We start from the raw sequence: 57671 nt of genomic DNA on the forward strand, positions 1-57671 counted from the left end.
AAGCAAGCTGTATACTAAGAGTGTAAAGAAAACAACTAGTCATTTGGACGAAGGAGAAAACCATGGAAAAAGTATTAGAAATTTCCCATTTGAGTAAAAAATTCGGTCATCAATACGCCTTAAATGATGTGAATCTCACCATTCGCAAAGGCGACGTCTACGGACTGATCGGTAAGAACGGAGCTGGGAAAACCACCCTCATCAAGGTCATCACCCAACTAATTCAGGAAACAGACGGAAGCGTCTCTCTCTTTGCTTCTACAAGTCGCTCCCAGTGGACGCAAGCCCTAAAACGGGTTGGTTCCGTCATTGAGAGTCCCGTGGCCCATAAGCATATGACCGCTTATCAAAATCTGGTCTACTATTGCAAGGCTCGCCATATCCCCAATCCCGACCAGGTCATCAAAGAAACCCTGAACTATGTTGGCCTGAATAATACGGGTAAGAAGAAATTCCGCGATTTTTCACTCGGGATGAAACAACGGTTGGGAATTGCGATTGCGCTGATTGCCAAGCCCGACTTCCTCATTCTAGACGAACCCATCAATGGTCTCGATCCTGTCGGAATCAAGGAATTCCGTCAAATGATCAAGCGCCTCAATGATGAACTCGGCATGACCATCCTCATTTCCAGTCACATCCTCTCTGAACTTTATCTGGTTGCCAATCGCTTTGGTATTGTCGACCAAGGACGCCTGATTAAAGAAATTAGCAAGGCTGAATTCGAAGAACAAGGAGAAGATTACATCATCCTCAAGACTAGCCAGCTAGCCCTTGCCAGTCAACTGATCCAAGATCAGCTCCATCATCGCATCAAGGTCATCGATAAGGACGGAGAAATCCATATCTTCGGACAGACTCACGATATTAAAGTCATTGTCAAAGCCTTGGTTAAAGCCGATATTGACGTGGACGAAATCTACTATGCCCGCCAAGATCTGGAAAAATTCTTTACGGACTTGGTAGACTAGTCAACCCACCGTCTTGCATTACTTATCCCACATATTTCATTTAGGAGATTTATCATGTTGCATACTATTCAAGCTGATTTTTACAGACTATTTCGCTCCAAAGGTTTTTGGATTACAGAAGCCATTCTCGTTCTCAACATCCTGTCTGGAGTCATCTTTGGAGCTACCGGCCACGTCGGCGTCAATACAGAATCCAAATTACCCCAAGCAACGGAAGTTTGGACGGGCTTTAAAGCCCTGACCAACTACTCTTCCAGCATCAGTGTGACCATCCTCTTTACCATTATTGTCATCACCTTGGTCCTGGGAACAGACTTAACGCAAAACTTATACAAGAATAGCCTGGCCTATGGGGTTTCGCGTACCAGCTACTACTTTGCCAAAAGCGCCGTTGTCCTGACCATTGCTCTCTTTCAATTTCTTGTTTCTTATGGTCTCGTCTTCTTGATCGCGACTCTCTACAATGGACTTGGCACCATGCCAGAGCACTTCCTTGCTCATTTTGGACTGACCGTGCTGATTCAGTTCCTCTCAACCTTGGCTTGGGTCAGCATCATTTCCTTCCTCCTCTACGCTAGCCAATCCATCACCTTGGCCTTCGTTGGCTACTTCATTGGAAATATCCTCTTAAGCCTTCCTGCGCTTTTCTTTAAAGATATTGACATTCTCCACTATCTAAACTTGGAATTCCAATATTCCATGGTCCAAAGTACGACAGCAACGAACAACACTCTCTCGATTGCCCTTGGATTCATCCTTGTTTTCGGCTTCCTAGGACTCGCTACTTTCAAACACAAAGATTTATAACAAAAAGGCTTGAGCGATGCTCAAGCCTTTTTTCTTAGTGTAATGGTCAAAACAAACCAATCTGCCTCTGTTGCCAGTTGCAAGTCACCCCCTAAGATCTCTACAAAATTTTGAATAATGTAGAGACCCAAGCCAGAAGACTCTTCTGTTTCCGACAGATTTTCAGAGTAGAATCGACTAGCCAGTTGGTCTAAGTGCTGGATCGGTTGTTGCACAATATTGCGCAGCTCGACTCGAATCATGTCCGCGTCCGAGGTCAAGGTCAAACGCGCCTGATCCTTCCCATGCTTGAGGACATTGCTGAGCATATTTTGCAAGAGGCGCTCCCAGAGCTCCGGATCCGTAGCATAATGAAGATGCTCCTCTATCTCCACCTCTAAGGCAATCCCCGCCTCAGACAAGCTATCATAATACTGGAACAACTGCTGGGTCAGGACTTGGCTGAGATTAACGTCTGTAAGCCGAGGCTGAATAGCTCCCTCCATCAAGCGTCTGTATTCCAAGAGAGATTCCAGGCGTTTTGAGACGACTTGAAGATTGGAAGCAATTTTCTTCAGCTTTTCCTCTTCCTGCGTCCCACCCTTGATGATTTGTTGGGTATAGCCCGATGCAATGGTCAAAGGCGTCCGGATATCATGAGCAATATTACTGATGGCCATATCCAAGGTCTTTTTCTCTTGAAAGGCAATCCGATTGGTCCGCTCGATCTGATCAAAGAGATCACTGACTTGCTTGGTCAAGGCGACCAATTCTTTTTTTGAGAGCTGAGAGGTCAGCCGTACCCCACTTCCGCTTTGAAGTTTCTTTTGAATCTGCTCCTGCAAATCTTTGAGAGCAGAAAGCAAGCGAGCATAGCCCAGTCCCAAGAAAAGGACAAGGACGACTAGAACTAGAACCAATCCCCACATTACTTGTCTCCTTTCAAGCGAACTCCCAAGCCCCAGACGGTTTCAATATAGTCCTCATTAGGATCGAGCTGAGCAATTTTCTTTCGGAGGTTGCTCAACTGGGCATTGAGCGTATTGTCTCCAGGCAGATAAACTTCTTCCCAGACCGCTTCATACAATTCTTCTTTGGTGAAAATCTTCTTTGGATGCGCCAGCAAGGTTTCAAATATTTGAAATTCTTTTTTGCCCAAGCGAAGCGTCTGTTCGCCAGATTCCAGTTCAAATGTTTCTGGATTCAGGACCAGATTTTTAAAGATCAGCTTTTTCGATGATGGAGGTTCCTGTGCCGGAATGTTGTTATTTCTCAGCTGCACCGTTACCCGAGCTGCCACCTCATCCAGATTAAAGGGCTTGACGATATAATCATTGGCACCTGCAAGGAGATACTGGCTAATGAGGTGTTTATCTCCAAGAGCGGTCATCATGATGACCGGCACCTGACTCTGCAAACGGATCTCCTCCAGAACCTGATCCCCATTCTTTCCTGGAAGCATGATATCCAGAAGGACCAAATCAACAGCTTCTTGCTGGAAGAGCCGTAGCCCTTCTGTACCTGAAAAAGCCTGAAGGACCTCATGGCCTTCACTTAAGAGACTGTATAAAATTTCTTGGATATCATTATTATCCTCGATTAATAAAATCCGTGCCACTTGCCTCGCTCCTTTTTCATTTAAACTCCAAATCATTTCTATTTCTCTAGCCTATCAAATAAAGGGACCTTCGTCAATGAAAATCTGATAAAATTCTATTGTCCCCAGGTAGATCTGCATGTTAGGTCATCACAAGATGAACTTGACGATCCTTTCTTTCAAAGGGTATAATAGGACCAATGACACAATAGGGAGACTCATCTATGAAAAATCATGCTAAAACTAAAATCAGTCTTGTATCCATCCTTGTCATCCTGGGCGTTGCTGCAAGAATGATGCGAGTCATCCACCGCCAGCAAATCAGGGAGCAAAACAGACAAACCATTCAAACGACTAAAAAGGTTGCAGAGTTTCAGAAAACACTAGACGAGGAAGAAACGAAGAAACGGAACGAAACCTTCAACAAGATTTATAATGAATCCCTTGTTCGGAATAAGTTTGAGAATTGGCAAAAAGTCGATGAACTCCATGGTTTGGGACAAAGAACTGGGCAATTTTATATCTATAACTTTGAAAAAAAAGAAGAGATTCTCTTAGAGAATACTGATCAAGCATTTGTTCTACCTATTCGAGACAAGAGTGACAACGTCACATTTCAGGCTATCTTTGCCCACAAGGACGGTCAGTGGCACATCATGAAGCCAGACGGAAGTTCACAGTTGCAACTAGGAGCAGCCAACATTTCCGCTGAATCTAAGTTTGTCATCGAGAACAATGTCTTAGATTACGACCAGTAAATCCGTAAGGACTTGGCTAAACTACATACAAAAAGCTTAGGAACCCAGCTTGTGAGTGGGATTCTAAGCTTTTTCGTTTATAGGAGAGAGTCGGCCAGCAAGTACCGAAAACTTTTATTCAACAGAAGCCCCATTGGTCGCAATGACGTCTTTGTACCAATAGAAGGATTTCTTACGTGAGCGATCCAAGCTTCCCTTGCCTTCATTGTCCCGATCGACATAGATAAAACCGTAGCGCTTCTTCATTTCTCCTGTCCCGGCAGAGACCAGGTCGATACAGCCCCAAGTCGTATAGCCCCAGAGGACAACGCCATCTTCATGGATAGCCTCCCGCATAGCCTTGATGTGAGCTGCTAGGTAGTTAATCCGGTAGTCATCTTCAATCTCCCCGGCTTCATTTGGGGTATCAACGGCGCCTAGTCCATTTTCCACGATAAAGAGAGGTTTTTGATAGCGATCCCAGATGGTGTTGAGCGTAATGCGAAGACCAAGAGGGTCAATCTGCCAACCCCATTCCGAGCTTTCTAGATAGGGGTTCTTCAAAGAGGCAAAGATATTGCCCGCTGTTTTCTCCCTTTCAGCTGGATCCCCTGAAGCGACCCGACTAGCATAGTAGGAGAAGGAAATAAAGTCCACCGTATGGTCTTTCAACAATTGCAGGTCCTGCTCGCTCATCTCAACTGTGATCCCCTGACGCTCCCACTCTTTCTTAGCATAGTTTGGGTATTCCCCACGCGCCTGCACATCGATGAAGAAATAGTTCTTACGGTCTTCTTCTAGACCAGCCCAGACATCTCGCGGAGCACAGGTATGGGGATAGTTTGGTCCTGCTGCCAGCATACAGCCGACCTTGTTGTTCGGATCAATCTCATGGGCTAGCTTGGTGGCAATGGCTGAAGCAACCAACTCATGGTGAGCCGCCTGGTATTTGACTTGCTCCTCATTCTCCCCTTCTTCAAAGCAGAGACCCGCTCCCATAAAAGGCGCATGAAGGATCATATTGATCTCATTAAAGGTCAGCCAGTAGTTGACCAAGCCCTTGTAACGAGTGAAGAGCGTTCGGCAGAGGCGCTCGTAGTATTCCAACATCTTGCGACTACGCCAGCCACCGTACTCTGTAATCAAATGCATGGGACAGTCAAAGTGGGTAATGGTCACCAAGGGCTCAATCCCATACTTGTGGCACTCCTTAAAGAGGTCTTCATAGAACTGTAGACCCGCTTCCTTTGGCTCCAATTCATCCCCTTTCGGGAAGATCCGAGACCAGGCAATGGACAAGCGATAGGTTTTAAAGCCCATTTCCCCAAAGAGGGAAATGTCTTCCTTGTAGCGATGGTACATATCAATGCCATCTTTAGCCGGGTAAAAATAGCCCTCTTCAAAGTCGAACATCTTTTTCTGACCCGTAATAATCGCATGACGATCAGGCCCAATCGGTACCACATCCACATTGGCCAAGCCACGGCCATCTTCATTATAAGCTCCCTCACACTGGTTAGCAGCAGTTGCTCCACCCCAAAGGAAACCATCTGGAAATTGAAGTTTGTCTGTCATCTCTCTACCTCACTTGATTTGATAGTTCCATTATACCCTTCTCCTTCCAAAAAATCCTACAAGATCCTATGAAAAACTGATACTATGCTAAGAAAACTCCTATACATGCGCAACACAAAAAGACCGGATGACTCCGATCTTTTAATAGTTCATATTCTCATATTCTGTTTTAAGAATCATTGTGGTTAACTTCAAATGATTAAGCATCCTATTTCATACGATAAAAATCAATGACTAGACCAGCAGGGCCTTTAACTAGCAGACTTTCTGTTCCCCAATCGGTTACAGCTGGTCCGTTTAAAACCTGGATACCAAGATCTTTCAACCGTTGGTAGTTCTGCTCTACATTCTCAACCTCGACATGAAGAATGATTCCTGACTGAAAATTTTCCAAAGGTATCAAATGATTCTCTGACAACATGAGACAGTGACTGCCAATCGTGAATTGAGCAAAAGCATCATCAACATAGTCTGACTTTATATCCAAGATATGCTCCAATTCAGCACAGACTTGGGGAACATTTGAAACGATGATATCTAATTGATTTAAATTCATTTACTCTCCTATATAAAAGACCGGATGGCTCCGATCTTTTTTCTTAATAGGTTTTACTCTATGAAAATCAAAGTATAAAATCTACAATGTTTACTTTTGATTTTCGACAAGAGGAATTATTTAATTGCGCGTGATTGCAACCCTTCTTCTTCCAAGAAGAGGCGGAATGGTACAAGCTCTTCAGCTTCGTATTTTTCCTTGAAGGCTTTGATCGCTTCTTCTGAGTGTTGTTTTGGATCCAACTCAAGTACTTCTACTGGAAGTGGACGGTGTGGAGTGATGCGAGCATCGATAACAACAGTTTTACCTTCTTTGTTCAATTTAACAGCTTCTGCAACAACTGCATCGATGTCTTCGATACGGTCAACTGTAAATCCTACAGCACCTTGCGCTTCAGCGATTTTCGCATAGTCAGCATTAGGGAAGTCACAACCAAACAAGTGTTTATTTGTGTCTTCGTATTTGTCCTTGATGAAGGCATATTTACCATTTGAGAAGACAACGTTGATAACTGGAAGGTCATATTGAACGTTTGTGATAACGTCTGGGTAGCACATGTTGAATGCACCGTCACCCATGATGTTCCATACTTGGCGATCTGGATTGTCTTTCTTAGCAGCGATACCACCAGGAAGGGCAATACCCATTGTCGCAAAGAGTGGAGATGTACGCCACATGTTCTTAGGTGTCATGTGAAGGTGACGAGTAGATGTTTGAGTAGTGTCACCTACGTCGATTGAGTAGATAGCGTCTTGATCAGCATGTTTGTTGATTGCATTGTAAACTTGATACAATTGCAATTCACCCTCAGTTTTACCTTCGAGTTTGTTCATGTAATCACGCCAGTTTTGGTTGTTCTTCACGTTTGCACGCCACCATGGAGTAGATTCAACTGGATTCACTTTGTCAAGGATTGCTTTCGCTGCTTGACCTGCATCACCAAGGATGGAAGCGTCTAGGGCATGACGTTTACCAAGTTTGTAAGGGTCGATATCTACTTGGATGAATTTTTCAGTATTTTTGAATGCTTCGTAAACTTCAGCAAATGGGAAGTTTGAACCAAGGAAAAGAACTGTGTCTGCTTCAAAGACCACTTCGTTAGCTGGTTTCCAACCAACACGGTAAGCAGAACCTGTCAACCCTTCGTAGTCCCATTCGAAGGCTTCAAAGTTTTTACCAGTTGTAATGATTGGTGCTTTGATCTTACGAGACAATTCAGTGATCACATCACCAGCACCAACACCACCGAAACCAGCGTAGATCACTGGGCGTTCAGCATTGTTCAAGATTTCAACAGCTTTATCGATTTCCACTTCGTTCAAGGCAGGAGCGATAAAGTGACGTTCATAAGAACCTGATCCGTAGTAAGAGTTTTCGTCGATTTCTTGGAAACCAAAGTTTACTGGAATTTCAACAACGGCTGGACCTTTTTTAGAAACGGCAGCACGGCAAGCTTCGTCGATTACTTTTGGTAATTGTTCTGCGTAAGCTACACGTTTGTTGTAAACAGCGATACCGTTGTACATTGGGTTTTGGTTCAATTCTTGGAAGGCATCCAAGTTCAATTCGTTAACTGGACGTGATCCAAGGATAGCAAGGAATGGAGTGTTATCCATAGCTGCATCGTAAACACCATTGATCAAGTGAGTCGCACCAGGTCCACCTGAACCAACTGCAACCCCGATAGAGCCACCAAATTTAGCTTGCATAACCGCTGCAAGAGCACCTGTTTCTTCGTGACGAACTTGCAAGAAACGGATATCTTTGTCTTCGGCCAAAGCGTCCATAAGTGAGCTAAGTGTTCCAGATGGGATACCGTAGATCGTATCTACGCCCCATGTTTTCAATACGTTAAGCATTGCTGCAGATGCAGTAATTTTCCCTTGAGTCATTCTAACTCTCCTTTAATTCTATTTTGATCCCTTAAAATGCAGCATAGCGCTTCTACTTCATCTTTGTGATCATCTCGCCTTGAAAATGAGTTTTTTCTGACTTTTCTCATGAAAACGATTTACAAAACGATTACAGTATTAATTTATCACAAAGAGATTCACATGTATAAGGATCTGCTCAGAGATGCTCAATCCCTATTCCATAACAGATGCTCTTTTTGAGAAATTTTCACAAACTATCCTACAATAGGGTATTTTACTATAATTTGATACCTCCTCTTTTCCCTCGTCGCTCTAGGTAAAAGAGAAAAAGAGTGATACAGAATTCTGTATCACTTCTTATTTTCGTTAATCAATTTTCGCAACATTGAGAAGCAGAGAGCTAATCAAAACAGACAAAGAACTAAGGGCCATGGCAAGACCTGCTAGTTCTGGATTGAGGGTCAACCCCAGTCCTACAAAGACTCCAGCAGCAATTGGAAGCCCAAGGAGATTGTAGATAGAGGCCCAGAAGAGATTGAGTAAAATCCTGCGGAAGGTCTTTTGACTCATGTCAAAGGCGCGCACAACGCCAAGCAAATCATTTTGCGTGAGCACGATGCCACCGGACTCGATCGCAATATCCGTTCCAGACCCCATAGCGATCCCCACATCCGCAATCGAGAGAGCTGGAGCATCATTGATCCCATCTCCGACAAAGGCGACCTTGCTAGCTTCTTGCAGTTTTTGGATGGCGCTAGCTTTTTCTTGAGGAAGGACATCAGCAATGACGGTGTCAATTCCCACTTGCTTAGCAATAGCTTGGGCCACCCGTTCATTATCCCCCGTTAACATGACCGTTTTCAAGCCCCGTTCTTTGAGCTTTTTGATCGCTTCTTTTGAGCTGGCCTTCGGAGCATCTTGAATGGCAATCAAGCCAATCACTTGCCCATCCACAGACAAACTGATCACTGTTTTGGCCTGCTCTTGCAACTCTACCATCCGTTTTTCAAGCTCCGGATCCATCGCTGTCCCGTCATGAAGTTTGCCATTTCCCAAGGTCACCAACTGCTGGTCGATCTGACCTTGGACCCCTTTTCCTTCAATCGCTTGGAAGTTTTCCACAGGGGATAACACCAAACCTTTTTCTTCTGCTTGGGATAACACCGCTTGGGCTAGTGGATGTTCTGAAAAAGTTTCAAGACTAGCAGCCAGTGTCAAGACACGCGCTTCATCTCCTACAACATCGGTTACAAGTGGTTGGCCAATGGTAATGGTCCCTGTCTTATCAAACACAACGGTTTGAATCTTTTGCACTTCTTGAAGAACTGTTCCATTTTTAATCAGAACCCCCATCTTGGCACTACGGCCGGTTCCGACCATCAGGGCTGTTGGGGTTGCTAAACCAAGGGCACAAGGACAGGCAATAATGAGGACAGAGACTGCATAGAGCATGGCCTCTTGAAGCGACGCGCCCAGAAGCACGGACCAAACCCAGAAAGTCGCAATGGCCAAAATCGTCACCACTGGAACAAAGATACCTGAAATCTTATCCGTCAAATCTTGAATAGGAGCACGACTGGATTGGGCCATTTTGACAAAGTCCACAATTTGAGATAAGAGGGTCTCACTACCGACTTTTTCAGCCTTAAAGAGAATGGTCCCATTGCTGTTGATAGTGGAGCCAATCACTGCATCACCAACTGATTTTTCCACAGGTAAGCTTTCACCTGTCACCATCGACTCATCAATGGTCGTACTTCCTTCTACAATCGTCCCATCAACTGCGATCTTTTCCCCAGGACGGACCCGAATCAAGTCACCAATTTGGATATCTTCTGCCGCCACCTCGACATAGTTCCCATCACGGAGAACTTGAGCCGTTTTTGCCTGCAAATCCAACAACTTTTCCACAGCCTCGGAGGCATTGTTACGCATCCGTTCTTCAAAGATTTGCCCTAAGAGGATAAAGAAGATGATAAAACCCGCAGCCTCAAAGTATACTGGCTGACCAGTAAAAAGGGCAAATACACTATAGACATAGGCTACCAGGGTTCCAAGAGCTACCAAGGTATCCATATTGGAATGGTGCTTCTTAAATGAGGCCCAGGCACTCTTGATAAAAGGAACTCCTGCTACCAACATGATCGGCGTTGTCGCTAGAAAGTTTCCCCAGCGATTAACTGTATGGGATACAAGTCCTGCCCACATCCCGATCATCAAGATTAATAAAGGAAGGGTAAAGATACTAGTAATCCAAAAGCGATCCCGTAAACTTAAGACACGACGGCGTTTTTCCACAACCGTGTAGGAACCCTTTTGCATCTTCATTCCACATGAAAACTCAAAGTCCCCTGTTTCTGTCGGGGTAAAGGATATCACTTTATCCACACCGACTTCCAAAGGCTCTAAAATCCCCTGATCTTCAAACAAAATTTCCTTGTAACAGCCGGAAGGATTGACCCGATGGAAGGTGATTTCAGCAGGGATCCCTTTTTGAAGTTGAAATTCTTTGGGACTATAGCCCTTTTCTGCTGTAATACGGATCTTTTGCACTCCGTTTTCCACAACTGCTTTTTGTTTTTCTACCATACCTACTCCTTTATTCCACAATCATTTGACCATGCATCATGTTCATTCCACATGAAAACCCATATTCGCCCGCTTTTTCTGGCGTAATTTCAATGACATGTTTTTCACCTAAAGGCAAATCTTCATGAACGCCAAAATCTGGAAAGATCACTTGAGCCAGACATGAAGATGGATCCTTGCGATTAAAGATAATCCGGGCAGGAACATTCTTTTTCAGGACAATGGTTTCAGGCGAATAGCCCCCCATGACTTCGACTTCAATTTCTTGATAACCTGATTTCTGACGAGCGTGGCCGCTTACCTTTTCATGCTCTGCAAAGAACCACCAAGCAATAAAAGCAACCCCAAGTAAACAAACAATACTAATTAACAATCCAAACATGGAAATTCCTTCTTTCTATTACATACAATTGCAAGGGACTGTTTCGACAGCCTCAGCTTTCTTTTCTTCCAGGACCTGCTGCAGCTGATTAAGATCTGCAAGCGTAAAGTCACTCTCCTGAATCAAGTTTTCAAGCACCTGGACAATTCTTTTTGAGCAAACCTTGTCTTTCACATCCTCAACCACCAAGTCTAACCCCTGGTCCTGCTTCAACAAAGCCGAGTAGACAAAGGCTTTGCCAGATTTTTCTCTGGTCAGACAGCCTTTCTCCACCAAGCGCGTCAAGAGGGTCTTGATGGTCGACTTCGACCAGTCAAAGCGCTCGGACAAGACGGCGATCAAATCCGTGCTGGTCTGCTTGCCTTCCATCCAGATAATCTTCATGATGCGCCATTCCGCATTAGAAATTTGCATGGCTCCTCCTTTCACGATCTACATTCGTAAACCTTATGATGTTATTTTACACCTAAGATTTACATTTGTCAACAAAAAAATTAAAAAAAAAAAAAAAACAAATCTTCCTTTGAAGATCTGTCTGATTGGGCTTTTTTCACTCCCTATTTTTATCTCTATACTATCTCCTGCAGAGCTTGGGCTAGGATGCGATACCCGGCCACACTTAGATGGAGGCCATCTGTCGTATAGGCTTCTGCTAACTGCCCCACTTCATCCAATAAAGACGAATACACATCGACATAGCTGACCTGGCGGTAGGCTTGGGCCAATTCTTGATAAGTCTGATTGAGGGCTTGAATTTTTTCATTGGTCCGGACATAGACCTTTTGTTTGTAGCGCTCTTCTTGACTCACCGGTAAAACCGAGATCAGGTTGATGTGGGTCAGCGGAAAATCTCTCATAATTGCTTGTAAGACCGTTTCTACGTTGTCCAAGGTTTCCTTTTGAGGAATTTCTTTTCCGATATCATTGGTCCCGATCAAGAGAAAGATCTGATCCACCGCCGTCCCAAAAACATGGGCGTCTAGATGCTTACGAAGGAGATCCGTCTTATAGCCTCGTACTCCTCGATTGACCATGTGTTTGGGACTTTGTAATAGTTCATGAATGGGGAAATACTCTACGATGGAGTCTCCGATAAAGATCAAACCAGGCTCCTTTAGAGGGGCTTGATTGAGCTCCCGATAGGTTGTTAAAATTTTCTCCTGCTCCTTTAAGAGCCAGTCTTCTAACAGTTGTACCGCCATCTACTTCTTTCCTTTCACTTGTTCCCAGGGGGTCAGTCCTAGATACTCTTCGATCACTTGGTAGACACCGCCTTCTTGATGGCTCGGTGCTAGGTGTTTGGCAACAGCCTTGACAGCTTCTTCTGCATTGGCCACCGCATAGGAGTGACCAGCCATTTCAAGCATTTCGATGTCGTTTCCGCTATCCCCAAAGGCCATAACCTGACTAGCATCAAGCTGCCATTTCTCCATTAATTGAGCCAGTCCCCAAGCCTTGTGAATACCTGCTTGTAAGAGATCCATGCTCCCAAAACCGCTCGAAACCGCCATGAGCTGATCTCCAAAAGCCTGTTGGACTTCCTGACTCACTTGATCAAGACGATCTAAGCCAACCACCAAGCTCATTTTAAGCACCTGGTCAAACAAATCGGCTGTCAATTCCGGAACAAACTTCATTCGCTTGTACAAGGCTTCAATCACTTCCGGCTGCATGAATTTTTCAACTTCTGTAAAGACCGTGCCTTCCTTGACAAAGCCACCATTGACAGCTGATACAACCAATTGATCTGAAATTTCCCGTCCCTTAAAATAAGCAAGAACCGCCTCCACCAATTCCCGATCCCAGAATTTTCCTAGAACCATCTGGTCATTCTCAAAAATCCGAGCTCCGTTGGCGACGACCAGGGTCACCCGCTTGACCAAAGGACCCAAGAGCTGGCGCATGCGATGGATTTCATTTCCCGTCGCAATGACAAAGCGAATCCCTTTTTGATCCAAGTGGTCCAACAGCCTTTCCAGACGCGGAAGGTCCACCTCTCCTCGTTCATCTAATAAGGTTCCATCCATATCTGTTGCAATCAACTTAATCATACAATCTAACCTTTTCCCTTTCATAGGGTGCAAACTATCTGTTCCCATTATACCACAGATCAAGCAAGTCAAAACCACCCGTGAAAACAGGTGGTTTACTTTTAGTCTGAAAGTTGCTACTAAAGACCAAGTGATATCATAAATATAATCCCTTTTCTACACTTTCCTGAACCAACTCTTCCGTCAGTTTCCATAACGCTTTGGACTCACTTTTTATAAATTTTTTCTTTTCTAATACCATCTCTGAACGGATATGATCAGGATTATAATTGACTTCTGACACTTCCAAGTGATTGATCAGTGGTACCAAAGCGTCAATCACTCTTGCATATCTTGCCTCAGGACTCTGCCCTTTTTCAAACTCCAACCACGAATTTTTCATATTCAAATATGTTGCTTCTGGAAGGAGACTCATTGTTTTTTCTATAGATGCTAGCTCTCTATCATGAGCATGAAGCTTTTTTTCATCATCAAATACCCAAGTATCTCCAGCATAAATCTCACCTAAATCATGGATCAGTAACATAGAAATCACCTTTTCCATATTCAATTTTTCAGGATAATAATCTTGCAGAACCATCGCAGCTATCGTACCCTGCCAAGAATGCTCGGCACTATTTTCAAACCGTCCATCAAGGGTTTTATTAAACCTTGTTACTGACTTTAATTTCTCGATTTCTTTAATAAATTCAACTGTCTGATTCAAATCACTCATGGCGACACCAACCTCCCTATTCGAAATTACGACTATCATACCAAAAATCAGGTTTTCCATAAATGAATTCCCGTATTTGCAAAAGAAAAAGAAAATAATTCAGATTGGATACAAAATCATCTTAGAAACTTTCCTTAGGTGAGTACGGACGTCAGCGAACTTCAAAGAAGTTCCATGACTTAGTTTTGAACCTAAAGTTTCAAAACTCCCGAGTGCCTGAAACAATTATGTTTCAGGCACTTTTCTCACGGCGGAAAGTTTCAGTGAGTATTTGAATGAGCCTAATAGTATATATCATTTTAATTTTTTTTAGGATCACTTAAATTGTTTTATGTAAAAAAGTCTGCAATCTATTTCCACTGACACCTTGATTTTTGTAGTTTCTTGCCTCATGTGAATTTTAAAAAAAGCTAACCAGTCTTTACTGCTTAGCTTCTATTTTTCACCCAACAAAAGCCCAAATAATGGCAATCAACACTGCTGGAAGGAGGTTGGCGACCTTGATTCGTTTGCCCCAGATGAGGTTGATCCCAACACAGAGAATGAGGCTGGAGCCGACTAGTGAGAGATTCGACAGCGCTTGTGGGGTCATGATCGGTGCGATCAAATGGGCCAACAGCGTAATCGCCCCCTGAAAGATCACGAGTGGGACCACCGCAAAGATCGCGCCCTTTCCTTTTGAAACGGTCAAGACCAGAACGATAACCATATCCAGAATAGCCTTGGCCAACAAGGTCGAGGTGTCGCCTGTCAGGCCATCCTGTACGGCTCCGACCACCGCCATAGCCCCGATACAAATGGTCAAGGCCGTGGTCATAAAGGCATCGACAAAGCTAGTATCGCCTTGGTTGCCCGTCTTTTCCTTCAGCCAGTTTCCCAGGCGCTCAAAGCCCTCCTCGATCTTCAAGAGTTCCCCGATAACGGTCCCGATCACTAGACTCAGTATCAACATCATACTGCCGTGACTTTCCACATGACTTCCATGCACCACCAGCATCTTTTCCAAGGTCCCTGCGATGCCTAAGACAAAAACAGCAACACCCGTCACTTTCAGAAGGGTCTCATGAAAATCTTCTGACAAACGTTGACCGATGAGCAATCCTAAAAGCCCACCAAATACGACCCCTAAGGCATTATAGAGGGTCCCTAAACCGATCATTTACAAACTCCTTCGTTCATTTTCATTCTTTTTCAATTTCTTTCAAAGACCAGTGTCCCGTCTCTTCATACTGGTCAATCAAGTCCTTGGCTGTTTGCGTAATCTCCTCTGGATAATGCAGACTTTCTAGGGTATTGACCGCATTCTTGGTCACGGCTGACCCTGGCTTGATCTGGTAGTCAAAGACGATCTTGCCATCCACATAGCGACTGTCAAAATGGTAATTATCATTGACCTCACCAGAGGCTGCGACCAGCTCAATATCATGACTGGAGATCATGTAGAGACAGTTTTGAGCAGCCAACCAGCGGACAATCCCAAGGCCTGATCCGATCCGTTCGATGGTATTGGTCCCCTTAAAGAGCTCATCAATAAAGAAGTAGTGAAAACCAGGCTTTTTCAGATGCTGAATCATGCGCAAAATAGCTTTACTTTCGGTGATGAAGTAGCTATCTCCAACTTCAATGTCATCGCTCACATCCATAGCTGTTAGGACATGACCGTAAGGAAGGGTCAATCTTTCTCCATAGGCAAAGCCTAATCCTTGAGCCAGAATAGCATTGATAGCGACAGTTTTCAAATAGGTCGATTTTCCGGAAGCATTGTCCCCACTGATGACCATATTTTTTTGAAAATGCACATCATTCGCAATCGGATTGGACAGCAAGGGATGATAGAGCGTCTCACCTTCAATTCCGCCCGTTGCCGTAAAGACTGGCTGGCAGACCACTTCTAGATCTCTTTTGTGGCGCAAGAGACTAATAGCAACTTCCATCTCCCCTAGCAGATCCAGAAGCTTCTGGGCCTCTTTTTGATGAGCCTTCACCTGATTGTAAATATAAACCTGAGCGATCTGCGGGAGTAAAAAGAGGACATTAAGGTAGAGGAGAATGATTTCCATCTCAGAGGTCCCCGTTGGACTCTGCAAGACACTGGCAAGGATCCGCGTTTTCTTAAAGGGTTTGACTGCCTGCTTGAGTTCTTCTTGTTGTGGCAAGGCTAGATGGCTTAAGCGTTCTGCCGAAGCAAAGCTACGGACCAAATAGCTAACATTGTCCAGACGGATTTTATTGGACCAATTGCGCAAACTCGAAAAGACGATATTAAAGACCACACTGATCACCAAGAGGGTAATGGCCCCGACTGGCTCAAAGGGGATGGCAAAGAGACAGAGAATAGGAAGGCAGGCCAAGGCTAGATAGAGGGGCAAACCTGCATAACGCTTGCCGGGATTTGCGACAATGCTCCGCGCCATGTTGTGGTTCTTCTTGCCCAGTTGGTTGAAAATGACCTGGACCTTGAGGCGCAAATCAGGATGCTCTTCAAAGAAGGCTTCTAAGTCATGAAGCTGGTCCTGAGGCTGGAATTCCAGCAGGCGCATTTTTTGATAGAGAGCCTCTGCTCCAAGGCTCGATTGGGTATAGTTGAGCTGATCAAAGACCGCATCTAAAGCCAAATCATGCCAGGTCTGATCATCCACTTGGCTATCGATCGTCTGTCCCTTAGCCGGATAAGCCAGGCTGTCTATCAAACTTTCTTCTGTATCTTTCTTGCGAAAGAAAGGCGCTCCATCCCAAGCCTTCTTCAGCTTTTGCTTGAGACGGATGGCCGTAAGAAATTTGGTTGCCCAAATCACCACGATCAATCCTAGGATCCCAAGCGGGATCCAGTTCACATTTCCTTCCATACTCTATTCCTTTCCACTCTGAAGCCAGTCCAAGTGAACATGTTCCTTCATTTCTCGGTATGCCGTGTCCACTCTTTCCTTGGTCTCCTCATCCAGCTTGTCGCGGTATTTGCCACCCTGGATAAAATCTTCCAAGATATAGGTCTGGTACTTGTACAACTCATATCCTTCAGGAGAATACGTTCCCTTCGGAGTCCGACTGACCCAGGTTGGATGGGCAGTAGCCGTCTTAATCCGTGTCTTGCGACCAACCTTTTCGATGGTCACATCCATCAAGACCCCTCGCTCTGTCCATTGGGCAGTCTCCACATCCCCCATGGTTTCCAGACGCTGATTGGACAGGAAATTCCCCATTGAGTAGATGATAAGCTTGTTTTGACCATCTTTATTGACCACTTCAGCAGGCTCTACAACATGGGGATGCCCGCCAAAGACAATATCAGCTCCCCAAGAAACCATCTTGTGGTAGAGCTCTTTTTGCTCTTCTGTCGGCTCCAACTGGTACTCGATTCCCATTTGGGGCATGACAATGGTGATATCGGCCTCTTGCTCCGCCTTTTGGATCTCCGCCTTCATCCGCTCTTCATCCAGATCAGACAAGACATCTGCTTGCTCCTCTGGAGTAAGGGTCGTTTCCATTCCATTAAACCCATAAGCGTAGGCTAGAATAGCAATCTTGATGCCATTCACTTCCTTGATCACCAAGGGGGCCTGTCCTCTCTTTTCATGCGTGTAGACACCGACAGGTGTGATGCCTGCATCTTCAAAGGCCTTGGCTGTCGAATAGACCCCTTCTAGACCGGAATCCAAGATATGGTTGTGTCCCAAATCCATGACATCATAACCAGCATCCTTGATAGCTGGTACGACCTCGCTCGGCGCATTAAAAAGAGGATAACCTGACAAATAGTAATTTGGGTTGATGGTTCCCTCAAAATCACCCAAGGCTAGATCTGCTTTTTGTAGCCAGGGTTTGACATACTCATAATTTTCATGAAAATCATAGCTTCCATCTTCTTTTTGCGCGCTCATATAAAGCAAATCATGGTAGAGCTGGTCTCCATTCGCCATGATCCGCGCTGTATGAGGAATCTGATCAGCCGGTGTTTTTGCCTTGTACACAACCTCTGGCCGTTCGGTTGCGGTGATCGGAAAGCCTTGGAACTTTTGCACCCACAAGATGGCATTAGCCACGATAAAAACGACTGACAAGAGCACATAGACAAACTGTTCATTGGTCAGCTGAATCCTTGAAAAGAGACGATCAAAAGCCCAGTCAAAGGCCGCCGATAGCTCTTTTCCCATCGTTTTGATGGTCCCTTTCACATTCTCCCATTTCTCTATCATTTCTACCTCTTCTTCATATCCGGTTTCTCCAATGATCCGCCAACAGATTGAGCTGTCATTGAAATACTTTCTCTTCATTGTATCACAATTTTTAAGAAGAGAAAAAAGAGAGCAGGACAGAAACGCCATTGTTTAGAAACGCTTCATCGTCCTGCTCTTGCACAGTTGATTGATTCATATAAATGATCGATCATCACTTTTTATCGTTTGATTTGGACAAGCTGATTGCAACCATGACAAGACTTAGGAAAAACGCCGAAAGCAACCCTTTTGTCGTCCGATTCATAAAAGGTTGATGAAATACTAAATGATTATAGGCAGTAAATCCTAATCCAATCAGAGTCACCATAGCCGAAAGCGCAAAAATCGTTAACCACAAATTTCTTTTTTTCATCATAAACTCCTTTTCTCTAAAATGAATGTTTGGGAAATGAATCAACTAAAAGATCGTCCTACAACATCCAAAATATACCGATTCAACAAACAGTTATATATCCTACTGTAGGAAATAAAGTTTTCTGATATCTTTGCCTTTTTTATGATTTCAGTCTAACATAAAATGAAAAAAGCAACATGACTTAAACGTCGGGTTGCTAAAAATCGTTCTTTTTTTCTTCTAATAATCTTTGTACCAGCACTTCATCATCCAATAATTCAGCAAATGTAATTGCCTTTCCATACAACTCCTCAGATTTCTCCTTGCTCTTTTCCACATGGAGCATATATTTTGCTTTAAACATATAAATAAGAGGTTTGTAATAAACATGTCTCGTCTTATCAATTACATCTTCGAAAGTTTGAATATATTTAAGCGTACATTTTTCTTCCAACTGAGCTAGCAAAACAAGCAATATTTTTTCCAACTGTGTCAGGTATTCCTTGTCCCTATAATCTATGTCAAGCATTACTTTATCAGCCAACTCCTGAAAATACCTTTTATCTTCTAATCCTACAGCACAGCAAAAAAAGTAGAGTTCAATAATTAACAAATCATTAACCGTATAAATTGTTTTCTTTAAGATTTGTTGAAAGTATTCTTCTAAAAGAGCAAAACCATATCTCACATCAGAACTATTATAAATATCTAGACGCGCTTGAATCACATCTATAAGTAATTGTTCATCCTCTGGAAGAAGATCGTAGTAACATTCCCCAATTTCTTCTAAAATCGCTTGTTTCCGCTCAATTCGTTCTCGATCCGCATAGGTCGGACTATCTACCAATTCTTTCTTTAACCTTAGATAATCTTTTGGTATTTCAATTTTGTCAATATCAACAAAATACTGAACTTCGACATTCAGTTTTTTCGCTAAATATATTAATTTGGGTACAGTGGGCATAGCCTGACCATTCTCAATTCGGGCTAATTGCCGAATAGTCAATTCAGTTTCATCATCGCAAATATCTGCTTGTGTATATTTTCTATCTAGTCGTGTAGATTTTATTTTTTTCCCAATCTCTTTTTTTAAATCTTTCATCATCAGTACATCTCTACTAATTACATCTTATACTAATTTTAACACATACTTTGTTAGAATAACGAAAACCTTTTCATATTTTCCTTAAAAAGCACCCTAACTTGAAAATCATGCTCCTTATTTATAAAAGTGGCTTCTGTCTCTCAGAATGTGGATTTTTTTCTTACCTAAGGCAACCCAAGTGGTATTGCAGAAAACATCATCACAATTTTCAACTGATGCAAGCATCTACTGAAACTTTCCGATGTGAGAAAAGTGCCTGAAACAATGATGTTTCAGGCACTCGGGAGTTTTGGAACCTTAGGTCCAAAACTAAGTCATGGAACTTCTATGAAGTTCGCTGACGTCCGTACTCACCTAAGGAAAGTTTCTAAGATGCTTTTTCTATTATTTCAAAGCTTTTAACAAATAATCATAGCCTTCTTGCTCCATTTCCTCTTTTGGAATAAAGCGCAGAGAGGCCGAATTGATACAATAGCGAAGACCACCCTGGTCTTTTGGTCCATCGGTGAAGACATGGCCTAGATGGGCATTGCCTGAGCGGGAACGAACTTCGATCCGCTCCATCCCGTGGCTATGGTCCTGGTAATAGTGGACGACATCTTTGGCAACGGGACGGGAGAAACTTGGCCAGCCACAGCCAGACGCAAACTTATCCTTGGCAAAAAAGAGAGGCTCCCCCGTCGTAATATCCACATAGATCCCCTCTTCAAAGGTCTGGTCATAGGCATTGTGGAAAGGACGTTCCGTCGCGCTTTCTTGAGTGACTTGGTACTGCTCTGCTGTCAGTTTCGCCTTTAGGATTTCTTGATCTGGCTTCTGATAAGCTGCTGGATCAATCAAGGGCTGCTCAGCATCTGTCACATCGATATGGCAATAGCCTCCAGGATTCTTCTTCAGGTAGTCTTGATGGTAGTCCTCCGCCAAAATATAGTGGCGCAAGGGTTCTAGTTCAACCGCAATTTTGCGTCCCAGTTGCTTCTCTTCTTCCGCAAACACTTGGGCGATCACTTCACGATCTGCCTCGTCTGTATAATAGACACCCGTCCTATATTGGCGGCCTCGATCATTTCCCTGTTTGTTAATGGATAAGGGATCGATCACCCGGAAATAGTAGAGCAGAATCGCTCGTAGAGTGATCTTGTCTGGATCGTAGATAACTTGTACAGTCTCTGCATGATCCGTTTCCTTAATCAGTTGGTAATTGGTCGTTTCTACCTGGCCATTGGCATAGCCCACCGTCGTCTGTTCTACACCGGGGATCCGTGAAAAATATTCCTCCAAGCCCCAAAAACAGCCACCTGCTAAATAAATCTCTGCCATCTTTTTTCCTCACTTCCTGCATTCCCCACAAGGAACGCTTCTCATCTATTAGCTCCATCATAATCCAAGAGCCTCAGATTTTCAAGGATTCTGCATCAAAAATCCCTTCTACTATATGTAAAAGGGATTCAATCCTTCTTATTTTTCAAATAAGAAAAAGAGCGAGTAGTAGAAATTCCAAAACGAAATGCTTAACTGATGTAGAAAATCATGAAGAACTACCATGACCAACACCTCCTCTGAATATCTGTGGACAAACACAAAGCTAGTATCAACTACAAAACCACCGTCGGTCCGTAGACCTGTAACTGAGGCTTCACTACCTCATAATGCCAGTGATCATAAGCTCGCCAAGCTTGAAAGGCTTCTTCGTTCAATGCTAGCCCGCCCAGACCAATCAATAGACTGGCGGTCTGATAAAACTTTTCCAACTCGATCAACAAGCGATTGTCTACCCGCCTAGCCTTTCGTAAACCTTTCAACATCTGCTCCAGATTTTCTCGAAATCGAAAGGCATCTGGACTGGGGGTGAATCCTTTCAAAAAGGCTGTTTGAAGAAGGCTGACCGTCGTCCTTGCCTCTTGAATCACATCCCTTTCTTCCATAGCAATCACCTTCCTTTTCACCTCCATTGTACACCTTTTTCTCTCTATAAAAATGGAAAATTCCTAAAACTAGGAACAGAATGTTCTCTCTTGACAAGAAACTATAAAAAACTTCCCCAAGTTTCTACTTGAGGAAGTTCTTTTCGAAAGATTAGTCAATGTAGCGCAATTTGCCACGGAAGTCTTCCAGGCTTTGGTAGCCTTTTTCTTCCATGATGGCTTTGAGTTCCGCAGTGATGCGTTCAAAAGCCCCCACTCCTTCTTTATGAAGCGTAGTTCCGATTTGTACCATACTAGCCCCACATAGAATATGTTCAAAGGCATCACGACCGGTCAAGACACCACCAGTCCCTATAATCTGAATTTCTGGATTCAGGCGTTGGTAAAAGGCATGAACATTAGCAAGGGCAGTTGGTTTGACATACTCTCCACCAATCCCACCAAAGCCGTTCTTCGGACGAATTACCACGGATTCATCTTCAATGTAGAGACCATTCCCTACGGAATTGACACAATTGACAAACTTAAGCGGGTATTTGTTAAAGATCGCTGCTGCTTGATCAAAATGAACGATGTCAAAATAAGGGGGTAACTTGATACCTAGAGGTTTGGTGAAATAGGCAAAGACCTCTGACAAGATCCGATCAGTCGTATCAAAGTCATAAGCAATCTGAGGTTTCCCAGGGACATTAGGGCAAGAGAGGTTCAGTTCTGTCAAGCCTTTAAAGTCGCTGTCTTGCACCTTTTTCAAGATGGTATGGGTCTCTTCAGGAGACATGCCGACAAGAGATAAGAAGAAGGTCCGGTCAGGATCTATTTTTTGCAACTCCAATAAGTAATCCAAATAATAATCCAAGCCTTGGTTGGGAAGGCCCATCGAATTGATCGAACCAAGTGGCACATCATGATAGCGTGGCTCGGGATTTCCTGCACGGAATTCTAAGGTCGCTGTCTTGGTCACAAAAGTCCCAGCAGCTGAGTTTTTCACTTCCTCTAATTCCTCAGTAGTCATACAGGCTACACCCGCCGCATTCATCAGGCAGTTGTCAAATTCAAAACCAGCAATTTGCGTTTTTGTCGATACCATCTTGTACTCCTTTTTGAAACACCCATCAACAGAATCGTTCGGGATGCTCTCTATTTTCTTCTTTCATTATACCATCACTTGGAAGCTTCCGGACAAACAAAGCTAAAAATTCTTCCAAACATTCGGAGTTTCCTAGCCGCAATAAAATTTTCAGAAAATTCAACTTTTTTCTTTACAAGCCAAAAAAAGTCTGCTATAATGATCCATGTAATAAAACGTGACATTGTTTGTCAACTGTCTCAAAGCCATTCCCCTAGCGGGTTTGCTGGTTTTCGTTTCATTCACAAAGGAGAATTAACATGACAACTGCTAAAGAATATATCCAAAGCACTTTCGAAACTGTAAAAGCTCGTAACGGCCACGAAGCTGAATTCCTTCAAGCTGTTGAAGAGTTCCTCAGCACTTTGGAACCTGTTTTTGAAAAACATCCTGAATACATCGAAGAAAACATTTTGGCTCGTATTACAGAACCTGAACGCGTGATTTCTTTCCGTGTTCCTTGGGTTGACCGTGAAGGAAACATCCAAGTAAACCGTGGTTACCGTGTTCAATTCAACTCTGCTGTAGGTCCTTACAAAGGTGGTCTTCGTTTCCACCCAACTGTTAACCAAGGGATCTTGAAATTCCTCGGATTTGAACAAATCTTCAAAAACGTCTTGACTGGTCTTCCTATCGGTGGTGGTAAAGGTGGATCTGACTTCGATCCTAAAGGAAAAACAGACGCTGAAGTGATGCGTTTCTGCCAAAGCTTCATGACTGAATTGCAAAAACACATCGGTCCTTCTCTTGACGTCCCAGCTGGTGATATCGGGGTCGGTGGACGTGAAATCGGATACCTTTACGGTCAATACAAACGCCTTCGCCAATTTGATGCTGGTGTCTTGACTGGTAAACCTCTTGGTTTCGGTGGTAGCTTGATCCGTCCAGAAGCTACTGGTTATGGTTTGGTTTACTACACTGAAGAAATGCTCAAAGCCAACGGCGACAGCTTTGCTGGTAAGAAAGTCGTGATTTCAGGTTCTGGTAACGTTGCTCAATACGCTCTTCAAAAAGCAACTGAACTTGGTGCAACTGTTATCTCTGTATCTGACTCAAACGGTTACGTGATCGACGAAAACGGTATTGACTTCGACCTTCTTACAGACGTCAAAGAAAAACGTCGTGCACGTTTGACTGAATACGCTGCTGAAAAACCAACTGCTACTTACTACGAAGGTTCTGTATGGACTTATGCTGGTAACTATGACATCGCTCTTCCATGTGCAACTCAAAACGAAATCGATGGCGATGCTGCAAAACGTTTGGTCGCTCAAGGTGTGAAAGTTGTCTCTGAAGGAGCAAACATGCCAAGTAACATCGATGCCATCAACGTATACAAAGAAAATGGTATCCTTTACGGACCTGCTAAAGCAGCCAATGCTGGTGGGGTTGCTGTATCTGCTCTTGAAATGAGCCAAAACAGCCAACGTCTTTCATGGACACGCGAAGAAGTGGACGGACGTTTGAAAGACATCATGACCAACATCTTCAACACTGCTAAAACAACTGCAGAAACTTACGGTCTTGGTAAAGATTACCTTGCAGGTGCCAACATCGCTGCCTTTGAAAATGTCGCAAACGCGATGATTGCACAAGGTCTTGTATAATCAATCGATATTTTTCTTTGAGACCTTCGGGTCAAAGCCTCTCAACTCCTGAAACCAGTATGTTTCAGGAGTTTTTTTGTAGCTACCGACCTCTATCAAGTCAACCCGACCAAGGGAGAAAAACCATTTTTAAGACAAGGGGCTCGACCGTCTCTAGTGGGGAGATGTGAGCCTTCTTTTTTTCTGTATCTTTTTCTAAAAAAATTTTATTTTTTTTACTTTACCCCCTTGCATTTTTAATAAATTAGTATTAAACTATAGCAAAAGGAGGTGTGCTTATGTTTCTTTTAGCTCAAGAAAAATCAGATACGATCGAATTCCTTAAGTCTGAATTGGTCCAATTACTCTCCAATATGCGACAAGAAATCGCAGCTAGCCGTCAATCACAGACCGGCGCAGCTTGCCATCATATTGAATATTGCATGGACAAGATCCAAAGGGCAAAAAGTTCAGTAGCCATTGCCCTCCCGATCGAATCCTTAAATCTTGAAATCACGACTATGATGCGCAAGCAACTCATCGTCTTGCCACCAGAAGCTCGAAAAAATTGGGACCAGATTAAAAAGCTGGATTTCAAATACTGCCACTTAAAATAGACTAAAAAAGAGAGTGGGACAGAAATCGGTAATTCGTTAGAATTCGATTTCGTCGTCCCACCTCCGCACAGTTGAGTAGTGCTGTAAAAGCTGATGAAATCAGCGTAGTAGAGCCCACTCAACCACTGCGTCTTGCTCGACAATCCAAAAACAATTGAGAGGCTAGGACTTTTGTCCCAGCCTCTTTTTTGTGTTACATGATCCCGTTCTTTCCTGTCGGTAGGCTAATCCCTGCTTCCATCAAGGCATCATGGTAGAGTTTATAGTAGGTATGATAGACAGTCGTCTGAGTTCCATTTTGTGCAGTCATCGCAATACGGAAAGAATAACGACCATTTTTTTCAATCTGTGGGCCTAAAATCGTAGGACCTGTCAACACTTCTGGGTGTTTGTCTTGTTCAGACTGATTGACCTGAGCAATCACCTGATAGATCTTGTCGAGATCGGTATTTGCATCTAGCGGAATATCGATCAGCACGCGCATATCACCACGTGAGAGATTGCTGACGACGGTGATGTTGCGATTCGGGACAAAGTGGAGAGTCCCATCAAAGTCCCGCACCTGGGTCGTGCGAATCCCGACACTGCTGACGATGCCGGCAATATTAATAGACCCATTCGTGAGACGAACATTGTCTCCCACGTCCAACTGGCGTTCTAAAAGGATAAAGAAACCATTGACCAAATCGGAAAGGAAGCCCTGGGCTCCCATCCCGATCGCCACCCCAGCAATCCCAGCACCAGCCAATAGACTAGAGACTGGAAGACCGAGGAGCGACAAGATCCAGTAGATCAAGATAAAATATAAGCAGTAGTTCAAGAGACTCTCTACTAAACGGAGAATGGTTTTTTTACGGGCTTCATCCTGCACCGTATACTTAAAAGAAGGGGTTAATATCCGCTTGACCAGGCTATGGATGACCTTTTTAGCGATAAAAAATAAGAGAAAGACAAAAATCAGGGAGATGCATTTTGAAATTAGGTCATCAAAAATCTTTGTCCAGTCTATTTTACTGAAATAACGTTGGAAAGCTTGACTCATTTATTCGGGCCTTTCTAACAAAGAATAGTATGATTATATCAAATATTCGGAAATAAGGCTATTTTTTAAAAATTTCATTGCTTTTGCCCCCTAACTATCGTATAATATTCCTTAATTATTTTTTAAGGAGGCCTTACATGATTCATCGACTGATTACCACTTGGAATAAAACCAACCTTATGAAAAGGATCGCAATCGGGATTGTACTTGGTGTCGTTCTAGCACTTGTATTTCCGAAAGCAACTGGGATTGGACTCTTAGGTCAGTTCTTTGTCGGGGGGCTCCGTGCCATCGCACCCCTTCTGGTCTTTGCACTCGTCGCAAATGCTCTCTCCCAACACCAAAAAGGAACAGAGACCAATATGAAAAAGGTCATCGTCCTCTATCTCCTAGGAACCTTTGCAGCTGCCTTCGTCGCTGTTTTGATCAATTACATCTTCCCGATCACCATTACCCTGACTGGAAAGGCCGCTGAAGGATCCTCTCCAAACGGGATTGGCGAAGTGATTAGTAACCTCTTACTCAAGATCGTCGACAACCCGGTCAACGCCTTGCAGCAAGCCAACTACATTGGGATCCTTTCTTGGGCCACTGTCTTTGGGATCGCCATGAGAGAGGCCAGTGAACATAGTAAAGACCTCCTGCAAACCCTAGCAGATATCACTTCAAAAATTGTCGAGTGGATTATCAACCTAGCTCCATTTGGGATCTTGGGCTTAGTCTTCACGACCATCGCTGGCCAAGGACTCAGTGCCCTTAGTAACTACGGGATTCTCTTGGTAGTATTGGTGGGAACGATGGCTTTTGTCGCTCTGGTCATCAATCCATTGATCGTCTTTTTCATGATCCGCAAGAATCCCTATCCCCTTGTTTTTAAATGCCTTCGTGTCAGTGGGGTAACAGCCTTCTTCACCAGAAGTTCTGCAGCCAACATCCCTGTCAACATGCGTCTCTGTGAAGAATTGGGGCTGAATCCAGATACCTATTCTGTCTCCATTCCGCTTGGTTCAACCATTAACATGGCAGGCGCAGCCGTGACGATCAATATTTTGACGCTAGCTGCTGCCAATACTTTGCACATTCAGGTTGACTTTGGAACGGCGCTCATTCTGAGTGTCGTAGCGGCTATCTCTGCTTGTGGAGCATCTGGAGTTGCGGGAGGATCTCTCCTTCTCATCCCTGTTGCTTGTAGCCTCTTTGGCATCACCAACGATTTGGCCATGCAAGTCGTCAGTGTCGGCTTTATCATCGGGGTCATTCAAGACTCTTGTGAAACAGCCCTCAACTCTTCGACAGATGTGCTCTTCACTGCCATCGCAGAAATGAGCAGCTGGCCAAAAGAAAAACGCTATTAAAAGATCCTATCTCAAATAGACAAGAAAACCCAGACCTCGCGATCTGGGTTTTCTTATTTCTTAAAGTAGCGTTTACTTTCTTTGATAATGACTGGGGAGAGGGCTAAGAGCGCAATCAAGTTGGGCAGAGCCATAAGCCCATTGACGATATCCGCAATGACCCAGACCAGGTCTAACTTGAGGAAACCACCAAGTCCAACCATTAAGACAAAGAAAGCCCGGTAGAGGTTGATATGTTTGACACCAAATAGGAATTCGAAACACCGTTCTCCATAATAAGACCATCCAAGAATGGTCGTTGTCGCAAACAGCACCAAGCACAGCGTTAAGATAATACCTCCAACTGGGCCAAAGACACCTGTAAACGTATCCTGAGTCAAGGTGCTCGTGCTGCCCTTGGCCATCCACTCAGCTGAAACCAAGAGCGAAAGTCCTGTCAAACTACAGATGATAATGGTATCAATAAAGGTTCCTGTCATCGAGATCAAGCCCTGCTCGACAGGTTCATTGGTCTTCGCAGCAGCTGCTGCAATGGGAGCCGATCCAAGACCCGATTCATTGGAGAAGACACCACGCGCCACCCCTTTTTGGATGGCCATTTTGACCGTTGCTCCTGCAAAACCTCCTATGGTTGCAGTCCCTGTGAAGGCACCTGAAAAGACCGATTTTAAGGCTGGAAGCAATTGGTCCAGATGCAAGGCAATGATCGTGACAGTCGCAAAGATATAGGCAGCAGCCATAAAAGGAACCACTTTTTCAGAAACTTTCGAAATCCAGTGAATCCCACCAAAGATGATGGTAGAAACCACCAGAGCAATCACTACACTAGCCACTTCTGGAGCTGTTCCAAAACTGGCTTGGAGAGATCCCGTAATGGAATTAACCTGGGTCATGGTTCCGATCCCAAAGAGAGCCACCAGAACACCTGCAACCGCAAAGAAAATAGCCAGTGGTCGCCACTTCTCTCCCATCCCGTTAAGAATGTAGTACATGGGACCACCCGAGATGTGCCCATTGTCATCTTTGGTCCGATAACGAATAGCTAAGAGCCCTTCTGCATACTTAGTCGCCATTCCAAAGAAGGCTGCCATCCACATCCAAAAGAGGGCACCTGGGCCACCTGTCTGAATCGCTGTAGCCACCCCTACGATATTCCCTGTCCCTACAGTTGCCGCTAGGGCTGTCGCAAGGGCTCCGAAACTCGAGATATCCCCATGCCCCTCATCTTCTGTAAAGATCAGGCGGAAGGCTTTTGGAAGATAGCGTATCTGAAGCAAGCCCAAACGAAGGGTCAGGTAGATCCCTGTCCCTACCAAGAGCACCAAAAGTGGGGCGCCCCATACTAAATTATCGAGTTGCTGAAAAAATTGCAATACATGATCCATTCTCTGTCTCCTTTTTATCGACCGCTCGACAGAAATGAGAAAAAGAAAGAGTACATGTCAAACATGTACTCTGGTCCTGCTTAAAATAGGGGACTTTCCCTATTTTTCGCTCTGTCCTTTTACCTGAGAGTTTGAGTAGATGCATCCTCTACCTTGCCCCTTCGGTGCCATTTCTGGTCTCTCCAGAGTTCCGTCCATTCACAGTCACTCACGCTCCTGCAAACTTCATTCGGTCGTATGTAATTTTCTCTATTTTAATCGATTTTCAATGCTTTGTCAACGATTCATGAAAATATCTTGCAAGGTTTCTGCAAATGTACGGTTTTTAATCACTCAAAGAGAAGTGATTGGTCATGAGGTTGCTAGCATCGAGCAAAATCTTGTCCAAGAGTTGATCCGTCGCTTCTTGAATCTGATCACTCATGGCTTGGTTTTCAGCCTCAAAATCGACGGTTTCACCTGCTGCAAGGGCACGATCAACTTTATTGATACGTGCATGTCCCCAGGCCATTGTCGATTCTTGGTAATCATCTAGATCCCCAACATGGTGGGCATAGTGAGGATCTGCTAGTCCTGCAATAATCCGGTTAGCCCAGTAGAAGGAATCCGTTGTCACCTTAGCCGTAGTATTGGCAAAGTAATCTGGCGTTGTATCCACTTGGGTAAAGAAAGGAACGGCTGTATTGTAAGGCATCGAACCATAAGAAATCCATTGGATGCCTGTCGTTTCTTGTGGTTTATTGGGACGCAATTGCAGAATCGCTGTCTGGCTGGTCCGGTTGATCCCAATCGTTCGGAAAGTCCTCTGACTCACGTGATCTCCTTCCGGTCCATAAGGATCGTAGATGGTATCTTGGTAGTGATTGCTCAAGACATATTTCACATCCTCAATCGTCACCTTGCGATAGGGTTTTTGACACCAAGGAATCTCAAAGCTCCGTGGATCCTGCTCAATTTCAGGATTAAGGAAACGCTGGATGGCCCAAGCCCGCGGTGTATTGTAGTGACGGTCCTTGTCTTTTTGGCTACCAAAGGCATAGCGTGGATTAAAACCTTTTCCTTCTTGATCCAGAATCAAATGGTGCTCTGTGACAAAATTTTCAAGATCTGGGTCACAGAGAAACTCGCCTGGATTTCCAAATTCAAAATAATCACTTCCCAGTTGGTTCGGGTTGGTCACATAGGCATCATCTGGAACACGGCGCGCCATCCAGTGGTGACCTCCGATGGTTTCCAACCACCAGATTTCATTCACATCTGAAATCGCAATCCCGTTAGATTCATAGGTTCCGTACTCTTCTAAAATCTTTCCGAGACGCAAAACCCCTTCGCGGGCAGTCTTGACATAAGGCAAGACCAAGGTCAGCATGTCTTCCTCACCGATGCCACTCTCTACAAGAGGATCGGCCCCTAGCACACGGCTATTGGTCGTAATGGTCTCTGTCTCACTCATGGCGACATTATAGATATTGATCCCAGCTTCTCCCCAGATCCCGTCTTTAGGAATGGCATCTGGAACCGCCGTATAGCGAACTGGATTATCTGGCAAGTCGATTTCAAAAGATGATAAAATAGACTTGTAATGACGCGGTTGATCTTCTGGTTTGACCACGATCAATTTCTTGGGCGTAAAAACGCCATTTTGAGAATCCTCTGTTCGTGCTACAATGGTCGAACCATCATAGCTAGCATTTTTTCCGACTAGAATCGTTGTACACGAATCTGCACTTTTACGTTTACGCATGCGTATCCTCCCAAATCATTCATTGCCTCTATTATAGCACTTTTAAAAGGGAGGACCTACTGAAAATCAGATTTAAAAGTGAATCCTTTTCAACAACTTTCAAATATTTTCATTTTATAAAATTTTAAAAAACCTAGCTGTTTATCAGCTAGGTTCAGATTGAAGAAAAAGTTATCTTAGAAACTTTCCTTAGGTGAGTACGGACGTCAGCGAACTTCGAAGAAGTTCCATGACTAATTATTGAGCCTAAGGTCTCAATAATTCCGAGTGCCTGAAACTGTATTGTTTCAGGCACTTTTCTCACGGCGGAAAGTTTCGGTATTTTCCTAATTCATTCTAAAAATGAGACAGATTTATATTTCTTTGCAGAATTACTTAACTTACCCTTTAAACGTGACAATGGTTGCGCCACTTCCACCCGCATTTTGGGGGGCATATTCAAAACTTTTGACATGTTTGTTGCGACGGAGGTACTTGGTCACCCCTTCACGGATAACTCCCGTCCCGATCCCGTGGATGATATCGACTTGGGCCATGTTGTTGAGCAGGGCCTGATCGATAAAGCCATCTAGCTCTTGCATGGCCTCTTCATAGCGTTTCCCACGGAGGTCCAGACGCGCTCTCGGCCCACTCGTGTTCGAACGTTTGACGACATTCACCTGACGTTTCTTAGGTTGAGCCGCTTCTTTTTCAGCCTTGATGAGGTTGAATTCTTTTTCTTCCAAGGTCATCTTGATCAAGCCGACTTGCGCCTCCCAGCGACCATCTTTGAGTTGCTTGACTAGGGTTCCGCGTTGCCCATAGCTGATAACCAAGATTTCATCACCTACCTTAGGAGCACGCGCCTTTTTGGCTTTTTTCAAGACTTTATTTTTAGAAAGGTCGACGGTTTCAGGAGCGAGTTTTTTCAACTGAGCCTTGGCCTCAATGATCTCATGTGGTTTCAACTGGGATTTGGCGTGAAGCCCTTGAAGGATACGGTCACTCTCTGAGAGGGCCATGTCCACAATTTCCTTGGCCTCTTCTCTTGCCTTATTGAGCTCTGTTTCTCTCTCTCTGGTCAATTCGTTATAGAGCTTTCGAAGAGCGCGATTGAATTTGAGATTTTCTTGCTCGACCTCTTGAATGGTATCCAAGCGCTTGCGACTTTCTAAGGTCTGCGCCTCCAATTTTTCAATAATTTGATTGACATCATTATCCGTATTGGTCATCTTCATGGCATCCTGGATAATAGTCTCAGACAAGCCCAAACGGCGGGCAATTTCAAAGGCATTGGAGCGACCAGGAACTCCTTGCATGAAGCGATAGGTCGGACGCAGACTCGCTGTGTCAAATTCCATACTGGCATTTTGCACTCCTGCAGTCTCAATTCCGTAGGCCTTGAGCTCTGGATAGTGGGTTGTCGCCATGGTCTTAATCCCGCGTAAACGCAGGTCTTCTAGGATAGCAATAGCAAGGCCAGCCCCCTCTTGAGGATCGGTTCCAGCTCCTAACTCATCCAGAAGGATCAAGGAGGCGGTATCCACTTGATTCAAGATAGATACGATATTGGTCATATGACTGGAGAAGGTCGACAAGCTCTGCTCGATCGATTGTTCATCTCCAATATCTGCAAAGACCTGTGAGAAGATGCCCACACGACTACCTGGATCCGCTAGGATGGGAAGACCAGACTGGGCCATAATTTGCGCTAGTCCCAGCGTTTTTAGCATGATGGTTTTCCCCCCTGTATTGGGACCGGTAATCACGATTTCTGTCAAGTCTTCGGTAAAATGCAGGTCATTCGCGACGGCATTTTCAATCAAGGGATGACGTAGTTGCAAGAGCTGAATAGAGCGATTGTTACTAACCTCTGGTACCACAGCCTTACAATCGCGCATAAACCGATACTTGGCCTTGATCAAGTCTAAGTGACCGATAATCCAAGCGTTGTTAGCAATCTCTGCTGCGTGAGGGCGCAGGGTGTCAGACAATTCCTCCAGAATTTGAATGATTTCATACCGTTCATCGGCTCGATGGTTGGCAATTTCTTCATTAAGATTGACGACTGCTCGAGGCTCGATATAAACGGTATTCCCGCTGGCAGAAATATCGTGGACCACCCCTGCAATCCGGTTACGATAGGTGTTTTTTACGGGTAGAACATTGCGGCCATTCCGACTAGCAATCACAGCATCCGCCAACATATCGGCCTTGCTTTTTAGCAGGTCTTGGAGAATCTCTCTGACCTGGTGTTCATTTTCCTGGATTCGGCGACGAATTTTGGCCAATTTTTCACTGGCAAAAGACTCGACAAAGCCTCCTTCGTTGATAGCTTGAAGCCCACCTTGTAGGCGAGGAAGATCCACCAAGTTGTCAAAGAGGCGATTGAGCCTTTCCAGACGGACATTTTCCAAGTTGTCGTAGAAATCCTTGAGCTCATGTGTCACCCGAAGGACAGCTTTTAACGCTAGTAATTCATCAATATTGAGGGATGCCTCCATCTCCAAACGCTTGGCCACTGGACGAACATCTTGAATGGTCGACACGGCAAAACGAGGCTCTTCCAAGAGGATCTGCTCCATATCTTCTAGCTCCATAAAGGCCGTTTCGATGCTTTCTTTTTTATCAGTTGGAGTAAGGGCTGCTAGCTCCATCTCCCCTTGTTCTGTCTGTAGATAGGGTTCAAAGAGTTGCTTGACCTTGTCAAACTCCAGAATATCTAAGATTTTTTTGTTCATGTTTCTCCTACAAAAAAAGTGAGCGTCCTTCCTTGAATCGGACTTGTCTCACTCCTTTCTTCATTTTTGCTCCTTAAGCTCCGATAATCGCAGTCACCCACAGGTTGTGGAACAGACTGGAACTGATCGGGGTATGAAGGATGATAAAGCGGATCAATCCACTTGCATTGAGTCTATTTTGGATGGAAGCCATGGGAACCGTTGAGAGGACAGTCAAGCCCATCTGGATGACCAAGAGAGTTATTACGACGGCGATCACACCCGCTCCAATTTGATACTTGCGATCCTCCAGTTTTTCTGGCTGAGGTACCAAGTGCATAAAGATCCCAATCACACGACCAATCAGGTAGACCATCGCAAAAATCAATACATATGCTAAACCTGCATAAAAGATGTCATCTAACTGAAATAGGTAGCGGTTGGCATAAAAATAATTCACCGATTGCTGGGTGGGACTCGAAAAAGGAACCCATAGAGACAACACCTTGGCCAGTCCCTTGTAGCTACCACCTGCAATCAAGAGGGCCACTAAGGTCACTAGAAAATAATAGGACTGGAGGATAATCCCTCTTGCATAGCCAATATAAAAGCTCCATGCCAAAATCAATAAGATTAAGAAAGTTAACATGTATCTCCTCTTATTTGGATGATTTATCCTTTAAGTCGTCTAAAGCCTTGCGACGAAAATCATCTAATTCTTTTTCTTTGTCATCAAACTCAATCTCGCGATTCAGTTGCATGGACAAACTGTTTACTGCCAATAAGATGGCGATGGTTTCATCATCTGCCTCTGGCATTTGTTCCTTAATTGCTTGGTATTTTTCTTTCGCAACACGTTCGACTTCTTCCATAAACAAATTATCATGGTTGGTTGTTAAAGTGAGCGCTTTGTTTCCAAATGTAAATTTATATCTATTTAAGCTCGCCATAAAAATCACCTCACGGTATTATACCAAAAAAGGCTAGCTTTGTCAGTAGCAAAGCCCCTCTTCACAGGGATTTTCCAGTAGATTCTTTCTTTCTTTTTGCTCCCTCTCTCCCTGAATTTGTGGTACAATAGTGGTTATGGAAAGTATGACACTCACTCCAACACAGGAGCAAATCCTTGATTTTGTCCATACCTATCGCCGTTCTCTCTCTCAAAGCAAGAATCCTCATATGGATTATTTCTTTCGACTAGAGGGAGCGACCGTTTCGATCTACAAGTCTGGAAAAGTCTTGCTTCAGGGCAATGACCTTACTCCTTACCTGGCCTTTTTCGGGCAAGATGCTGGGAACCCTAAAGGTTCTACTACTTCATCTGCAGGACAAGATCTAGCCATGATCGGAACCGACGAGGTCGGAAACGGCTCTTATTTTGGTGGACTTACCGTCGTTGCATCCTTTGTCACACCTGACCAGCACGACTGGCTCAAAAAGCTCGGTGTTGGGGATTCAAAGACCTTGGATGATCGAAAAATTCAGCAATTGGCTCCTCTCCTTGAGGAAAACATCCAGCACCAAGCACTCTTATTATCTCCAAAGAAGTACAATGAAGTCATTGCTTCTGGCTACAATGCTGTTTCGGTCAAAGTGGCCCTGCACAACCAGGCTATCTATCTTCTATTAAATAAAGGAGTCCAAGCAGAGCGAATTGTGATCGATGCCTTTACGACGGCTAAAAACTACCAAAAATATGTGAAAGCTGAAAAAAATCAGGTCACCCAAGCCATTGAGTTGGAAGAAAAAGCAGAAGGTAAGTATTTAGCTGTTGCAGTTAGTTCCATCATCGCCCGCAATCTCTTCCTTCAAAATCTGGAAGATCTGGGTAAGGAACTTGGCTTTAATCTCCCTAGTGGAGCAGGGGCAAAGTCAGACCAAGTCGCTGCTAAATTGCTTCAGACCTACGGGATGAAAGCTCTGGATTATTGTGCCAAACTCCATTTTAAAAACACAGAAAAAGCAAAGAAATTACTAGAAAGATAAGTTATGTCAAAAAGAAGTTCAAAACAGTCATCTAGCTCACCAGTGGTGAGATTCCTTAAAGAATGGGGCCTCTTCAGTATTATTGTTGGTCTCATTATCGCCTCTCGCATCTACCTCTGGGCTCCGGTCAAGGTGGACGGCCATTCGATGGATCCAACCCTAGCAGATAGCGAGTATCTCCTTGTGGTCAACCACCTCTCGATTGATCGTTTCGACATTGTCGTTGCTAGTGAAAAAGACGACGACGGCAAAACCAAGGACATCGTCAAGCGGGTCATCGGTCTTCCTGGAGATACCATTCAGTACGACAACGATACCCTCTACATCAATGGAAAAAAGACCAATGAGCCCTATTTGAAAGACTACATCGCTCGTTTCAAAAAAGATAAATTGCAATCAACATACACTGGAAAAGGGTTCGAAGAAAACGGAGAACTCTTCCGCCAATTGGCCAATACAGCCCAAGCTTTTACAGTAGACAAGGATGGCAATCCTAAATTTACCTTGAAGTTGCTCGACGATGAATACCTCCTACTTGGAGATGACCGGATCGTTTCAAAAGATAGCCGTCAAGTCGGAGCTTTCAAGAAAGAACAAATCAAAGGACAAGCCGTCTTTAGACTATGGCCGATCTACCCTTTCAAAACTTATTAGTATAGATTAACAGACTGAGGCTGAGACAAGTATGTCCCAGCCTCGCTTTATAAAAAGGAAAGAAATGATGGAATATTATTTTTCTGGTACTATTGAGCGCATTATTTTTGAAAATCCTAGCAGTTTTTTTCGAATCCTCTTGCTCGACATCAGCGATACAGATGCCGAAGACTTTGATGATTTTGAGATTATTGTGACGGGCACCATGGCAGATATCATGGAAGGCGAAGACTACACCTTCTGGGGGGAGCTGGTCCATCATCCTAAATACGGAGAACAGCTCAAAATCAGTCGCTATGAACGTGCCAAACCCTCTAGCAAGGGCTTGGTGAAATATTTTTCCAGCGATCACTTTAAAGGAATTGGTCTCAAAACAGCCCAAAAAATCGTGGACCTCTATGGGGACGATACCATTGACAAAATTTTGGAGGCTCCTGAAAAATTAGAAGAAATCACAGGTCTCTCCAAGAAAAACCGCCTGGCTTTTGTAGAAAAACTCCGTCAGAATTACGGAACGGAGCGCATTCTCGCCCAACTAGCCAACTATGGCATTCCCAATAAATTGGCCTTTCAGATCCAGGATTTCTACAAGGAAGAAACCCTCCAGATCGTGGAGCAACAGCCCTACCGATTGGTGGAAGATATCCAAGGCATGGGCTTTAAAATCGCGGACCAACTAGCCGAAGAATTGGGGATTGCAAGTGATGCTCCTGAGCGTTTCCGCGCGGGCCTGATCCACAGCCTTTTTAGCTACTCTATCGAGACTGGAAATACCTACATCGAAGCCAAGGACCTCCTGCGCTATACCATTGACCTGTTAGAATCCGCTCGTCCAGTAGAATTGGATCCTTCCACTGTTGCCCAAGAATTAGGACGCCTCATCGAGGAAGACAAGGTCCAAAACGTGGACACCAAGATCTTTGACAACAGTCTTTTCTTTGCGGAGGAAGGGATTCGTAGTCATATCGGTCGATTATTGGAAAAAGGAAAGTCGACTTCATTTGACCCTGAGAAAATCAACCAGGCGATTGAGGAGGTTGAAAAAGATTTAGGGATTCGCTACGATGCGATTCAAAAAGAGGCGATTCACCAAGCTATCCAAAATAAGGTCTTTATCCTCACCGGGGGACCGGGGACAGGAAAGACCACTGTTATCAATGGGATGATCAGTGTCTATGCCCAACTCCACCATCTGGATCTTCGGAAGAAACAAGACCTGCCGATCCTCTTGGCTGCTCCAACGGGACGGGCAGCTAGACGCATGAATGAACTAACAGGACTTCCGAGCGCCACCATCCACCGCCATTTGGGGATGACAGGAGATGATGACACCAGCCACTTAGAGGACTATCTGGACGCAGACTTTATCATTGTGGACGAATTTTCCATGGTCGATACCTGGTTGGCTAATCAATTAGTCAGCAACATCGCAACCGATACCAAACTCTTGATTGTGGGAGATGCCGACCAATTACCATCCGTCAGTCCTGGACAGGTCTTAGCGGATCTCTTGCAGATCCCAAGCATCCCTCAGACCAAGCTCGAACATATTTTCCGTCAGAGTGAAGATTCGACCATTGTCTCACTTGCAGGAGACATTCGCCAGGGCAAGCTTCCTCAAGATTTCACAGAACGAAAAGCCGACCGCTCTTATTTCGAAGCCGGAAGCGAACACATCCCTAAGATGATCGAACAGATCACCTCTGCTGCCCTTCGCAGTCAGATCCCGGCTCGAGATATCCAAGTCTTGGCACCGATGTACAAGGGCCAGGCTGGCATTGACAACATCAATACACTCATGCAAGACCTTCTCAATCCAGCTGTCAAAGATCAGGTCGTCTTTGACACACCAGACTGCCAATACCGCGAGGGGGACAAGGTTATCCATCTGGTCAATGATGCAGAAAGCAATGTCTTTAATGGAGATATTGGCTACATTACCGATCTTCTCCCCGGAAAATATACAGAATCCAAGCAAGATGAATTGACTATCCAATTTGATGGCAATGAAATCGTCTACCCGCGCAATGAATGGTACAAGATTCGCTTAGCCTATGCGATGAGTATTCACAAATCGCAAGGAAGCGAATTTCCTGTGGTGATTTTACCCATTACGAATCAAAGCCACCGGATGTTGCAGCGTAATTTGATCTATACCGCCATCACGCGCTCTAAGAGCAAACTGATCCTCTTAGGAGAATACAGCGCCTTTGATTTCGCTACTAAAAATACAGGTACAGCGCGCAAGACCTATTTGGTTGAACGCTTCAAGAACCTGGACGGAGGCGAAGCAACCACAGACTATTCTTCATCCGTTGCAACGGCTTCTGCTACAGTCGAATCTGCACGAAGCAAGGAAGAAACTGTTGAAACGAAAGCAGAGACGTCTAAGCCTACTGTCTATCGACTGACTGAAGACAATCTCCACACTATCTCCCCCATGATCGGACTGACAGAAGAAGAGATTGCAGCCTTTTTTGACGTCAAACAACCTAATTGATACCCCAAAAATTAAAATAATATATTTTTTAAGACTCATTCAAATACAACTGAAACTTTCCGCCGTGAGAAAAGTGCTAGAAACACTATGGTTTCTAGCACTCGGGAGTTTTGAAACTTTAGGTTCAAAACTAAGTCATGGAACTTCGTAGAAGTTCGCTGACGTCCGTACTCACCTAAGGAAAGTTTCTAAGATGACTTTGTCATCAATCTCAGGCGACTAGTGAACAAACTAGTCGTCTTCTTTTTCTTCCACCAAAGGCAACTCGGTATGATCAACAAAGTTGGTCATGGTGACACCCAAGAGGCGGATTCCTGTATTTATCGATTCGATTTCTTGAAAAATGTGACGCGCTGAACGATTGATGCGCTCAGCATCTCGCGTTGGCTCCGTCAAGGTGATACGCTTAGTCAAGGTGGTAAAGTCTCCATAGCGCACTTTTAAGACCAAGGTCTTTCCTTGCTTACCATGTTTTTCCAGCGATTGGGCTACCTTACTGGACAGATTGGCAATTTCTTCTAAAATATCATCTTCAGCATAGAGGAGCTTGCGGTAGGTCCGCTCTTTTCCGATCGACTTGCGGATACGATGGCTCTTGACAGGGCTATTGTGAATCCCTCGCGCCTTACGAAAGAGGTCATAGCCAAAGCGCCCAAATCGATCAATCAAAGTCATCTCAGGGATGGCTAAAAGATCCGCGCCAGTATAGACCCCCATCTCATGCAGGCGCTCTACTGTCTTCTTTCCTACCCCGTGAAATTTGGCAATGTCCATCTGGCTCAGGAAATCCTCAGCATCCTCCGGCAAGACCACCGTCAGGCCACGGGGTTTTTGATAGTCACTCGCCATCTTTGCCAAAAACTTATTATAAGAGACACCCGCTGAAGCTGTGAGATGCAGCTCTTCCCAGATCGCATGCTGAATCAAGCGAGCAATTTTGACAGCTGATTTGCTCTGGATTTTATTTTCCGTCACATCTAGATAGGCTTCATCAATACTCATAGGCTCGATCAGATCTGTATAGCGCTTGAAAATCTCACGAACCTGCTCGCCCACTTCTCGGTATTTCTCATAATTTCCAGAGATAAAGATCGCTTGGGGACAAAGGTCCAGCGCTTCTTTGGAGCTCATGGCCGAATGAATGCCATACTTCCGTGCTTCATAGTTACAGGTCGAGACCACACCTCTCCCACCTGACTGACGAGGATCCTGGCCAATTACGACAGGCTTCCCCTTTAAACTAGGGTTATCTCTTTCTTCGACGGCAGCAAAAAATGCATCCATATCAATATGAATAATCTTGCGACTCGTATCATTCACCAATGGGAATATCAGCATTTTTCACCCTCCTTTTTTTCTATTATAAGAAGAAAATTTTAGAATTGCAAAAATCGGCCCTTCCTAAAAACATGAAAATTGATGGAAAACCGTATTTGTTTTCAAAAATGTAGTACAGTATCACATAAGAGTTGAAACTGTATTATAAAAGAATCTGTTGTTTTTCGCAATTTGCCTTTGTGTAACCGGTTTCTGTGTGGTATACTACTATTGTAAGTGCAACAGATATAGTTGCTAGAAAGACAATAGAGGAAAATAAAAATGGTTGTTAAAACAGTCGTTGAAGCACAAGATATTTTTGACAAAGCCTGGGAAGGCTTCAAAGGTGAAGATTGGAAAGAAAAAGCAAGCGTTTCTCGCTTCGTTCAAGCTAACTATACACCTTATGATGGAGATGAAAGCTTCCTAGCTGGTCCAACTGAACGTTCTCTTCACATCAAGAAGATTGTTGAAGAAACAAAAGCTCATTACGAAGAAACTCGTTTCCCATACGATAACCGTCCAACATCTATCGCTGATATCGCAGCTGGATATATCGACAAAGAAAACGAAGTCATCTTCGGTATCCAAAATGATGAGTTGTTCAAATTGAACTTCATGCCTCGTGGTGGTATCCGTATGGCGGAAACTACTTTGAAAGAAAATGGATACGAACCAGATCCAGCAGTTCATGAAATCTTCACAAAATACGTTACAACTGTAAACGACGGTATCTTCCGCGCTTACACTTCTAACATCCGTCGTGCTCGTCACGCTCACACTGTAACTGGTCTTCCAGACGCTTACTCTCGTGGACGTATCATCGGGGTTTATGCTCGTTTGGCTCTTTATGGTGCTGACTACTTGATGGCTGAAAAAGCAAACGACTGGAACTCTATTACTGAAATCGATGAAGAATCAATCCGTCTTCGTGAAGAAGTAAACCTTCAATACCAAGCACTTCAAGAAGTTGTTAAATTGGGTGACCTTTATGGTGTAGACGTGCGTCGTCCTGCCTTCGATACAAAAGAAGCGATCCAATGGACAAACATCGCCTTCATGGCTGTCTGCCGTGTGATCAACGGTGCTGCTACTTCTCTTGGACGTGTGCCAATCGTTTTGGATATCTACGCTGAACGTGACTTGGCTCGTGGTACTTACACTGAATCAGAAATCCAAGAATTCGTTGACGATTTCGTTATGAAATTGCGTACTGTTAAATTTGCTCGTACAAAAGCTTACGACCAATTGTACTCAGGTGACCCAACCTTCATCACAACTTCTATGGCTGGTATGGGTAACGACGGTCGTCACCGTGTTACTAAGATGGACTACCGTTTCTTGAACACTTTGGACAACATCGGTAACTCTCCAGAACCAAACTTGACAGTTCTTTGGACTGACAAATTGCCATATAGCTTCCGTCGCTACTGTATGCACATGAGCCACAAACACTCTTCTATCCAATACGAAGGTGTAACAACAATGGCGAAAGACGGATACGGTGAAATGAGCTGTATCTCATGTTGTGTATCTCCACTTGACCCAGAAAACGAAGAACAACGCCACAACATCCAATACTTCGGTGCTCGTGTTAACGTGCTTAAAGCTCTTCTTACTGGTTTGAACGGTGGTTACGACGATGTTCATAAAGACTACAAAGTATTTGATATCGATCCAATCCGTGATGAAGTTCTTGAATTCGAATCTGTTAAAGCAAACTTCGAAAAATCTCTTGACTGGTTGACAGACACTTACGTAGATGCTTTGAACATCATCCACTACATGACTGATAAGTACAACTACGAAGCTGTTCAAATGGCCTTCTTGCCAACTCACCAACGCGCTAACATGGGATTCGGTATCTGTGGATTTGCCAACACTGTTGATACATTGTCAGCAATCAAATACGCTACAGTTAAACCAATCCGTGACGAAGATGGCTACATCTACGATTATGAAACAATTGGTGAATACCCACGTTGGGGTGAAGATGACCCACGTTCTAACGAATTGGCAGAATGGTTGATCGAAGCTTACACTACTCGTCTTCGCAGCCACAAACTTTACAAGAACGCTGAAGCAACTGTTTCACTTCTTACCATCACTTCTAACGTTGCTTACTCTAAACAAACTGGTAACTCACCAGTCCACAAAGGAGTATACCTCAACGAAGATGGTTCTGTGAACTTGTCTAAATTGGAATTCTTCTCACCAGGTGCTAACCCATCTAACAAAGCTAAAGGTGGATGGTTGCAAAACTTGAACTCACTTGCTAGCCTTGACTTTGGTTATGCAGCTGATGGTATCTCACTCACTACTCAAGTTTCACCACGTGCTCTTGGTAAAACTCGTGACGAACAAGTTGATAACTTGGTAACCATCCTTGATGGATACTTCGAAAACGGTGGACAACACGTTAACTTGAACGTTATGGACTTGAACGATGTTTACGAAAAGATCATGTCAGGTGAAGACGTTATCGTTCGTATCTCTGGATACTGTGTAAACACTAAATACCTCACTCCAGAACAAAAAACTGAATTGACACAACGTGTCTTCCACGAAGTTCTTTCAATGGATGATGCCTTGAACTAAGATTCAAATAGGTCTTAAAAACCAGTCGGAAACGGCTGGTTTTTTCATCCCCATCGCAAGAGTATTCTGAATTTTGAAAGAGTTTAAGAGCCTACTACATAGAGTTTGACAGCGCTTTCTCCAAGTGTTATAGTAGAGCTGTAAATAAGATAGAAGGGGTGATCTTATGTTTTTAACATTTATTTTCGCTATTATTTGGCTCTTTATCCTGATTGCACTGATCTTTTTAGCAACCCTTCTCGTCCAGGATAGCACCGTGCAACACCACCACCCGAGTTAACGAATGATAAGCCTAAACAATAGCTATTCTAAACGAATTCAGAAAGGATAAGAAACAAACTAGAATTGTCAAATTTTAGTTCTGTCTCTCGTCCTTTTTTGCTATAATAGAAACAGATTATTTAGTAAGAAGGATATTATGGAAGAGTCAAAACAGATCAACCAAGTGATCGACGTCCTGATGTTAGCTGGAACCCTCCTGATAGAGAGCGGTTCTGAGATTCACCGGGTCGAAGATACCATGATCCGGATCGCCCATTCACAGGGAATCGTCGATTGCAATGTTTTAGCGATGCCAGTCGCTATTTTCTTTTCAATTGAGAACACCAATGTCACGCGCATGAAACGGATCTTGCGAACTAATTACAATATCGAGAAGGTCTGTGACGTCAACCAGATCTCTCGTCAACTAGTCTCTGGAGAGATGGATCTCGAGCACGCTTACCAGGCCCTGAGCGAGTTAAAAAATAAGCGTGTTCCTTATACCAATCTCCAGTTGACCATTGCAGCAACCCTCAGTGCGCCTTTCTTCTCCATCATGTTTGGTGGAAATTTCTATGATGCGATTGGAGCGGGCATTGCAACTGTCTTTGCCTTTGCTTTTTCTCTTGTCGTTGAGAAATACGTTCGCATTCCTTTTGCGACTGCTTTTGCGGCAGCCTTTGTCTTTGGCTTTTTAGCCCATATTTGGACGCGCTATAGTGGTTTTCCTTCCAATACCGATCTCATTATCGCAGGCTGTGTCATGCCCTTCGTTCCTGGGATCGCTATGACCAATGCCGTCCGAGATCTGATGAATTACCACCTCAACTCTGGGATGAGCAAACTCTTTGAGACTCTCCTCATTACTCTTGCCCTTGGTGCCGGTACAACCGTTGCCCTTGTCCTTATGAAATAAAATCATGAACCTAACTGAATTTTTAATCCAAGCGGTGGCTAGTTTGATTGCCATCATCACCTTTTTAATCGTCCTAAATGTGCAACGCTCCATGTTGATTCCTGGAGGAATCTTAGGGATGGGCATCTGGCTACTATACTATATTCTAAAAGGTCCTACCAATGTTATCGTAGCAACCTTTATCGCAGCTATTGTCGGCTCCTGTATCAGTCAGATTTTAAGTATCATTCTCAAGACACCTGTCGTGGTCTTTATGTTGTCCATTCTCGCCCCCTTGGTTCCTGGATATATTTCCTATCGGACCACTTCCTTCTTTGTTAGTGGCCAATATCGACAGGCAGTAACCAGCGTGACCCTGGTGGTTATTCTGGCCTTGGTCATCTCCATCGGGATGGCTAGCGGATCTGTCGTCTTGAAACTCTACCATTCCTACCAACGCTATCAAAAAAGAAAAATGACCAATGCCAACTAGCATTGGTTTTCTAATTTTTATCTATGTAATCGTTTGCTTTATCGCTTAAAAGGAGTACAATGATAGTGAAAAAACAAATCCTTTAAAGTATGTGAGGTGCTGTATGATGATAAACAAGTATATCAAGTATCTTCCTTGGGGGATTTTAGGAGCAATCAACTCCTATCTAGAAGCAACTAACTATGCACGCAATTCATTTGACTTGTTCTTTCTGACCTTGAACTTTCTGATTGTGTACATCGCTATACTCGTCTTCTACGAAAAAGTTCTAAGAGATAAATGCAAAGAACTCTTCATAAGAATCATGAGCAACCCTAAGAAGGATAAGCAAGCATAAGAGTTGAAAAGTCATCTGAGGATGGCTTTTTCTTATAGATTCTTTATTTTTTCTTTGAAACATTGCAAAATCGGTCCCGAGTATGATTTCCTTGCTGATCTAGCTTTTTCAAGGGAGTTTTACCCTTAAATATGGTAAAATAGTAACGAAATATACTAGTAGATATCAAATAAAAAAGAGGTTAAGAATGACAATTGGGATTGATAAGATTGGTTTTGCGACGAGCCCTTATGTCTTGCGTTTAGAAGATTTGGCTGCTGCTCGTGATACTGATCCCGAAAAACTGAGCAAGGGTCTTCTCTTAAAAGAACAAAGTGTTGCACCGATCACAGAAGACATCGTCACATTGGCTGCAACTGCGGCAGACGATATTTTGACAGATGAAGATAAACAAGCGATCGATATGGTGATTCTTGCGACGGAATCTGGGATTGACCAGAGTAAGGCCGCTGCTGTTTTTGTCCATGGCTTACTAGACATCCAGCCTTTCGCTCGCTCTTTTGAGATGAAAGAAGCTTGCTATGCTGCAACTGCTGCTTTGGATTATGCTAAACTCCATGTTGAAAAATTCCCGCATAGTAAGGTCTTGGTCATTGCCAGTGACATTGCTAAATACGGAATTGGGACTCCTGGTGAACCAACACAGGGGGCTGGAGCGGTTGCCATGCTAATCAGCCAAAATCCTCGTATTCTATCTTTTAACGATGATAATGTTGCCCAAACACGCGATGTCATGGATTTTTGGCGTCCAAATTACGCGACAACTCCCTTCGTGAATGGGATTTATTCAACACAACAATATCTAGATTCTCTGAAAACAACCTGGGCGGAATACCAGAAACGGACTGGCCTTGCCTTGACAGACTTTGCGGCTATCTGTTTCCACTTGCCTTATCCGAAATTAGCTCTCAAGGGCTTGAAAAAAATCCTGGATAAGTCAGTGTCAGAAGAGAAAAAAGATCAATTACAATACAACTTTGATCAATCGATTCTATACAGCCAACGCGTGGGAAATATCTACACTGGATCTCTTTTCCTAGGCTTGCTGTCACTACTGGAAAATGACCCCCAACTCAAAGCTGGGGACCGAATCGCCCTCTTTAGCTATGGAAGTGGAGCGGTTTCTGAGATCTTTAGTGCCAATCTCGTTCCTGGTTTTGAGCAACTCTTAGATCACAAACGCATGGAAAAACTGGACCAACGTACGGTTCTTAGTGTTGCTGACTACGAACGACTCTTTTATGAGGAAGTAGATCTAGATCCTAGTGGCAATCAAGTGTTTGAGCCTGCTACGCATCAAACTTTTGCTTTGACAGAGATCAAGGAACACCAACGCACTTACCAGAAAGTAGAAAAATAATGGCACGATTACCAGGTTTTGCAAAACTTTCTCCCACAGAACGCATAGAGGCCTTACTGAAGGAAGGCCTCTTAACTTGGGATGAAGCACAGATCTTAAAAGAACAAAAGGGACTTCCCCTTTCTATTGCAGATCAATTGACAGAAAATGTCTTGTCGACTTTTGACTTGCCTTTTAGCCTCGCTCCTTATTTCCTGATCAATGGTCGTGACTATGTACTTCCCATGGTCACAGAAGAGCCTTCCGTGGTTGCGGCTGCCAGCTTTGCAGCCAAGCTCATTCAACGTTCAGGCGGTTTCACCACCCAGGTGCACCAGCGGCAAATGATCGGTGAGATCGCTCTGACGGATGTTGAAGACATGGAAGTTGCTAGCAAGCGTATCCTAGAAGACAAGAAAACCCTTCTTCAGCTCGCTAATGAAGCCTATCCTTCGATCGTCAAGCGTGGAGGTGGAGCAAGGGATCTTTGGGTCGAAAACAAGGGGGACTTTCTTATTGTCTACTTGGCTGTCGATCCCAAAGAAGCCATGGGGGCCAATATGCTCAATACCATGTTAGAAGCTCTGACCGATCGTATCCATGAACTCTCTGGTGGTCAGGCCTTGATGGCAATTTTATCCAACTTGGCTACTCGCTCTTTAGTGAGTGCACGGTGTGCCATCGATTTTAAAGCACTGAGTCGAAATCCTGATGAAGCCATTGAGATTGCCCACCGGATGGAGCTAGCTAGCCAACTGGCTCAAGTGGATCCTTACCGTGCGGCTACTCATAACAAGGGAATTTTTAACGGGATTGATGCCCTGGTCCTTGCGACAGGTAATGACTGGCGGGCCATCGAAGCAGGAGCCCATGCCTATGCTGCACAAAGTGGTTCTTACAAGGGCTTGAGTCACTGGACAAGTCAGCCGAAAGAGAAAAAACTCTATGGAGAGATCACCTTGCCAATGCCAGTTGCGACAAAAGGAGGCTCGATTGGCCTCAACCCAACGGTTCAAGTCAGCCACCGTTTGCTTGGAGAGCCTTCTGCTATTGAATTAGCAGGTATCATTGCGTCGCTCGGTTTGGCGCAGAATTTAGCGGCCCTCAAAGCCCTTGTCACCACAGGGATTCAAGCAGGACATATGAAACTTCAAGCACGCTCCCTAGCCCTTCTAGCAGGAGCTAAGGAAGAGGAAGTTCCCCGATTGGTCAGCCAACTCCTTGAAAACAAACCCTTTAACTTAGAGAAGGCACAAACACTCTTACAAGAATTGAGAAAATAAAGAACTAAGACAAACTAATTCTTTAGTAAATTAAGTCAAGTGATCCTGCAAAGAAATAAAAATGAGTTCTAATTTTTTAAATGAATCGAGAATATAATGAAACTTTCCGCCGTGAAAAAAGTGCTAGAAACACTTTTGTTTCTAGCACTCGGAATTATTGAGACCTTAGGCTCAATAATTAGTCATGGAACTTCTTCGAAGTTCGCTGACGTCCGTCTTCACCTAAGGAAAGTTTCTAAGATGATTTTATCTTCACTTTGAGAACTAAGACCCACGTCTTAGTTCTTTTGTGTTTGAAAAATTTTTCTTATTGTTTTAAAAATGGCAACTCGGGATGTTTCTTGGTATAGATCACCACTTCGATAAAAGTCCCTACTTGGACGGCAAAGAGCAGTCCGACGAGAAGATTAATCCGATGGTCTGTTTCATAAAACGGAGAGTTCCATAAGAAGTGATTGGCTACTGTCGAGAGAACACACCAGAGCCCAAAGAGTTTTTCCTTTTGCTGGGTCACTTGAGACAACAAGAGGAAGATACCAACGGATACAACAGCTGTATAGAGGGCATGTGAAGCTAATCCACCAGAGATCCGGTTAATGGCCTCAGTAACCGCGGCTAATTGACTGATTTTGGTTTGGCGGGCAACGTACCCTAAATCCTCAATGATTTGAAAACCAAAGCCAGAGCCCAAGCCTGCAATTAGAATTGCTTTTAGATCTTTCTTGCCAACCATCAAGACAACCCAAAAGGCAACCAGAGCCTTAAAGAATTCCTCTGAAAATGGGGCTGTCAAGGCATCGGTCCACTTGTTAAAGACAGTGGCATCCTTGATCACATGGCTATTCATAATATCAATTAAGCTATTGCCTGAAAAGCTCAACCAGCCTGCTACGAAGGCTCCTCCAAACATGGCAATCCATAAGACATAAGTTGGGACAGTCAACTGCTTGGCCAATCGTTTTGAAAAGAGATAGAGCGGGATAATAATAGCAGCTAAGACAGACAAGTTTAAGACCAAATCTCTGCCGGCAGACTGGCTAAATTCTTGTTGAGAAAGATGACCGAGTTCAAACTCCAAGCCAATTCCTGCAAACAGTAGAAAAAGATAGATTGAGGCTCTTTGAATTTTAGTCATCTTGTTTTCCTCCCTTTTGTTTCTTTGAGCGAATCAGGTAGATCACAATCGCTAGAAGGGTTGCTCCGAACAAGCCTGCTGCTAAAATGTAATCATAGTCAAAATCAACCAGATCAATTTTCTCTTCATAAGCAGCATCTTCTTCATCATCTAGATCTTGCAGAGCACTTTTTCCGTGTTCATCTGCTACCTTTTGTTCTGCTTCTTTTCTAATTTCTTGCAAGCGTTCAAAGGTTTTCTCAGCTCTCGCTATTCCTTCCTCTGTTGCCTTCTTACTCGCTTCTTCAGGCTGAGAAGCAAGGGCAATTTGTTCCTGATCACTCAGATCTTGTTCAACCATCCACTGAGATTCCAATCGTTCCATTTCAGTACGAATCGCCCCATCTTCGAATAAATCAGGATACTTGGCTACAAGGTCATTGATTCTTGAAATGGTCCAATACCAGGAGCGGTCATTGTAATGATCGCCTAATTCTTGGTAGGCTTGATAGGTGTTGAGAATATTGCCATAGTACGGTAGGTAAGGAGCATTCCGCGGACTGCCCATCGATAGCCACATGGTTCCTCCTCCAGCACTCGCTGGAACTTCATCTTTCAGTTGGAAAATATGGGCCTCCATGACATTTGGATTGGAAATCGGGTATTTATAAACTGCATCAAACTCTCCTTTTTTCGGGATGCCTTTTCCATCTAGCTCCATTTGATCCAGTGGTTTGTATTTGGTTCCTTCCAAACGATTGCGTTGGAGATTCATGGCATCGCGGAGAGTTAATTTCCGATCGGTTGTATGAAGAAGGTCAAAGGACGCATCATCATATTTAACAGGAGAGCTTGGGTCTAGAGATTTGATCCCCGACCAAACCCGCGAACGATCCGCTTCTTGCAAAGGCGGATTATAGGATTGAGAAACATGGAATTTTCCATCCACTTCCTTATAGCTATTGGCTTCTTTGGCGACTTTTTCAAGATCTTTTGAGGCAATCGTACGCTCTGTATCCGATAAATCAACATGGCCTAAGAAGAAAGTATTTGGAAAGACTGCAAAGCGATCTTCTGGGAAGAGAATGGCCGCATATTGGTGACCGGATAGGATTTCCATATACCAGACACCTTCTTTATCGGCAATGGTCACAATATTTCCTTCTGCAGCGCCTTTTTCTTCGACGATTTTAGCAATGAGTTCAACCCCTTCTCTTGCGGTTTTCACACTTGGGAGAACAATGCTGGTTAAGCCGGATTCTGCCAAACCATCCTTGACATAGGGATCCACTTTTTGGATCTTGTCATTTGCTGAAGCAGATACAGTCGCAGAAATGGAAACCCCATATTCATTGAATCCTGCTTCGTCAAAAATTCCCTGATCTGGGGTGACATCTGGGACTGCTGTATACTTATAGCTAATCTCTGGCAAGGGATATTGAAAACCGTTGGCGGCATCCTCAAAAATGGCTCCTTTTTTATTGTAGACACGCTCTCTGACCACAAAATTTTTATTATGGTTGGGTTCTAAATCTTCGGTACGCCCTACCAAGGTCGAACCGTCGGCAGTCAGTTTCTTCCCGATGATGAACCCTGTACAAGCCTCAACAGGTTGAGCAATCAACAAAAGCGGAAGCAAGGCTGCTACAGCTGATCGAAAATAGTGCTTCTTCATCCTAAACTCCTTTTTAAAAATGTTTTTCCTTATTTAGTATACTCTTTTACAAGCCTATTTTGCAAGCGATTCCAGCAACCGTAAACGATTCGTAAATTATCAGAATTTTGATGATATAACCGTCACAAAAAAAGAAGAAGTGGGGAAGAACTCCGTAAAATAAAAAAGGTTTCCAAAACCTTTTCACTTTTTTCCTCCACATAGCTCCAATAGTCTGGGAGACTGTTGAAGGTTGCAGATAAAGGAAACATTTTTTTCATCACCATCGGTCATCTTTGGAGCATAAAAAATAAACTAAGACTTAGCAAACTTGCTCGCAAGTGCAATCGGTCACCTCTTAGCAGTGCTTTGAGCAACCAACCACTGCATTTTACAGTTATTCTATCAAACATCAAGAGGCTGGGACAAAAGTACTAGCCTCTCAATTATTTTTGGATTGTCGAGCAAGACGCAGTAGTTGAGTGGGCTCTACTACGCTGATTTCATCAGCTTTTACAGCCCTACTCAACTGTGCGGAGGTGGGACGACTAAATCGAATTCTAACGAATTACCGATTTCTGTCCCACTCTCTTTCATTTTCTCTGTTGATTTGCTTGCCACAATTTTCCATAGAGGAGATAGTCAACTTCACGGAGCTCTTTCAGGTTCTGACAACCGAGCGCACAAAGGAGCAATCTGAGATCTTCTTTCCAGCCTTGGACAAGGGCGATCACTTCTTCAATGCTCTTAGTCTCTACCATCTCAAGAAAAACGCGGGAAAGTCCTACGCCACGTGCTCCAAGGACCAAGGCCTTGACCATATCAAGGGGATGACGAATGCCCCCACTTGCGAGGACCTCCACCTGATCTATCTGATCCTGTAACTGTAAGAGACACTGCGCAGTTGATTGTCCCCAATCATCCAGATAAGCGCGATTGCCACCACGACGATTCTCAATATAGGCAAAACTAGTGCCACCACGACCAGAAATATCGACGGTTTTGATCCCAGCATCTAGCGCAGCCTGAACTGTTTTGGGATCCATACCAAAGCCGACTTCCTTCAGGACTACAGGTACAGGAAAGCCCTGCCCATAGCTCTTGAGATGGTCTTTCCAAGTGTGGAAAATCCGCTCCCCTTCAGGCATGAGCAGCTCTTGCATCAGATTCACATGGACTTGAAGAAAGAGGGGTTGTAGCTCTTCCACTGTTCGCAAGCCCAAATCTGGCTCTTTATCGATGCCAATGTTGGTTGCTAAAAGAAGATGAGGATGGTCTTTTTTGACCGCATACGATTGATCGCTTGGATCCTTCAGTGCCGCGCTGTAAGAGCCGGTCACAAAGAGAATCCCACAGGCTTCGGCTACTGCTGCTAACTTTTGATTGATCTCTTTGGCCCGTTTACTCCCACCTGTCATGGCATTGATATAAAAAGGAACTTCCCAATCACGCCCTGCGAAATGGGTTGTTAGATCAATCTCCGCTAGATCAACAAGGGGGAGGGATCGGTGAATCAGCTCGATCTCATCAAAGCTATTATAGGAGGAGCTTTGCTCCAAGGCATAGCGAATATGCTGGTCTTTTCGATTTTCGCTCACGAATCTCCCATCCTTTCTTGGTAAATGACTTCAATATTCTTTTCCTTCCAGCGGTCTATCAAGGTCTGAGTCTCAACTGGGTCAAAACTAAGGGCGATTCCACAGTCGCCTCCTCCAGCACCACTAGATTTAGCACAGGCAGAAAGACCCTCTGTCGCTTCTTGCAGAACTTTCAGAGCTGGGGTATAGATCAAAGGGTTCAAAGACTTTAGGTTCTTATCCGCACGTTTGATACTGGTCTCAATTTCTTTTTGGTTCCCTTCACGGAGGCCTTTTTCAAGATTCTTCACTGCGCTCTGGCTCTCCTGAAGAAAATTTTCCTTGATCGCCCCCTTGACCTGGCGGATCAAATCACTTGAAATCGCTGGTTCCTTGGTCCAACCAACCAGAAAATCATAAGAGATGGCTGGCTGGATCGAGCAGATCTGGTAGTCCCAATCCAGGTCTAAAACTTGTGACAGGGGCTGAGAAGTCAAGACTTCATGCAACCAAGCTCGATCAAAGGATTGGTAATAAATCAACTCCTCGTAAGCAATACAAGCCAAATCGCCCATGGAACCATTGTCCCCTCTTTGCACCAAGACCACTGCTGCTAGTCGAAAGAGCAGATCTGGACTTAAGTCTAGTTCATACAGAGCGGCCATGGCCTTGATCACGAGCAAGACCACACTTCCGCTGGAACCAATCCCATACTTTTTCCCCTCTTCGCCCAATGTTCCCCTAAGGTGAAGATCAAAGGGTTTAGGGGCTATCCCCTGATCTTTCAGCCACTCTTCCATGAGCTGAATGGTCTCTTGAATCAAGGCGTAGTCCTTATTTGGGGTCAAATCCACCTGATAACCAAAGAGATCTGAGGCTAACTGGTAAGCTGTTGCTTCTTGGATAGTAGCTGACAGATAAATGGGAATAAACTGAATCACGGCTCCATAGCCAGGCGTTAGCACTGCGTATTCTCCAGCTAGATAGAGCTTGCCTCCAGTCTGTACCTGATACTTAGTCTTCATCTTGAGGGTCCTTTGTCTTAGACACGATGGTCCGATAGCGGGCGTCAAATAAAGGCACCAGCTGATCCAAGTCTTCTTCTAAACAGAGGACTTTAACATTTGGCCCTGCATCCATAGTAAAGTAACAAGCATGGCCTGCAGCGCGAAGCTCACGGACAAAGTCCATAGCTTTGTGGCTTTCTTCTGTCAAGTAGCTAAAGGCTGGAGTGGCTGTTCTAGTCGTCGCATGCATAGCAAGGGCATTGCGCTCTGTCAACTGACCGACCTGTTCAAAATCATTGGTAGCTAGATAGTCCAGCATGTCCTTGTAATCTTGTCGAGACTCTTCGATCCATTCTTTGAAATTAGTCGAGGTCTCCATGCAGCGTTTCATCCCTTCCCGACTGGAAACGGGCTTTTGCTTGTCATTGAGAACCAGCATGATCATCGCGAGTTTCAGGTCTGTTTGGACCTTATAAATCTCTCCACTTTCTTTGTCCCAGGCTGCTAAGGGACCAAAGAAAGACCGAGAAGAAGATCCCGAAGCAAACTTGGCTTTTTGAGCTAATTCCTCCTGACTCAAGCCCAAATCATAGTACTGATTGCAAGCCTTGACGAGAGCAGAGAGCCCGCTCGAGCTAGAGGACAAGCCTGCTGCGGTTGGCATGTTGTTGCTGGTATCCACCCGAACAAATCCTACTTCATCTGCTGGCTTCAAGCTATCAATCACAGCTCCAATTTTGGCTTGCTCAGCTGGATTTTGGAATTCCCCATCGATGTAAAATTCATGCATAGTCGCATCTGCTGGCAAGGGAGAGAGACTCGTCTCTGTATACATATTCTCTAAGGTCAACGAAATCGAACTGGTCGAAGGGACCATCTGTTTGGCATCTTCTTTTCCCCAGTATTTGATAATCGCGATATTGGCATAGGACTTAGCCTTTACAGGTTTTCGATCCATGTATGGTGCGCTCCTTCTTTTTCTAATGCATGGGCAATGGTTGCTGCTTCACGAGAATCCTTGACGAGGGCAATCACACAGCCTCCAAGACCACCCCCGCTCATTTTAGCGCCTAAGGCCCCGTTTTCAAGGGCAACAGCGACCAAATGGTCTGCTTCAACACAGCTGACACCGACGGCTCTCAAGTGGTCATGGCAAGTAGTCAGAGCCTGTCCTAGGCTCGTTAGATCATTCATTTTCAGAGCCTCTTCCACCTGCTGGGTCAACTGACCAATCTCATGGAAATGGGACAAAACTTCCTGCCCTTTGGCTTCAACCTTTTGGATCGCCTCACGGGTATTGCCGTGAATTCCCGTATCCGCAATCACCAAGCTCGCTTTTATACCCAGCTCCAGCGGGTAAAAGCCGACATTTCGGATAAATTTAATGGCTTGATCGCTCAAACAAGTCTTGGCATCGAGCCCACTTGGATTCATATGGGCAATGGTTTCTGCTCGATTGACCAGGATTTCTAAGGTCTCATCATTCAGCTTCTCTTGATAATAGTCAAAAACGGCACGAATAGCTGCGATACTCACTGCTGCAGATGATCCCATCCCCCGTTTTTCCGGTACCATGGACTGAATGCGACAGCGAATCCGGGCCTCGCGAATCCCGAGGTGCTCAAGAGACGCAAAAACTGCCATGGACAAGGTGTCATCTTCAAACAAAATCCATGGACTGTCTGCCGGGATGATCTGGCAGATCACTTCGATATGATGGAGTGGCAAAGCAATAGCCGGATAACCATAAACCACCGCATGCTCTCCAATTAAGATAATTTTACTATGCGCCCTTCCGACGCCTATCTCTTTGTTCATATTCATCTCGCTCTATTAAGGTCATTACTATTTTAATATAAATCAGCCAAAAAAGCGATGCTTTTGAAGGAAATCCAACCTAAGACGGAGTTCAAAAATGAATCTCCTACCAGTTTCTTTCTCACGGACAGACCGTAAAAGGCCAGGATCCATCATCCTAGCCTTCCATTTCTATTTTTCACATTCTTGTTTGATCAGGTCCATCAAAGAGTTGCGGTCGAGGATCCATTGGGCCCGTTCATCCTTCTCATAGGTCCGGTTGGACAAAAAGATCACAGCTTCCTGCCTCTTTCGATTGTACATGATGAAGGTTCCTGTATAGCCCGTATGATCCAACCAGTCCCCCTCTAGATTCCATCCAAGAGCGCGGGTCTTGCCCTCTTCACGCGCAAAATTCTGAGACAAGTCACGCGCAAAATCATCCTTCAGATAATGCTCTAAGAAGCGCTCTAGATCAGCAACAGTTGAAAAAAGTCCAGCACTTCCCGCATGACAGCCCAGAACTCTCGCTTTGGGATCATGAACACTTCCAGAAGCCACTCCACGGACCGTTGGCACCGCCTTTTCGACCGGCCCAAACCGTGTTTCTGTCATCTTCCAAGGCGTAAAAATCAGCTCTTCAAATAAACGATCCAAGGGCTGGTGAAACCTGTCTTCCAACCAAAAGCCCAGCAGAAGAAAATTGACGTCGGTGTAATGAAAACTCTTGTCTTCTTTTAACTGCAAATTTTCAAGGGCTGTTTTCAACTGCCTCGCATCCAATTGATCCCGGTTGGGGATAAAAGGATCGAGACCAGAAGTATGGGTCAAGAGTTCCCGGATGGTCGTCTTCTCATGAGCAAAACGTGGGTAAAGCTCTTTAAAGGGGCGATCGAGTGGAAGCTCCCCTTTCGCATACAAAAAGGCACAGATGGTAGCGACTCCGACGACCTTGCTGACACTGGCCAAATCATAGACCAGATCAGCCTCTACTGGCTCACCTTTTTCAGGGTCCGCAAGTCCTAGATAGTTCTCACTCCACTGACCATTGCGGTAAAGCGCAAGAGAGGCACCTGGATAGATGCCTTCTTGGATTTGTTCGGTAATTTTTTCGATGATTGCCTTCACGCTCATCACTCCATTCTTATTCTTCATAAGAAATATGGACCTGATCTTGATTGGCTTCAAACCAGAGTTCGATCTGGCTTGGATCCTTGGCAATCAAGAAAGTTCCCTTACGGTGCACAAAATCGACAGCGTCTCCCAAGCGTTCTTTCAAGTCTTCCACATCAAAAGGTGCCAATTCGACCTTGATCATGCTCAAATCCCAAGTTACCTTGTTTTCCACTTGGAGATCTTCTCCTTGGGCTTCCTGCAAATGGATAAAGCGGGCAAGATCTGGCAAGCGTCTGTAAAGCTCCTGAGATTGGGCCAGATCGGCCACATTGACTTCAAGAAAGTCCACATCAAAGCTGGTCAAACCCTTGAAATCTTCTGGCACGTCAACAAGAGGCGCTTTCTCCAAAGGTTCTAGGCTTTCAAGATTTTCTTCAGCATGCACGAAAATGGTATCTCCTTGAGGAGACACAACTTCAAAGGCGCGACCATTAGCACCTTGGTAAAGGGCGCTTGTTTCTGGCTGGCGGGCCAACAAATAATCAATTTCTTGAGCTTGTGCCACTTTCACCACGATACGCCCCAATTTCTTTGGACCTTCGACCTTACGCGAACGCATACTCGGTGACTCTTCTAAGACAATTTTCTCTACTTTTGAGGCATCTCCTAAAGATAAGAGAGCTCCTTCTTCTACTAATACTTTCATTCCCAATGTCTCTTCATAAAAGCGTTGATTGACATTTCGGTTATTCACTTTCAAGACTGGGATCACTCTTACGATCTGATTTGCTGTCATACTTTCCTCCAAGCACTTTTTATTGTAAAAGATTTTCTGGCTTTTTACAAGAAATCTTGTGCAAAAAAGACAGATTTTTCAAAAATAAAAATCTGTCTTTCTTTTTTTAGTATACTGTTCGTGCATGGACCAACCCGTTTGGAGCTTCAAATTCATATTCTAAATAATCTTGATAGGTCCCTGGAGCAATCACTCCACGCACATCTAATACAGCCGTTCCCGCCTGTCCCACAATGGAATCTGCTAACAGGCAGCAATTCGTAGACAGAACAAAGTAAGATTTAAAACGCGAAGAAGTAAATTTATATAGCTCAGCCCCTAAATCATATTTCAATTTGTAAGCGTAGGTCGGCTGACCGTCTTCCAGTAACCTACTAGGTGGATCCCAAGGTTCTAACAACTGATCAATTTCAGCTAGACGCTTCTCTACTGCCTGATTCTCTTCTTCGGTAAGGGATAGGCTGTAGCCAAACAGCGTCTTTTGACTCTCTTTTTTACATAGTTCGATGTATGGTTCCTTATCCACTTTAAACAGTACGCCATCCCCAATCGTCCCAAATAGACGCTCTGAAAAGGGATCGTAACTTCCGTAAGAAATGACCTTCCCCTGATAACAAATATCTACATGCCCAATCGCTCCAAATAAGTTGCTGTCAGAAGTATGAACCAAAATTTCTAATTCCCTTGCCTCTTCTTCTTTTTTCACCAATCGATAAGGGCCTGTGTGTCCCGCCGAGCTCCCTTTTTGAAGAAACTGGTTAAACCGTTTTAACTCCTTAGCAGGGATAAAGGCTGCAAAGATAACCGGTAGGCTAATACGAAAGCGACGTTTTAACTCTTGGCCTTGTTGGTCTTTGTCAAATAAAATACCATCTCGAATATTAGAAATCCCCAACAAGACCAGATAAGCCCCCAAGAGGATAAATTGGAAGTGCCCATCTGAACCAGGTTCCAAGACAGTTGCTAGACCAATCCCACCGTTTAAAAGCGCATCCCATAAATAGAGCCAGCCTCCTTTTACCCGATTGGCCTTATAAAGCCAAAATGTGATCCCATAGACAATGGCACTCCCCAACTGATATGCCCCTAAACAAATCACAACTAAGTTTACGGGCAGACTACTCAGTCGATTCAACCAGATCAACGCAAGTGAAAGAAAAATAAACCAAATAGAGTGGCTATAGGAAATAGACTTGCTACGTAACAAAAAGCGAAGAAGAAAGCTTCCTAGTCCATCAACTAAAAAGTAAATGGCTAATAGATCCAAGGAAAATTTTGTGAAACCAACACCATTTCGAAAAATGAGGATCCCAAAAATGACAGCAAGAACCCCAAACAATAAGGTCCTTCTTCTTGCAATTTGTTCAAAAGATATTTTTTTCAATATTCCTTCTCCTTATAGACGAAAGGTCTTTAGACAAATACCATTTTATCAAGTATAATATAAAAAGTAAAGAACAAAGAAACTGATAAAAGGAGCAGCCTATGAAATACAATCAATATAGCTATCTATCTGTTGACCAAAAAGACATTCTTAAGGAACTAAAAGAAATTGGGTTTGACCTTCCCCTTCATCTTACAGAGAAAGAACTGTTTGAATGGTTTGTTCGCAAGGTTTATTTCACCTACAAAAATACAGATTATCCCCTCTCTAACCTAGTGGCGGATGCTGAAACAGATCTCCTGAGCTATTTCCAATCAGACCGCGAATGGTCGCCGGAGATTTTTTACACAGTAGCTCTCCAGTTGCTCGGTTTCCACTATTTTATTGATTTTGAAGATACGGATAGCTTCTTGAAAGAAGTCCAATTTCCGATTGAGTATGGAAACTTGGTTGAAAACCTCTATCACCTCCTCAATACTCGAACAGTCAAAGGGAATTTACTAATTGATCAGTTGGTCAGCGATGGTTTGATTCCTGAGACCAACCAGTATCACTATTTTAATGGTAAGAGCCTCGC

Annotated in this window: 51 protein-coding genes and 1 riboswitch (1 of these 52 only partly in view); of the genes, 16 read left to right on the top strand and 35 right to left on the bottom strand. The window is 44.2% G+C overall.

What is annotated here, in order from left to right:
- Positions 1-62: 62 nt before the first annotated feature.
- Entirely contained in the window at positions 63-971 is a 909-nt protein-coding gene (locus NMM13_RS02700) for an ABC transporter ATP-binding protein (protein ID WP_254727441.1), read from the top strand.
- A gap of 54 nt (positions 972-1025) precedes the next feature.
- The gene (locus tag NMM13_RS02705) at positions 1026-1778 is read left to right on the top strand and encodes an ABC transporter permease (RefSeq protein WP_021153840.1); all 753 of its coding nucleotides are present in this window, start codon (positions 1026-1028) and stop codon (positions 1776-1778) included.
- 20 nt (positions 1779-1798) lie between these two features.
- Here the strand turns inward: NMM13_RS02705 and NMM13_RS02710 are convergent, their stop codons facing one another.
- Together NMM13_RS02710 and NMM13_RS02715 are read right to left on the bottom strand one after the other, a co-directional pair.
- Positions 1799-2686: a sensor histidine kinase KdpD gene (locus NMM13_RS02710; protein WP_254727445.1), complete on the bottom strand. Its 888-nt coding sequence runs from the start codon at positions 2684-2686 to the stop codon at positions 1799-1801.
- Positions 2686-3375, bottom strand: coding sequence for a response regulator transcription factor (locus NMM13_RS02715; protein ID WP_254727448.1), 690 nt, complete (start codon positions 3373-3375; stop codon positions 2686-2688). Before NMM13_RS02715 ends, NMM13_RS02710 begins: the two co-directional genes overlap by 1 nt.
- 203 nt (positions 3376-3578) lie before the next feature.
- Between NMM13_RS02715 and NMM13_RS02720 the strand changes: the two genes are divergently transcribed.
- Positions 3579-4112: a hypothetical protein gene (locus NMM13_RS02720; protein WP_150906533.1), complete on the top strand. Its 534-nt coding sequence runs from the start codon at positions 3579-3581 to the stop codon at positions 4110-4112.
- A 114-nt stretch (positions 4113-4226) separates the two neighbouring features.
- Here the strand turns inward: NMM13_RS02720 and NMM13_RS02725 are convergent, their stop codons facing one another.
- The 17 genes from NMM13_RS02725 to NMM13_RS02805 all read right to left on the bottom strand — a co-directional run bounded on the left by NMM13_RS02725 (position 4227) and on the right by NMM13_RS02805 (position 22519).
- Positions 4227-5666: a 6-phospho-beta-glucosidase gene (locus NMM13_RS02725; protein ID WP_254727451.1), complete on the bottom strand. Its 1440-nt coding sequence runs from the start codon at positions 5664-5666 to the stop codon at positions 4227-4229.
- Positions 5667-5874: 208 nt separating this feature from the next.
- Complete coding sequence (locus tag NMM13_RS02730) at positions 5875-6222, bottom strand: VOC family protein (RefSeq protein WP_254727454.1); 348 nt, start codon at positions 6220-6222, stop codon at positions 5875-5877.
- 116 nt (positions 6223-6338) lie between these two features.
- Complete coding sequence (gene spxB, locus NMM13_RS02735; protein WP_254727457.1) at positions 6339-8114, bottom strand: pyruvate oxidase; 1776 nt, start codon at positions 8112-8114, stop codon at positions 6339-6341.
- Between the two features lie 348 nt (positions 8115-8462).
- Complete coding sequence (locus tag NMM13_RS02740; RefSeq protein WP_254727460.1) at positions 8463-10685, bottom strand: heavy metal translocating P-type ATPase; 2223 nt, start codon at positions 10683-10685, stop codon at positions 8463-8465.
- Between the two features lie 10 nt (positions 10686-10695).
- A complete protein-coding gene (locus NMM13_RS02745; RefSeq protein WP_003013285.1) occupies positions 10696-11067 on the bottom strand; it encodes a cupredoxin domain-containing protein in 372 nt (123 codons plus the stop codon).
- Between the two features lie 18 nt (positions 11068-11085).
- Positions 11086-11481 carry a CopY/TcrY family copper transport repressor gene (locus NMM13_RS02750; protein ID WP_003013309.1) on the bottom strand — a complete coding sequence of 132 codons (396 nt, stop codon included), beginning with the start codon at positions 11479-11481 and terminating at the stop codon, positions 11086-11088.
- A gap of 155 nt (positions 11482-11636) precedes the next feature.
- The gene (locus tag NMM13_RS02755; RefSeq protein WP_254727463.1) at positions 11637-12269 is read right to left on the bottom strand and encodes an SGNH/GDSL hydrolase family protein; all 633 of its coding nucleotides are present in this window, start codon (positions 12267-12269) and stop codon (positions 11637-11639) included.
- Positions 12270-13118: a Cof-type HAD-IIB family hydrolase gene (locus tag NMM13_RS02760; RefSeq protein WP_254727466.1), complete on the bottom strand. Its 849-nt coding sequence runs from the start codon at positions 13116-13118 to the stop codon at positions 12270-12272.
- A gap of 136 nt (positions 13119-13254) precedes the next feature.
- Positions 13255-13833, bottom strand: a complete 579-nt coding sequence (locus NMM13_RS02765) for an HD family hydrolase (RefSeq protein WP_254727619.1) — start codon at positions 13831-13833, stop codon at positions 13255-13257.
- 442 nt (positions 13834-14275) lie between these two features.
- On the bottom strand, positions 14276-14992 hold the full coding sequence (locus NMM13_RS02770) for a DUF554 domain-containing protein (protein ID WP_254727469.1): 717 nt from the start codon (positions 14990-14992) through the stop codon (positions 14276-14278).
- A 22-nt stretch (positions 14993-15014) separates the two neighbouring features.
- Positions 15015-16679, bottom strand: a complete 1665-nt coding sequence (locus NMM13_RS02775) for a hypothetical protein (RefSeq protein WP_254727472.1) — start codon at positions 16677-16679, stop codon at positions 15015-15017.
- 3 nt (positions 16680-16682) lie between these two features.
- Positions 16683-17984, bottom strand: coding sequence for a CapA family protein (locus tag NMM13_RS02780; RefSeq protein ID WP_254727621.1), 1302 nt, complete (start codon positions 17982-17984; stop codon positions 16683-16685).
- 235 nt (positions 17985-18219) lie between these two features.
- Entirely contained in the window at positions 18220-18420 is a 201-nt protein-coding gene (locus NMM13_RS02785; protein ID WP_254727475.1) for a hypothetical protein, read from the bottom strand.
- 199 nt (positions 18421-18619) lie between these two features.
- Entirely contained in the window at positions 18620-19507 is an 888-nt protein-coding gene (locus NMM13_RS02790) for an XRE family transcriptional regulator (RefSeq protein ID WP_254727478.1), read from the bottom strand.
- Between the two features lie 384 nt (positions 19508-19891).
- Complete coding sequence (gene msrB, locus NMM13_RS02795; RefSeq protein WP_254727481.1) at positions 19892-20827, bottom strand: peptide-methionine (R)-S-oxide reductase MsrB; 936 nt, start codon at positions 20825-20827, stop codon at positions 19892-19894.
- A gap of 275 nt (positions 20828-21102) precedes the next feature.
- A complete protein-coding gene (locus NMM13_RS02800; RefSeq protein ID WP_049514572.1) occupies positions 21103-21459 on the bottom strand; it encodes a hypothetical protein in 357 nt (118 codons plus the stop codon).
- A 124-nt stretch (positions 21460-21583) separates the two neighbouring features.
- A complete protein-coding gene (locus NMM13_RS02805; protein WP_201037318.1) occupies positions 21584-22519 on the bottom strand; it encodes a dihydroorotate oxidase in 936 nt (311 codons plus the stop codon).
- Positions 22520-22818: 299 nt separating this feature from the next.
- On the opposite strand from NMM13_RS02805, the gene gdhA reads away from it, so the two are divergent.
- Both gdhA and NMM13_RS02815 read left to right on the top strand, forming a co-directional pair.
- Complete coding sequence (gene gdhA / locus NMM13_RS02810) at positions 22819-24165, top strand: NADP-specific glutamate dehydrogenase (RefSeq protein WP_003004977.1); 1347 nt, start codon at positions 22819-22821, stop codon at positions 24163-24165.
- Between the two features lie 278 nt (positions 24166-24443).
- Complete coding sequence (locus tag NMM13_RS02815) at positions 24444-24761, top strand: hypothetical protein (protein ID WP_254727484.1); 318 nt, start codon at positions 24444-24446, stop codon at positions 24759-24761.
- 193 nt (positions 24762-24954) lie between these two features.
- On the opposite strand, the gene NMM13_RS02820 is transcribed toward NMM13_RS02815, so the two are convergent.
- Complete coding sequence (locus NMM13_RS02820) at positions 24955-25803, bottom strand: mechanosensitive ion channel family protein (protein ID WP_254727487.1); 849 nt, start codon at positions 25801-25803, stop codon at positions 24955-24957.
- 137 nt (positions 25804-25940) lie between these two features.
- Between NMM13_RS02820 and sstT the strand changes: the two genes are divergently transcribed.
- Complete coding sequence (gene sstT / locus NMM13_RS02825; protein ID WP_254727490.1) at positions 25941-27158, top strand: serine/threonine transporter SstT; 1218 nt, start codon at positions 25941-25943, stop codon at positions 27156-27158.
- 53 nt (positions 27159-27211) lie between these two features.
- Here sstT and NMM13_RS02830 read toward each other — a convergent pair whose 3' ends face one another.
- From NMM13_RS02830 to NMM13_RS02850, 5 genes are all read right to left on the bottom strand, one after another.
- Positions 27212-28543 carry a sodium:alanine symporter family protein gene (locus NMM13_RS02830; RefSeq protein ID WP_201037322.1) on the bottom strand — a complete coding sequence of 444 codons (1332 nt, stop codon included), beginning with the start codon at positions 28541-28543 and terminating at the stop codon, positions 27212-27214.
- A gap of 101 nt (positions 28544-28644) precedes the next feature.
- Positions 28645-28739, bottom strand: a riboswitch (glycine riboswitch).
- Between the two features lie 129 nt (positions 28740-28868).
- Positions 28869-30287 (bottom strand): C69 family dipeptidase, encoded by a 1419-nt coding sequence (locus NMM13_RS02835; RefSeq protein WP_254727492.1) that lies wholly within the window; start codon positions 30285-30287, stop codon positions 28869-28871.
- 380 nt (positions 30288-30667) lie between these two features.
- The gene (locus NMM13_RS02840; protein WP_070586850.1) at positions 30668-33007 is read right to left on the bottom strand and encodes an endonuclease MutS2; all 2340 of its coding nucleotides are present in this window, start codon (positions 33005-33007) and stop codon (positions 30668-30670) included.
- Positions 33008-33080: 73 nt separating this feature from the next.
- Positions 33081-33635: a CvpA family protein gene (locus tag NMM13_RS02845; RefSeq protein ID WP_003008795.1), complete on the bottom strand. Its 555-nt coding sequence runs from the start codon at positions 33633-33635 to the stop codon at positions 33081-33083.
- A 10-nt stretch (positions 33636-33645) separates the two neighbouring features.
- The gene (locus tag NMM13_RS02850; protein WP_003005477.1) at positions 33646-33936 is read right to left on the bottom strand and encodes a hypothetical protein; all 291 of its coding nucleotides are present in this window, start codon (positions 33934-33936) and stop codon (positions 33646-33648) included.
- A gap of 136 nt (positions 33937-34072) precedes the next feature.
- Between NMM13_RS02850 and rnhC the strand changes: the two genes are divergently transcribed.
- The 3 genes from rnhC (at position 34073) to NMM13_RS02865 (ending at position 38126) form a co-directional block, all read left to right on the top strand.
- The gene (gene rnhC / locus NMM13_RS02855) at positions 34073-34972 is read left to right on the top strand and encodes a ribonuclease HIII (protein ID WP_129299446.1); all 900 of its coding nucleotides are present in this window, start codon (positions 34073-34075) and stop codon (positions 34970-34972) included.
- 3 nt (positions 34973-34975) lie between these two features.
- Positions 34976-35626, top strand: a complete 651-nt coding sequence (gene lepB / locus NMM13_RS02860) for a signal peptidase I (protein ID WP_070590042.1) — start codon at positions 34976-34978, stop codon at positions 35624-35626.
- A 67-nt stretch (positions 35627-35693) separates the two neighbouring features.
- Positions 35694-38126 (top strand): ATP-dependent RecD-like DNA helicase, encoded by a 2433-nt coding sequence (locus tag NMM13_RS02865; RefSeq protein ID WP_254727624.1) that lies wholly within the window; start codon positions 35694-35696, stop codon positions 38124-38126.
- Between the two features lie 231 nt (positions 38127-38357).
- Here the strand turns inward: NMM13_RS02865 and dinB are convergent, their stop codons facing one another.
- A complete protein-coding gene (gene dinB, locus NMM13_RS02870) occupies positions 38358-39464 on the bottom strand; it encodes a DNA polymerase IV (protein ID WP_254727495.1) in 1107 nt (368 codons plus the stop codon).
- Between the two features lie 261 nt (positions 39465-39725).
- Here dinB and pflB point away from each other — a divergent pair, with 261 nt between their 5' ends.
- From pflB to NMM13_RS02900, 6 genes are all read left to right on the top strand, one after another.
- Positions 39726-42041 carry a formate C-acetyltransferase gene (gene pflB, locus NMM13_RS02875; protein WP_003013174.1) on the top strand — a complete coding sequence of 772 codons (2316 nt, stop codon included), beginning with the start codon at positions 39726-39728 and terminating at the stop codon, positions 42039-42041.
- A gap of 418 nt (positions 42042-42459) precedes the next feature.
- Positions 42460-43218 carry a threonine/serine exporter family protein gene (locus NMM13_RS02880; protein ID WP_254727498.1) on the top strand — a complete coding sequence of 253 codons (759 nt, stop codon included), beginning with the start codon at positions 42460-42462 and terminating at the stop codon, positions 43216-43218.
- A gap of 4 nt (positions 43219-43222) precedes the next feature.
- Positions 43223-43690: a threonine/serine exporter family protein gene (locus tag NMM13_RS02885; RefSeq protein WP_031575574.1), complete on the top strand. Its 468-nt coding sequence runs from the start codon at positions 43223-43225 to the stop codon at positions 43688-43690.
- Positions 43691-43796: 106 nt separating this feature from the next.
- A complete protein-coding gene (locus tag NMM13_RS02890) occupies positions 43797-44027 on the top strand; it encodes a hypothetical protein (RefSeq protein ID WP_070466599.1) in 231 nt (76 codons plus the stop codon).
- Positions 44028-44214: 187 nt separating this feature from the next.
- Positions 44215-45387, top strand: a complete 1173-nt coding sequence (locus NMM13_RS02895) for a hydroxymethylglutaryl-CoA synthase (protein WP_254727501.1) — start codon at positions 44215-44217, stop codon at positions 45385-45387.
- Positions 45387-46649 carry a hydroxymethylglutaryl-CoA reductase, degradative gene (locus NMM13_RS02900; RefSeq protein ID WP_254727504.1) on the top strand — a complete coding sequence of 421 codons (1263 nt, stop codon included), beginning with the start codon at positions 45387-45389 and terminating at the stop codon, positions 46647-46649. The genes NMM13_RS02895 and NMM13_RS02900 overlap by 1 nt, the downstream gene beginning before the upstream one ends.
- Before the next feature lie 307 nt (positions 46650-46956).
- On the opposite strand, the gene NMM13_RS02905 is transcribed toward NMM13_RS02900, so the two are convergent.
- From NMM13_RS02905 to NMM13_RS02945, 9 genes are all read right to left on the bottom strand, one after another.
- A complete protein-coding gene (locus NMM13_RS02905) occupies positions 46957-47784 on the bottom strand; it encodes a PrsW family glutamic-type intramembrane protease (RefSeq protein ID WP_254727507.1) in 828 nt (275 codons plus the stop codon).
- Entirely contained in the window at positions 47777-49438 is a 1662-nt protein-coding gene (locus NMM13_RS02910) for a C69 family dipeptidase (RefSeq protein ID WP_254727510.1), read from the bottom strand. The genes NMM13_RS02905 and NMM13_RS02910 overlap by 8 nt, the downstream gene beginning before the upstream one ends.
- 572 nt (positions 49439-50010) lie before the next feature.
- A complete protein-coding gene (fni, locus tag NMM13_RS02915; RefSeq protein WP_254727513.1) occupies positions 50011-51015 on the bottom strand; it encodes a type 2 isopentenyl-diphosphate Delta-isomerase in 1005 nt (334 codons plus the stop codon).
- Entirely contained in the window at positions 51012-52019 is a 1008-nt protein-coding gene (locus NMM13_RS02920) for a phosphomevalonate kinase (RefSeq protein ID WP_003005421.1), read from the bottom strand. The genes fni and NMM13_RS02920 overlap by 4 nt, the downstream gene beginning before the upstream one ends.
- A complete protein-coding gene (mvaD, locus tag NMM13_RS02925) occupies positions 52009-52959 on the bottom strand; it encodes a diphosphomevalonate decarboxylase (protein WP_254727516.1) in 951 nt (316 codons plus the stop codon). Before mvaD ends, NMM13_RS02920 begins: the two co-directional genes overlap by 11 nt.
- Positions 52941-53819, bottom strand: a complete 879-nt coding sequence (gene mvk, locus NMM13_RS02930) for a mevalonate kinase (RefSeq protein WP_254727519.1) — start codon at positions 53817-53819, stop codon at positions 52941-52943. The genes mvaD and mvk overlap by 19 nt, the downstream gene beginning before the upstream one ends.
- A gap of 171 nt (positions 53820-53990) precedes the next feature.
- Positions 53991-54932 carry a serine hydrolase domain-containing protein gene (locus NMM13_RS02935; RefSeq protein WP_254727522.1) on the bottom strand — a complete coding sequence of 314 codons (942 nt, stop codon included), beginning with the start codon at positions 54930-54932 and terminating at the stop codon, positions 53991-53993.
- A 10-nt stretch (positions 54933-54942) separates the two neighbouring features.
- Entirely contained in the window at positions 54943-55710 is a 768-nt protein-coding gene (locus NMM13_RS02940; protein ID WP_254727525.1) for a CppA family protein, read from the bottom strand.
- Between the two features lie 106 nt (positions 55711-55816).
- Positions 55817-57097 (bottom strand): DUF308 domain-containing protein, encoded by a 1281-nt coding sequence (locus tag NMM13_RS02945; RefSeq protein ID WP_254727627.1) that lies wholly within the window; start codon positions 57095-57097, stop codon positions 55817-55819.
- Between the two features lie 98 nt (positions 57098-57195).
- Between NMM13_RS02945 and NMM13_RS02950 the strand changes: the two genes are divergently transcribed.
- A protein-coding gene (locus NMM13_RS02950; RefSeq protein ID WP_254727528.1) for a Xaa-Pro dipeptidyl-peptidase crosses the window boundary here: on the top strand, positions 57196-57671 show its 5' end (the start). Its footprint extends 1813 nt past the window's final position; the window shows 476 of its 2289 coding nt (coding positions 1-476); its start codon is at positions 57196-57198; the stop codon falls past the right edge of the window.

It is taken from the genome of Streptococcus sp. CF8_St5-11, from assembly GCF_024295625.1.
Lineage (GTDB): Bacteria > Bacillota > Bacilli > Lactobacillales > Streptococcaceae > Streptococcus.

What these genes read in the sequence shown, in the direction of transcription:
- NMM13_RS02700 (WP_254727441.1), top strand. Translation starts at nt 63, where the DNA reads ATGGAAAAAGTATTAGAAATTTCCCATTTGAGTAAAAAATTCGGTCAT.
- NMM13_RS02705 (WP_021153840.1), top strand. Translation starts at nt 1,026, where the DNA reads ATGTTGCATACTATTCAAGCTGATTTTTACAGACTATTTCGCTCCAAA.
- NMM13_RS02710 (WP_254727445.1), bottom strand. Translation starts at nt 2,686, where the DNA reads ATGTGGGGATTGGTTCTAGTTCTAGTCGTCCTTGTCCTTTTCTTGGGA.
- NMM13_RS02720 (WP_150906533.1), top strand. Translation starts at nt 3,579, where the DNA reads ATGAAAAATCATGCTAAAACTAAAATCAGTCTTGTATCCATCCTTGTC.
- NMM13_RS02725 (WP_254727451.1), bottom strand. Translation starts at nt 5,666, where the DNA reads ATGACAGACAAACTTCAATTTCCAGATGGTTTCCTTTGGGGTGGAGCA.
- NMM13_RS02730 (WP_254727454.1), bottom strand. Translation starts at nt 6,222, where the DNA reads ATGAATTTAAATCAATTAGATATCATCGTTTCAAATGTTCCCCAAGTC.
- spxB (WP_254727457.1), bottom strand. Translation starts at nt 8,114, where the DNA reads ATGACTCAAGGGAAAATTACTGCATCTGCAGCAATGCTTAACGTATTG.
- NMM13_RS02740 (WP_254727460.1), bottom strand. Translation starts at nt 10,685, where the DNA reads ATGGTAGAAAAACAAAAAGCAGTTGTGGAAAACGGAGTGCAAAAGATC.
- NMM13_RS02745 (WP_003013285.1), bottom strand. Translation starts at nt 11,067, where the DNA reads ATGTTTGGATTGTTAATTAGTATTGTTTGTTTACTTGGGGTTGCTTTT.
- NMM13_RS02750 (WP_003013309.1), bottom strand. Translation starts at nt 11,481, where the DNA reads ATGCAAATTTCTAATGCGGAATGGCGCATCATGAAGATTATCTGGATG.
- NMM13_RS02755 (WP_254727463.1), bottom strand. Translation starts at nt 12,269, where the DNA reads ATGGCGGTACAACTGTTAGAAGACTGGCTCTTAAAGGAGCAGGAGAAA.
- NMM13_RS02760 (WP_254727466.1), bottom strand. Translation starts at nt 13,118, where the DNA reads ATGATTAAGTTGATTGCAACAGATATGGATGGAACCTTATTAGATGAA.
- NMM13_RS02765 (WP_254727619.1), bottom strand. Translation starts at nt 13,833, where the DNA reads ATGAGTGATTTGAATCAGACAGTTGAATTTATTAAAGAAATCGAGAAA.
- NMM13_RS02770 (WP_254727469.1), bottom strand. Translation starts at nt 14,992, where the DNA reads ATGATCGGTTTAGGGACCCTCTATAATGCCTTAGGGGTCGTATTTGGT.
- NMM13_RS02775 (WP_254727472.1), bottom strand. Translation starts at nt 16,679, where the DNA reads ATGGAAGGAAATGTGAACTGGATCCCGCTTGGGATCCTAGGATTGATC.
- NMM13_RS02780 (WP_254727621.1), bottom strand. Translation starts at nt 17,984, where the DNA reads ATGGGAAAAGAGCTATCGGCGGCCTTTGACTGGGCTTTTGATCGTCTC.
- NMM13_RS02785 (WP_254727475.1), bottom strand. Translation starts at nt 18,420, where the DNA reads ATGAAAAAAAGAAATTTGTGGTTAACGATTTTTGCGCTTTCGGCTATG.
- NMM13_RS02790 (WP_254727478.1), bottom strand. Translation starts at nt 19,507, where the DNA reads ATGATGAAAGATTTAAAAAAAGAGATTGGGAAAAAAATAAAATCTACA.
- msrB (WP_254727481.1), bottom strand. Translation starts at nt 20,827, where the DNA reads ATGGCAGAGATTTATTTAGCAGGTGGCTGTTTTTGGGGCTTGGAGGAA.
- NMM13_RS02800 (WP_049514572.1), bottom strand. Translation starts at nt 21,459, where the DNA reads ATGGAGGTGAAAAGGAAGGTGATTGCTATGGAAGAAAGGGATGTGATT.
- NMM13_RS02805 (WP_201037318.1), bottom strand. Translation starts at nt 22,519, where the DNA reads ATGGTATCGACAAAAACGCAAATTGCTGGTTTTGAATTTGACAACTGC.
- gdhA (WP_003004977.1), top strand. Translation starts at nt 22,819, where the DNA reads ATGACAACTGCTAAAGAATATATCCAAAGCACTTTCGAAACTGTAAAA.
- NMM13_RS02815 (WP_254727484.1), top strand. Translation starts at nt 24,444, where the DNA reads ATGTTTCTTTTAGCTCAAGAAAAATCAGATACGATCGAATTCCTTAAG.
- NMM13_RS02820 (WP_254727487.1), bottom strand. Translation starts at nt 25,803, where the DNA reads ATGAGTCAAGCTTTCCAACGTTATTTCAGTAAAATAGACTGGACAAAG.
- sstT (WP_254727490.1), top strand. Translation starts at nt 25,941, where the DNA reads ATGATTCATCGACTGATTACCACTTGGAATAAAACCAACCTTATGAAA.
- NMM13_RS02830 (WP_201037322.1), bottom strand. Translation starts at nt 28,543, where the DNA reads ATGGATCATGTATTGCAATTTTTTCAGCAACTCGATAATTTAGTATGG.
- NMM13_RS02835 (WP_254727492.1), bottom strand. Translation starts at nt 30,287, where the DNA reads ATGCGTAAACGTAAAAGTGCAGATTCGTGTACAACGATTCTAGTCGGA.
- NMM13_RS02840 (WP_070586850.1), bottom strand. Translation starts at nt 33,007, where the DNA reads ATGAACAAAAAAATCTTAGATATTCTGGAGTTTGACAAGGTCAAGCAA.
- NMM13_RS02845 (WP_003008795.1), bottom strand. Translation starts at nt 33,635, where the DNA reads ATGTTAACTTTCTTAATCTTATTGATTTTGGCATGGAGCTTTTATATT.
- NMM13_RS02850 (WP_003005477.1), bottom strand. Translation starts at nt 33,936, where the DNA reads ATGGCGAGCTTAAATAGATATAAATTTACATTTGGAAACAAAGCGCTC.
- rnhC (WP_129299446.1), top strand. Translation starts at nt 34,073, where the DNA reads ATGGAAAGTATGACACTCACTCCAACACAGGAGCAAATCCTTGATTTT.
- lepB (WP_070590042.1), top strand. Translation starts at nt 34,976, where the DNA reads ATGTCAAAAAGAAGTTCAAAACAGTCATCTAGCTCACCAGTGGTGAGA.
- NMM13_RS02865 (WP_254727624.1), top strand. Translation starts at nt 35,694, where the DNA reads ATGGAATATTATTTTTCTGGTACTATTGAGCGCATTATTTTTGAAAAT.
- dinB (WP_254727495.1), bottom strand. Translation starts at nt 39,464, where the DNA reads ATGCTGATATTCCCATTGGTGAATGATACGAGTCGCAAGATTATTCAT.
- pflB (WP_003013174.1), top strand. Translation starts at nt 39,726, where the DNA reads ATGGTTGTTAAAACAGTCGTTGAAGCACAAGATATTTTTGACAAAGCC.
- NMM13_RS02880 (WP_254727498.1), top strand. Translation starts at nt 42,460, where the DNA reads ATGGAAGAGTCAAAACAGATCAACCAAGTGATCGACGTCCTGATGTTA.
- NMM13_RS02885 (WP_031575574.1), top strand. Translation starts at nt 43,223, where the DNA reads ATGAACCTAACTGAATTTTTAATCCAAGCGGTGGCTAGTTTGATTGCC.
- NMM13_RS02890 (WP_070466599.1), top strand. Translation starts at nt 43,797, where the DNA reads ATGATAAACAAGTATATCAAGTATCTTCCTTGGGGGATTTTAGGAGCA.
- NMM13_RS02895 (WP_254727501.1), top strand. Translation starts at nt 44,215, where the DNA reads ATGACAATTGGGATTGATAAGATTGGTTTTGCGACGAGCCCTTATGTC.
- NMM13_RS02900 (WP_254727504.1), top strand. Translation starts at nt 45,387, where the DNA reads ATGGCACGATTACCAGGTTTTGCAAAACTTTCTCCCACAGAACGCATA.
- NMM13_RS02905 (WP_254727507.1), bottom strand. Translation starts at nt 47,784, where the DNA reads ATGACTAAAATTCAAAGAGCCTCAATCTATCTTTTTCTACTGTTTGCA.
- NMM13_RS02910 (WP_254727510.1), bottom strand. Translation starts at nt 49,438, where the DNA reads ATGAAGAAGCACTATTTTCGATCAGCTGTAGCAGCCTTGCTTCCGCTT.
- NMM13_RS02920 (WP_003005421.1), bottom strand. Translation starts at nt 52,019, where the DNA reads ATGAAGACTAAGTATCAGGTACAGACTGGAGGCAAGCTCTATCTAGCT.
- mvaD (WP_254727516.1), bottom strand. Translation starts at nt 52,959, where the DNA reads ATGGATCGAAAACCTGTAAAGGCTAAGTCCTATGCCAATATCGCGATT.
- mvk (WP_254727519.1), bottom strand. Translation starts at nt 53,819, where the DNA reads ATGAACAAAGAGATAGGCGTCGGAAGGGCGCATAGTAAAATTATCTTA.
- NMM13_RS02935 (WP_254727522.1), bottom strand. Translation starts at nt 54,932, where the DNA reads ATGAGCGTGAAGGCAATCATCGAAAAAATTACCGAACAAATCCAAGAA.
- NMM13_RS02940 (WP_254727525.1), bottom strand. Translation starts at nt 55,710, where the DNA reads ATGACAGCAAATCAGATCGTAAGAGTGATCCCAGTCTTGAAAGTGAAT.